This window comes from uncultured Roseobacter sp. (assembly GCF_947501835.1).
In the GTDB taxonomy this organism is placed as follows: Bacteria; Pseudomonadota; Alphaproteobacteria; order Rhodobacterales; family Rhodobacteraceae; genus Roseobacter.
The window spans coordinates 734,781-790,993 of the sequence record NZ_CANMXR010000001.1; the positions used below are offsets into that span (position 1 = coordinate 734,781).

Consider the following 56,213-nt stretch of genomic DNA (forward strand, 5'->3'; position numbering starts at 1 on the left):
GCGCCTTCGGTGATCAGACATCCCGCGCCGTAGATGCCGGTGGGATGGAACTGCACGAATTCCATATCCTGCAGCGGCAGACCCGCACGGGCCGTCATGCCGCCGCCGTCACCGGTGCAGGTATGCGCCGAAGTCGCCGAGAAATAGGCGCGACCATAGCCGCCTGTGGCCAGCACCACCATCTTGGAGCTAAAGAGGTGCAGCGTGCCGTCATCCAGCTTCCAGCAGAGCACGCCTTGGCAGACACCGTCCTCGGACATGATCAGGTCGATGGCGAAATACTCGATGTAGAATTCAGCATTGTTCTTGAGGCTCTGACCATAAAGCGTGTGCAGGATCGCGTGACCGGTGCGGTCGGCGGCGGCACAGGTCCGCTGCACCGCAGGGCCTTCGCCAAACTCGGTTGTATGGCCGCCAAAGGGACGCTGGTAGATCTTGCCCTCTTCGGTGCGCGAAAACGGCACGCCGTAGTGCTCCAGTTCGTAAACCGCCTTTGGGGCTTCGCGGGCGAGGTATTCCATCGCATCCGTGTCCCCCAGCCAGTCCGATCCCTTGACCGTGTCATACATGTGCCACTGCCAGTTGTCGGGGCCCATGTTCGACAGCGACGCGGCGATGCCCCCCTGAGCCGCCACAGTATGGGAACGGGTCGGGAAAACCTTGGTCACACAGGCCGTGCGCAGCCCCTGCTCCGCCATGCCAAGGGTCGCGCGCAGGCCAGCACCACCAGCCCCCACAACCACCACGTCATATTCATGTGTTTCATATTCATAAGCAGCCATGGGTCATTCTCCTGGGTCTGCGCAGGCCCGGGCCCGCACGTCATTGGGTTTAGAGCGCAAGGCGCACGATTGCATAGAGGCCCACGGCCATGGCCGCGTAAGATACACAGGTCATCGCCACGATGGCGACTTTCTGGGCCAACCCATGCACATAGTCTTCGATCAGCGCTTGAACACCGCCCGCGAAATGTTTGAACGTCACGATGATGGTCAGCCCTGCAATCACCGCCGGGAACGGGCGGTTGAAGGTGGCGGTGACCTCCTCATAGGACGCGCCCAGCATCGGGCCGAAGGTAAAGACGAAAAGCGGGATCAGGATCAGCAGCGCGCCGGAACTGACGGTCATGGACCAGTGATGCTCGGTACCGGTTTTGGCCGATCCCATGCCGATGGCGCGCTTACGGTCTGTCAGATAGCTCATGCCAGCCTCCTAAACGATTGCGATGGTCAGCAGGGTCAGAACGACGGAGCCGCCGATGACCGCGTAGCCCAGCTTGTAGGCGGTATCCAGATCAAGCCCGATGCCCTGATCCCAGATCAGATGCCGCAGCCCTGCCAGAGTATGATACCACAGCCCCCAGAGCGACAAGGTCATGACCAGATCGCCGAACCAGCTGGTCAGAACGCCGTCGGCATAGGCGAAATATTCAGGCGATGTTGCCGCGGCCAAAAACCACCACACCACCAGCAAGGACGAAATCAGCAGCGCATTGCCGGTGATCCGCGTCAGGATCGATGTCATCGACGTCAATTGAGGGCGATAAATCGACAAGTGTGGCGACAAAGGGCGGTTGCCCCGATTTACATCAGCCATAAAAGATTCCTTTTGTTCCCTGCTGTTCTTTTTACTGCTTATTACGGCCTTGTCACGCACATCGGCCCGCATTCGGCGCGGTAAATTGGCGCGATTTGAGCAAAATAGCCAATTTCAACGATTTTGTGATCACAGCAATCCGGGGTGTGATCACGTTATGGCAGATGGCTCAATTGCCGGGTCGTCTCGCGCTGCAGTTTGCGCCGGATCTGGGCGGGGTAGTCCTCAAACCCGTTTGCAGTGATGACAAACGCCCCCTCTCCCCGGATCAAGTTCTCGTAAAACCAGCCCGTCAGATCGTCATCATCCGTTTCGATGGCCAGCGCATTGACGGTCACATCCATCGCCGCCAGCGACGCATGACGCTCGCGTGGCAGCACACCTTCGTTGGAAATGCCATCTCCCGAGACGTCAATAACCTTGCGCTTACAATGAGCTACCGCGGCAAGTGCATGTTCTGCTGCAAGCAACGCCTCGCCAATCGCCGTGGAATAGTTGCGCCAGACACGGCGGTTCGCAGCGATCTCATCGGCCAGACCCGTCACATCCGCCGCCGAGCCGATGGCGCGCCAGGGAATGGTCTGGCGTTGTCGTGAAGACCCGGTCCATTGGATCAACGTGACCTGTGCCTCCTGTTCGATCAGCGCATCAATCACCGTGCCATCGCGCAATGCGGTGGCGAGCCCCTGCATCTGGATCTGGTATTCGCGTTCGTCAACGGACCCCGAGACATCCACGGCCAGAACAAGCGCCAATTGGCAGGCATAGCCCGCCCGCGCGCCCAACATCACGGTCAGACATATCGCAAGCATCCGCATCATGGCCCAAGACTACGCAACCTTCGGCACATTCCCATCAGAAACTGCGATCGTGGCTTCAAAAATCTGCGACGTCGCGCAAATAGCCGTCCAGTTCGGTACAAATGATGATCTCGCGCGTATCGAGATCGTAGAAGGCGTTCACCTCCTCGCAATCTTCGCTGCGGACGGTCAGCGTCTCAGGCAAGACGAAATCCTCATTGAGCGCTGCGACCTCCTCGGCCATTACCGCATCGATGAACGGGTTGGTGCCGGCTTTGAACACGATGCTCTTGCCCGGTGCGTCCTGCGATATGTCATCCAGCACCGGCCCCCAGCTGTCATCCGCCAGCAGGAATTCCTCTTCACAGCTCTCGGCGCGTTCCTCTGGCAGCTCCAGCTCCTGCGCCAGATCCGCGCGCGCGTCCGGATTGGCGCCGTAGAAAAGGCAGATCATCGTATAGTAGCGCTGCAAATCCGGGCCGTGCACGTCCCACAATACCTGATCGTGGGTCTCTGCATCGTTCAGGAACCCGAAGGCGGCGTCATAGATGATGCTCGCTGCAGCTTCTTCTTCATAGAAAGCATCGATCAACAGCACGCTCAGCACATCCGCCGCATCCTCTTCCTGCCCGAAAACAGGCAGTTGCAGGATGTCGATCAACGCATGACCAAACTCGTGATAGGTGATCGCCAGCAGATTGGCCGCGACGAAGTCATCCGTGCGCGTCTGTGCAGCCCCGGGACCAATGGCCAAAAGTGCAGCGGCACAAAGACCTGCCATCCATGCTCTTATCATGTGCTCTCCTCCAAGCGCAGGGATTACGACGGGACCAGTGCCCAGTAATCCAGATCAAGCAACACATGCGGCAAATACTTGCCATCTGCCCCCTTCAAGGTAAAGGGTTCGCCCCCCTTGGTGGCCACCAGTCGCAACCGCAACGCCCCCACGCCGGGGGCTGATGTCTCTGACTTATCCAGCACTTCGGACCACGCGCGGATCGTGTCGCCCGCGAGGCAGGGATTGGCATGGGCACCGCCGTTCAGACCCACCACCATCTGGGCATTGGCCAACCCGTTGAAGCTCAGGCTGCGCGCCATTGAAATCACATGACCCCCATAGATCAGGCGCGACCCGTCCGGGCGGGCCGTGGTGTCAAAATGTACCTTGGCGGTGTTCTGCCACAGCCGCGTGGCCATCATATGCTCGGCTTCTTCGACCGTCACGCCATCGACGTGATCGATCTGCTCCCCGATCTGATAGTCTCCCCACCGGTGCGGTTCCCCGGCCAGGGTGAAATCGTAGTTGCTGAAATCCAACCCCTTCGGGATCACCAGATCCTCTGCGGCGACCGCGTCGGGCAGATCCGGCACCACAGCTTCGGGTGCTGGCGTCTGCGGATCGCGTTTGCGCACCATCACCCAGCGCACATATTCCAGCACCGTTTCATCATGTTGGTTCAGCCCCGTGGTGCGGACCCAGACAACACCTGTCTTACCATTTGAGTTCTGCTTTACCCCGATCACTTCGGAGACCGAGCGCAGCGTATCCCCGGGCCAGACCGGCGTGATCCAGCGGCCCTGTGCATAGCCCAGATTGGCCACTGCATTCAGCGACACATCCGGCACGGTTTTGCCAAAGACCACGTGGAAGGCCACCATATCATCAAGCGGGCTGAACGGCAGACCACAGCCTTGCGCAAATTGGTCCGAGGAATAGAGCGCATGACGCGCGGGGTAGAGCATGTGGTAAAGCGCGCGCTCGCCCATCTTCACCGTGCGCGGCACCGCGTGGTGGATCATCTGCCCCAGGGCATAGTCTTCGAAAAAGCGGCCCGCGTTGGTTTTCGTGCCCATCACTGCGCCCCCAGTTTGGTGTCGGGCGCGTAGGTGCCGTCTACCTCTTTCACCACGGCCTGCCCGCAGCGCATCACGCCACTGGCCTGATCAAAGGTCTGTGTCGGCGAGCCGTAAAGCTCCCACCCCTTGTTCAGGGCCTCGGTCACCTTGTGGCAAAAGGCCGAGGTGTCCTCTTCGGACAGAAAACGATAGAGTTTCATGGCAAGCTCCGGTGGATTCAGACGGGGAAGGGCCAGACGCCCAGCCAGATGTGAATGCCCGCAACGATGCTGAACAGCAAAAGGCTGATCACCGCGAGGCGCACATAGGTGGCGGTGCCCGCAGGCTCCGGCGGCGTCCAGTCCGGCTCGGCGCGGTTAATCAGGATCACCTCGCCCACGGCCCAGGCCAGCAGACCGCCAAAGAGTAGGATCGAGGCCAGATCGCCGTTGACCAGCAGGTGTGCGAAGGCCCAGACCTTGAAACCGGTCAGCTGCGGGTGCCGGATCTTGCTGGCTGGCCACGCCTTGGCCCCCTTCGCGGCGCTGGAGCCATAGACCCAGAACGCCAGCAGCATCAGCGAGTTGTTCACATGCACCATGAAGCTTTGTGGCTGCCAGACCGGGACGAAATCTGCAGCGCGGTAGCCCATGATCATCAGCGCCAGCCCCGCCAGAATACCCACTGCGACGAGGCCCTTGCCGGGCATGCCAAGTGCGGCGCGCTGATCCGGTGCAAGCCGTTTAAAGTAGTGGGCGAGGATCCAGAGGATCACTCCGAGAATAAGAAGGGTCATTGGCCTACTCCGCGCTAAGAGTTGTTATCGCGTCCATCTTTGCCAGTGTTTCCCGGGCGGTTGCAACATGCAGATTTTCCACGATCCGCCCATCCACAACGGCAACGGCCTCTCCTTTCGCAATCGCATCATCGTAGGCCGCGATTTGACGGCGCGCGAGATCGATTTCGTCCGCGGTCGGCGAAAAGGCGGCATTGGCGATTTCAAGTTGTGCCGGATGGATCAACGTCTTGCCGTCAAATCCCATGTCACGGCCTTGCGCACACTCCATAGCCAGCCCGTCTTCATCCCGAAAAGCATTATAAACACCGTCGATCGCCGCAACCCCATGCGCTTTGGCCGCCAACAGGCACAAACCAAGGCCGGTGATCAAAGGCATTCGGTCACTGCGAAATCGCGTACCCATGTCCTTGGCCAGATCGTTGGTGCCCATAACCATGCCCTGGCACAGCGGATGCGCTGCGATCGCAGCTGCGTTCAGCATGCCCACCGGCGTTTCCATCATCGCCCAAAGCGGGAGATCCCCAGTGATCTCTGCCAGCGCCTCCAGGTCTTCGGGGCTGCTCACCTTCGGCAGCAAAACCGCATCTGCCGCCATCGCGCAGACTGCTTTTGCATCCTCAGCGCCCCATTGAGTCGACAGGTCATTGATGCGCACAATCTTCAGACGCTCGCCATATCCGCCCGCAGACAGCGCTTGCGACAACAGATCGCGCGCGCCGGGTTTCTCATCCGGTGCCACCGCATCTTCGAGATCGAAAATAATCGCGTCTGTCGGAAGCCCGCGGGCTTTGTCCAAAGCGCGGGGTTTGGACCCGGGAATGTACAGAACAGATCGGAGCGGGCGGGACAGGTTTTTCATCTTCAGGTTCCAAAAGCTTAAACGCGTTACAAAGTTGCGCGGAATGGGGCATTTTTTGAAAGAAAGTTCAAGCGCAATTATGCCGCAATGCAGCAAATATCAAATGCAATCTATATCGCGCGGCTGATTAACCAATATTTCAATCCTAAGCGGGATGCTGATCCCGTCGAATATTTGGGCAAAGGTTGCTTCAGCTAGGCCGCTGCGAGTGGAATAATCCTTAATATTGCAGGCATATTTATTGAACCGGGGCCGCCCGGTCATCGCCGGGAAACCGGTCGGGCCAGATGACAGCGGGTGCCGCCTTTGACATGAAGGCAGACACACTATGACACGCACATCCAAAATGCTGCATTTGGGCGCGCTCAGCGCTGCAGCCGCACTCTATATCGCTACCACCACTGACGCTGCTGCACAAAATGCACGTAATTGTGCACCCCGTGATGCCGTTGTTGACCGGCTTGCCGACGGCTATGGCGAAACCCGCCAATCCATGGGCCTTGGCGCCAACAATGCCGTCATCGAAGTATTTGCATCGGATGAAACCGGCACGTGGACAATTACCGTCACAACGCCCAACGGGCTGACATGCCTGGTGGCTTCCGGCCAGTCTTTTGAGACGTTGGCAGAGGCCCTGCCTGCCAAGGGCAACGACGCATAAATGACGGGTGGGCCGCGTGCCCACCATAAGGGATCCGATCTTTGATCCGCTTGCCTGATCGCCCACCACTCAGGGCTGCAGGCCATCGCTCCTCAGGTCAGGCCATCCCAGATCAGCTTGGCTCCGGTGATGCTCAAAAGAACATAAGTCAGTGCAAAAAAAAGGCGCTCAGGCACGATATGATGCGCGCGCACACCGAGCCACGCCCCGGCCAGAGCAAAGGGGGCCAAGGCCAGATTTGCCATACCGGTCTGCAGGGTGAACATGCCCAAAAAAGCGTAGGGGATGAATTTGGCGATGTTAATCACCCAAAAGACCAGGACAGTCGTCGCCTGATAATCGGTCTTCGTACGCGCTTTTGACAACAGATAGACAGCTGCCGGTGGTCCGCCTGCATGGCTGACAAAGCTTGTGAATCCCGCGACAGCACCAGCCAACACGCCCGCCCAAACGGGAAGTACGTGCTGGACGCGGCGTACCAGGCCGTTGGCATTTGCCAGTTGCCACACCACAAACCCGACCGAAATTGCCCCGATCAACACACGAAAGACATCCGGCTCCGCAACTTTGTACAAGAGCGCACCCAGCGCTACCCCGGGCAGTCCGCCGAGGATCAGTAGCACCGCATCTTTATTGTCCCATTTGCGCCAATAGGGTCGCAAGGTTGCCGCATCGATCAGCATCAGCAGCGGCAACATCACCCCCAGCGCCAGCCCGGGTTCCAACACCAGTGCCAAAACACTTGCCGATGCAAAGGCAGCGCCGGAGCCGAATCCGCCTTTCGACACCCCCGCAAACACCACCGCGGGCCCTGCGATGGCAAAAAACATCCAGTCCAGTGTCAGCACTCACAACCCCTTCACCCGTAAATTCCGCCCGCGTTGCCCGCGGAGCGGCGCGCAGGTGGTAAATCTGCACACGATTCGGTCCGCCCACATCACGATACCGTCTCGCCAAAGACAACCGCGCAAGCAAACTTGCGCAACCACGCGCTATTGGATAGCACAGACGCAATCTCAACCGAACGCGGAGCAAAATCCATGGCCAGACCCAAAATCGCGCTGATCGGCGCAGGTCAGATCGGCGGCACCCTTGCCCATCTGGCAGCGCTGAAAGAACTGGGCGATGTCGTCCTTTTCGACATTGCGGAAGGCATTCCAGAAGGCAAGGCGCTCGACATCGCGGAAAGCGGCCCGTCGGCCAAATTCGACGCGGCACTGTCCGGCACACAATCCTACGAGGACATCGCAGGGGCGGATGTTTGCATCGTCACGGCTGGCGTTGCGCGCAAGCCCGGCATGAGCCGCGATGATTTGCTGGGCATCAACCTGAAGGTCATGAAATCCGTCGGCGAGGGCATCGCCGCGCATGCGCCAAACGCCTTCGTCATCTGCATCACCAACCCGCTTGATGCCATGGTCTGGGCGCTGCGCGAATTCTCCGGCCTGCCCCATGAAAAGGTCTGCGGCATGGCGGGTGTTTTGGATTCCGCGCGCTTCCGCCATTTCCTGGCCAGCGAATTTGACGTTTCCATGAAAGACGTCACCGCCTTTGTACTCGGCGGTCATGGCGACACAATGGTGCCCCTCGTCCGCTATTCCACTGTCGCTGGCATCCCCCTGCCCGATCTGGTGAAAATGGGCTGGACCACGCAGGAAAAACTCGATGCGATCGTGCAGCGCACCCGTGACGGCGGTGCCGAAATCGTCGGTCTGCTCAAGACCGGCTCCGCATTTTATGCACCAGCAACCTCCGCCATTGAGATGGCCGAAAGCTATCTGAAAGATCAAAAACGCGTTCTGCCCTGTGCCGCCTATGTCGATGGCGCCTATGGGTTGAAAGGATTTTACGTCGGCGTGCCAACGGTGATCGGTGCGGGTGGCATTGAGCGCGTTGTCGAGATTTCGATGAACAAAGATGAGCAATCCATGTTCGACAACTCCGTCAACGCTGTCAAAGGCCTGGTCGAAGCGTGCAAAGGCATCGACAACAGTCTTTCCTGACTTGCACAACAAACACAGCAAAAGCGCCCCCACCGGGGCGCTTTTTTCATGCGACGTGATCAAATGGCGTTGACTGTGCCTTAGGTGCATGGTTCTTTACGCCATGTCAAGAAACGCCCTTCCCACATACGACCGCATTGTCGCCGCGGCCTTGCACCTGCTGAGTTCGGGCGCAGGCGGGGCGGTACGCCTCTCCGACGTGGCCAAGAAAGCCGGTGTCAGCCGTCAAGCGATTTACCTGCATTTCAATTCGCGTGCCGATCTGTTGATTGCCGCCACGAAAGCGCTGGATCAAAAGCTCGACTTGGACGGTATGCTAAGGGCCAGCCGTACGGCCCGAACCGGTCGCGCGCGTCTTGATGCCTTTGTTTTGGCATGGTGTACGTATCTGCCACAAATCTATTGCGTCGCACGGCCGCTGCTGGATATGGCCCCGAAAGATGCGGAAGCATCCGCTGCCTGGGCAAAACGCATGTCGGATATGCGCGAAGGCTGCGAAGCCGCCATCCTGGCCCTGGCAGAAGATGGCGATCTTACACCACGTCTTGACACGGAAACGGCCACAGATTTGCTCTGGTCGATTTTATCGGTGAGCAATTGGGAAAACCTGGTTTTGATCCGGGAATGGCCGCAGGAACAGTATCAGGATCAAATGGTGGAAACTGCCCGGCGTCTGTTTACCTTTGATTCATAAAATACCCCTGCGAATCCCCTGCATTATATGAAAATTGATCTTGCCTGATTATTTGTGATCACAGCCCGAAATGCTGTGATCACAAAATGCAATTTTCGCGCTGTGAACCCGGTCTCTGGGGATAAACCGGTTTCATCGCAGAAAATTCACGTTTTATATCGGGAGCTGAACCGATCCACAAAAGCACGGGACCAAATCCATGAACATCCACGAATATCAGGCAAAAGCATTGCTGCGCAGCTACGGCGCGCCGGTCTCCGACGGGCGTGTGGTGTTGCGGGCTGAAGAAGCCAAGACAGCAGCTGGCGCGCTCGATGGCCCGATGTGGGTGGTCAAGGCACAGATCCACGCAGGGGGGCGCGGCAAGGGCAAGTTCAAGGAAGCGGATGCAGGTGACAAGGGGGGCGTCCGGCTGACCAAATCCGTCGAAGAAGCCTCGGAAGAAGCCAAGAAGATGCTCGGGCGTACGCTGGTCACCCACCAGACCGGTCCGGTGGGCAAACAGGTCAACCGCATCTACATCGAGGATGGTTCAGGCATTGAGACCGAAATGTATCTTGCCTTGCTGGTGGATCGTCAGACCAGCCGCGTCAGCTTTGTCTGCTCCACCGAGGGCGGCATGGACATCGAAGAGGTGGCCGCGGCAACGCCTGAAAAAATCCTTAGCTTCTCCGTCGACCCGGCCTCTGGTTATCAGGCGTTTCATGGGCGCCGCATCGCCTTTGCGCTGGGGCTGGAAGGCAAACAGGTCAAGCAATGCGTGGGCCTGATGGGGCTGCTCTACAAAGCCTTCATGGAAAAAGACATGGAGATGCTGGAGATCAACCCGCTGATCGTGACCGACAGTGGTGATCTGAAAGTGCTGGACGCGAAGGTCAGCTTCGACGGCAACGCGATCTATCGCCACCCCGACATCGCCGAGCTGCGTGACACCACCGAGGAGGACAGCAAGGAACTTGAGGCCTCGAAATACGACCTCAACTACATCGCGCTCGATGGCGAGATCGGCTGCATGGTCAATGGCGCGGGTCTGGCTATGGCGACCATGGATATCATCAAACTCTATGGCGCGGAGCCTGCCAACTTCCTCGACGTGGGCGGTGGCGCCACCAAGGAAAAGGTGACCGAGGCCTTCAAGATCATCACCTCCGACGACAACGTCAAAGGCATCCTGGTGAATATTTTCGGCGGCATCATGCGCTGCGATGTGATCGCCGAAGGCGTGGTGGCTGCGGTCAAGGAAGTGGGTTTGAAGGTGCCGCTGGTGGTACGCCTGGAAGGCACCAACGTTCAGGAAGGCAAAGACATCATCAACAATTCCGACGTGGATGTGATCGCCGCCGATGATCTGAAAGACGGCGCGCAGAAAATCGTGAAGGCCGTAAAAGGCTAAGCACGTGCGGGGCGTTTTTCCACTTGCATTGCTTTGCGGTGCGCTGGCTCTCAGCGCCTGCTCCGCCCAGGGCGTCTCCTCCGACACGGCGGAGCTGCGCAACATGTGGCGATTCAATCTGGTTCCGAAAAGCAGCCCCGCGCTGATGGTCAGCGCGTTTGACCGCTTCTGTGTGGAAGGACCGCGTGATGATGCAGCACTCCGCGCGGCCGGATATGTGCCGCTTCCGGAAAAAACGCCGGGCGCCCGCGCCTATGTGATCGATGATCGCCGCCCGGCGGTGGCCGTCTCGGACAAGATGTGTATGGTACAGGCGGAATCGCGCACCGGCCAGACCACGCGGTTCCAGAATTACGTGGCCGCCACCTACCCAGGTGCCCGCGCGGTCGATCCAGCCCCCTTGGGGCAAAACATAGAACAGGCGTGGTCTTTGCCGACCAATCCGACGGCGCTGATTGCCACTGAACGCACGGTGAGCGTCGGCTGGTACCGCTATGCGCTGATTTACTTCCGACCGGGTGCGACATGATCCGGCTTGCCCTCATATCCTTTTGGCTCGGCGCGGCAGCCCCTGCGACCGCTTTGGCTGATCCGGCGATTGCAAGCTTCAATGCGGTTTGTTTCAAGGCCGGTCAGACCGCCAGCGAGGCCCGCGCCCGGATGGCAGCGCGCGATGGCACTCCGCTGCCTTACATGCTGACATTTTGGGACAAGACCTTGGAGCCGGCGCCCGATACCATCGCTGTAATCGAACGGCGGTGCGAAGTTGCTTTTGACGGGGAGCACACGACCAAAGCGATCGCGGCCCTGCGCGCCCAGATGGCGACCCCGCCGGTCTTTGGCTTCAAAATTGACCTGCCGCGTACACATGCGCCCGAGCCGGGAACCGCGCTCCTCGAAGGCAGAGAGCTTCTGCGCGGGCGCGTCGCCGTGGTGCATGTGGGGACGCGAGACAACCGCACCTATATGGTGGTTGACCGTTTGCCCGTTGGATGGGAGGCGTTCTGAGATGCTCGACACAGCGCCACGACCCTGCCCCTGTTGCGACGCAACCGACATCGTACCCTGGCCGCAGTATTCGCCCCAAGACTGGCAGATCGTGCGCTGCACCGCCTGCGACATGACCTATCTGCGCAATCCGGTCGCTTATGAAGCGCTGGAAGAGGACTTTGCCTGGGAAAAGACCTATGAGGTCAAGAAAGAGGCCTCCAAAGGCTCCACCTCGCTCAGCCCCGGCATCCGTGCGCTGCGCAAGAAACTCGGGCTGACGCACCGCAACAAACACGACAAATACCGGGTATGGTTCAACGATGGCCATGTGCTGGACATCGGCTGCGGGCACGGCGGGCGCATTGCCCCCCCGATGACACCCTATGGCATTGAATTGTCCAAGGGGCTGCATGCGCAGGCTGACGCTTATATGCGGGAACAGGGCGGTTATTGCGCGCATGGCGCTGGCGCCGAGGCCATCTGGACCTTCGATCAAGGCCAGTTCGACGGGATCATCATGCACTCCTATCTGGAGCACGAAACCGATGTGATGCAGGTGCTCAAGGGATCGCATCGTGCCCTGAAAGAGAGCGGTGCCATCTACATTCGCGTGCCTAATTTCGGTTCTATCAACCGTCGCCTGGTGGGCGCGAAATGGTGTGGCTTCCGCTATCCCGATCACGTGAACTATTTTACCCTCAAGACGCTGACCGAAACCGCCCGCAAGGCGGGTTTTGACACAGAGCTGGTGAACAAACTGGCCCTGCCTGTTGACGACAACATCACCGTGCTGCTGCACAAGGCAGGTCGCGCATGACCCGCCGCAATCCTCTTCTCATCCGGACCTTGTAATACCAAAAAGGGAACCAAAATGGCCGTACTTATTGACGAAAATACCAAGGTGATCTGCCAGGGCCTCACCGGCTCTCAGGGCACATTCCATACTGAACAGGCCATTGCTTACGGCACCAAAATGGTGGGGGGCGTGACCCCCGGCAAGGGCGGGCAAACCCATCTGGACCTGCCGGTTTTCAATTCCGTGCATGAGGCCAAACATGTGACGCAGGCCAATGCCAGCGTGATCTATGTGCCGCCGCCCTTCGCCGCCGATTCCATTCTGGAGGCCATCGATGCCGAGATGGAACTGATCGTTTGCATCACCGAAGGCATCCCCGTTTTGGACATGATGAAGGTGCAGCGCGCGCTGGAAGGATCCGGGTCACGTCTGGTGGGGCCGAACTGTCCTGGCGTGATCACGCCGGATGCTTGCAAGATCGGCATCATGCCCGGACACATCCACAAACGCGGTTCCTGCGGCGTGGTCTCACGCTCCGGCACGCTGACCTATGAGGCCGTCAAGCAGACCACCGATCTGGGCTATGGCCAATCGACAGCCGTGGGCATCGGCGGCGACCCGATCAAGGGGACCGAGCACATTGACGTTTTGGAAATGTTTCTGGCCGATGACGAAACGCAAAGCATTATCATGATTGGTGAAATCGGCGGCAGCGCCGAGGAAGACGCGGCACAGTTCTTGGCAGATGAGAAGAAAAAGGGCCGCTGGAAACCCACAGCAGGCTTCATCGCAGGCCGCACGGCGCCTCCGGGCCGCCGCATGGGCCACGCGGGCGCGATTGTCGCCGGTGGCAAAGGTGGCGCCGAAGACAAGATCGAAGCCATGCGCGCCGCTGGCATCGTGGTGGCAGACAGCCCCGCGACACTGGGCGAAGCGGTGAAAGAGGCGATTGAGAAGGGGTGAGGACCGGTTCGAGCATACGCGAGGCAAACGCTCCAGTGGCGCGTTTGAGGTCCGAACGGGCGGAGCCCCGGACGGTCACCATATGGCAATCCCATATACTGAGGGGAGCGCCTGACCTTGGGGAGGTGCAAAGCGCCTTCCCGGGGGGAAGGTCAGGTGCTGCCCGACGGTGCCGTCGGGCGGGAGGTTGTCAGCGATGACCCTTACAGAGTCCGTCAAAACTTGTTTCAGAAAATACTTCACCTTCTCCGGGCGCGCCTCGCGATCAGAGTTTTGGTGGTTTGCTCTCTTCCTGTCGATCATCAGTACCGGAATTCAGAGCTACGTTTCCAGTGATAGTCAAAACCTGTCATTCAAGTTCGGGCTACACTTCAACATCGGAACACATGCTCACCTCCTTGAAAACCTTTTCACAGCAGCAACTTTCGTGCCTTTCATAGCGGCATTGACAAGGCGCCTGCATGACACAGGAACGTCAGGTTGGCGGGCACTCATATATTTGGCGATTTTAGCTACAGCAGTTGGATCGCTATGGGTTTTGCCATGGCAAATCAGCTTCATTTTCATCGTGTTTCTGATGGCTTTTGGTGTCTACTCTCTCTGCAAAAAATCCCGATCCGGCTCCAACCAATACGGTCCCAACCCACATGAGGTAACCCCATGACCGAACATACACCCAACGATCAGTTCCATGCTTCCTCCTTCATGCAGGGGCACAACGCGGAATATCTCGAACAGATGTACGCGCGATACGCCAATGATCCGAACGCGGTCGATGACGCCTGGCGGGCCTTCTTCAAGGCGATGGGGGATGATGAGGTCTCGGTCAAGCGCGAGGCCGATGGCCCGAGCTGGGCGCGCAGTGACTGGCCGCCGCAGCCCGGCGATGAGATGACACAGGCGCTCACCGGCGAATGGGCGCCTGAAGCCGAACTCAAAGGGGCTGGCGACAAGATCAAGGCGAAGGCTGCGGCCACCGGCGTGGAAGTCACCGACGATCAGATCAAACGCGCCGTGCTCGACAGCATCCGCGCGCTGATGATCATCCGCGCTTACCGCATCCGGGGCCATTTGGTGGCCGATCTCGACCCGCTGGGCATGCGCGAGATGACACCGCACCCGGAGCTTGACCCGAAATCCTATGGCTTCACCGAGGCCGACATGGACCGGCCCATTTTCATCGACAAGGTGCTGGGGCTGGAAACTGCCTCGATGCGCGAAATCCTCAGCATCGTGAAACGCACCTACTGCGGTACCTTCGCGCTGCAGTACATGCATATCTCCAACCCGGAAGAAGCGGGGTGGCTGAAAGAGCGCATCGAGGGCTTTGGCAAGGAGGTCTCCTTCACCCGCGAGGGGCGCAAGGCGATCCTGGCCAAGCTGGTCGAGGCCGAGGGCTTCGAGAAGTTCCTGCATGTGAAATACATGGGCACCAAGCGTTTTGGCCTCGATGGTGGCGAAAGCCTGGTGCCGGCAATGGAGCAGATCATCAAGCGCGGCGGCGCTTTGGGTGTGCGTGACATCGTGATCGGCATGCCCCACCGAGGACGGCTGAGCGTATTGGCCAACGTGATGGCCAAACCCTACAAGGCGATCTTCAACGAGTTTCAGGGCGGCAGCTTCAAACCCGAGGACGTGGATGGCTCGGGCGATGTGAAATACCACCTCGGCGCTTCCTCGGACCGCGAATTTGACGGCAATACCGTTCACCTCAGCCTGACGGCCAACCCCTCTCACCTGGAGGCGGTGAACCCCGTTGTGCTCGGCAAGGCGCGCGCCAAACAGGATCAAAACAACGACACCGACCGCACCACCTGCATGCCCATCCTGCTGCACGGCGATGCGGCCTTTGCGGGCCAGGGCGTTGTGGCGGAGTGTTTTGCCCTGTCGGGCCTGCGCGGGCATAAAGCGGGCGGCACCATGCATATCGTGGTCAACAACCAGATCGGTTTCACCACGGCGCCGCATTTCTCGCGCTCCTCCCCCTACCCCACCGACAATGCCCTGGTGGTAGAGGCGCCGATCTTCCACGTGAACGGCGATGACCCGGAAGCGGTGGTGCATGCCGCCAAGGTGGCCACGGAATTCCGCCAGAAATTCCGCAAGGACGTGGTGATTGACATCTTCTGCTACCGGCGGTTTGGCCATAACGAAGGCGATGAGCCGATGTTCACCAACCCGGTGATGTACAAGAAAATCAAAGGTCAGAAGACCACGTTGAGCCTTTATACCGAACGGCTGGTGCGCGACGGGTTGATCCCCGAAGGCGAAATCGAAGACATGAAGGCCGCGTTTCAGGCCTATCTGAGCGAGGAATTCGAAGCCGGTAAAGAGTACCGTCCCAACAAGGCAGATTGGCTCGATGGCAAGTGGTCACACCTGGACAAGCAGAAAACCCAATATCAGCGCGGCAAAACTGCCATCGCCAAGGCCACCTTCAAGGAGGTTGGCGCGGCGTTGACCAAAGCGCCCGATGGCTTTCCGCTGCACAAGACGGTCGGACGCTTGCTTGAAACCAAGAAGGCGATGTTTGACGCTGGCGACGGGATCGACTGGGCGACGGCCGAGGCGCTGGCCTTTGGCTCGCTGCTGACCGAAGGCTTCCCAGTACGGCTGGCCGGACAGGACAGCACGCGGGGCACTTTTTCCCAGCGCCATTCCGGGCTTGTCAGCCAGGAAACGGAAGAACGCTATTACCCGTTGAACAACATCAAGGCGGGGCAGGCGCATTACGAGGTCATCGACTCGATGCTGTCGGAATACGCCGTGTTGGGTTTTGAATACGGCTATTCACTGGCCGAGCCCAACGCATTGACGCTCTGGGAAGCGCAGTTCGGCGATTTCGCCAATGGCGCACAGATCATGTTTGACCAGTTCATTTCCTCCGGTGAGAGCAAATGGCTGCGCATGTCGGGCCTTGTTTGTCTGCTGCCCCATGGGTTCGAAGGGCAAGGGCCGGAGCACTCCTCCGCCCGGCTGGAAAGGTTCTTGCAGATGTGCGGACAGGACAATTGGATCGTGGCCAACTGCACGACACCAGCGAACTACTTCCACATCCTGCGGCGGCAGATTCACCGGTCCTTCCGCAAGCCACTGATCCTGATGACGCCGAAATCCCTGCTGCGCCACAAGCTGGCCGTCAGCAAGGCCGAAGAATTCACCACCGGTTCCAGTTTCCACCGGCTGATGTGGGACGATGCGCAACAGGGCAATTCGGAGACCAAGCTGGTCGCGGACAACAAGATCAAGCGCGTGGTCATGTGCGCGGGCAAGGTCTATTACGATCTGCTTGAGGAACGCGACGCACGCGGGATCAACGACGTCTACCTGCTGCGGGTCGAACAATTCTATCCCTTCCCCGCGCAATCAGCGGTAAAGGAGCTGGAACGCTTCAAGCAGGCCGAAGTGGTCTGGTGTCAGGAAGAGCCCAAGAACCAGGGCGCCTGGACGTTCATCGAGCCCAACATCGAATGGGTTCTGGGCCGCATCAAGGCCAAGCATCCGCGGCCGATCTATGCCGGTCGCGCCACATCGGCCAGCCCTGCCACGGGTCTGGCCAGCCAGCACAAAGCACAACAAGCAGCGCTCGTCGATGACGCGCTGACGATCAAGAAATAATTGGCAAGAAATAAGCGCCGAAGGGAAACCATCATGACCATCGAAGTTCGCGTCCCCACGTTGGGCGAATCCGTCACCGAGGCCACCGTGGCCACATGGTTCAAGAAACCGGGCGACACCGTCGCCGTCGATGAAATGCTCTGCGAGCTTGAAACCGACAAGGTGACTGTCGAGGTACCCTCGCCCGCTGCTGGTACATTGGCGGAGATTGTCGCTGCTGAAGGGGAAACCGTAGGTGTCGACGCGCTGCTGGCCTCCATCGCCGAGGGAGAAGGCGCAGGTGCCGGGAGCACAGCTCCCGCCGCTGCGCCGGTTGCGGTCGCTGACGCGCCCGCAACCCCGGGCGGCACCGTGGACGTGATGGTCCCCACCCTGGGTGAGAGCGTCACGGAGGCGACCGTCAGCACCTGGTTCAAACAGGTCGGGGATACCGTGGCCGCCGATGAGATGCTCTGTGAACTGGAGACCGATAAGGTCAGCGTCGAGGTTCCAGCACCTGCCGCGGGCACGCTTACGGAAATCCTCGCTCCTGAAGGCACCACCGTGGATGCCGCTGCGAAGCTGGCGGTGATGACGCAAGGCGAAGGTGCCGCAGCCCCTGCTGCACCGACGGCAGCCGCTGCACCTGCTGTCGCGCCAGCAGGTGGTGGCAAAGATGTCGAGGACGCGCCCGCCGCCAAGAAAGCCATGGCCGAGGCCGGGATCAGCCGCGATCAGGTCACGGGGTCTGGCCGCGACGGGCGGGTGATGAAAGAGGACGTGAGTGCCGCGATTGCCGCTGCCAGCGCCACCCCGGCACCGGCCCCAGCCGCCGCCGCAGCGCGTGCGCCCGTTGCTGCCGATGATGCGGCGCGCGAAGAGCGGGTGAAGATGACACGCCTGCGCCAGACCATCGCCAAGCGTCTGAAAGACAGCCAGAACACCGCCGCCATGCTCACCACCTACAACGAGGTGGACATGACCGAAGTCATGGCGCTGCGCAATGAATACAAGGATCTGTTTCTGAAGAAACACGGGGTCAAGCTGGGCTTCATGTCCTTCTTCACCAAGGCCTGCGTGCATGCGCTGCGCGAGGTGCCGGAGGTCAATGCCGAGATCGACGGGACGGATATCGTCTACAAGAACTTCGTGCATATGGGCATCGCGGCGGGCACGCCCACGGGCCTCGTGGTGCCGGTGATCCGCGATGCTGATGCGATGAGCTTTGCCGCCATCGAGAAGGCGATTGCCGAGAAAGGTGCGCGGGCTCGGGACGGGAAACTCTCCATGGCCGAGATGCAGGGCGGCACCTTCACGATCTCCAACGGCGGCGTCTATGGCTCGCTGATGTCCTCGCCGATCCTGAACCCACCGCAATCGGGCATTCTGGGGATGCACAAGATCCAGGACCGGCCGATGGCCATCAAGGGTCAGGTGGTGATCCGCCCGATGATGTATCTGGCGCTCTCGTATGATCACCGGATCGTCGACGGCAAGGGCGCTGTGACCTTCCTCGTGCGCGTGAAAGAAGCGCTGGAGGATCCCCGCAGGTTGCTTATGGACCTCTGATGTCGCAATTGCTCGATTCAATCCCGAAGGAGTGGCCACGGGTCTTTTCCGTGGTCTCCATCGGGTTTATCGGGATCTACGCCGCCATCGAGGTGTCCGGCGATCTGAGCAACCGCGAGAGCTTTTCCGTCACCGATTGGGCGCAGGATATTGTTGATCCGCTTCCGAATGTTGCGGCGGGTATCGTCTTATTTCTCTCGGTTTTCGCGGCCTACGCGGTCGGAGAGCTCATCACGACCACTGCACCCGTCTACGTGACCCAGAAACAGAAGGCGCGGCGCCTGAAAATGCTGATCGCAGCGCGCGATGACACCACCGGGTTTGTCCGCGAAGTGCTGCGGAAAACGGACAATAAAGTGGAGTTCTTTTGCGGGCTTTTCATGATCACCATGCTGTCGTGGATCGCCAAGATGATTGTGCTGACCTGGTTGGGTGAATACGGCGCCGCGCTCTATCAACTGCCCGGTATTGCACTGAGCCTGGTTTTTTTCCACTATTCCAGGGAAATGGCCGTGCGCGACATCCGCCTGCTGATCGGCCTGAAAAAACAGCTGGAACATCCCGAAACGACAAATCCATGACGCCTCTCAAAGGAGCCGCCAGTGACCGAAATCCAAATCCTCGCCCTCTACGGCCTTCTGGTCATCCTCACCCTGATCCTGCAGGCCACCGGGGGGCTCACACAGCTCGGCATGGGCTACCTCTTGGGCAGCCGCGATGAGGGGCGCACCGTCTCCGGCATCGCCGGACGGCTGGAGCGCGCGCTTAGCAATTCCGTCACCGCCATGGTGCTCTTTGCGCCGGCCATTTTGCTGCTTGTCGTCACCGACAGCACATCAAACCAGAGCCTGCTCGCAGCGCAGGCCTTTCTGATCGCCCGCATCATCTACCTGCCCTCCTACGCCTTTGGCATCACCGGCATCCGCAGCCTCGCCTGGACGGTCGGTATCGTGGCCACGATCACGCTCTACCTGCTGGCCCTATGACGCCTGAGCTCACAGTTCTGGCGCTCGCGGCGCTGTTGCAAGCGGTGCAGTTCGTGCTGATGGCTGTGCCCGCAAACATCGAACTGGCACCGGGCGAGACCCTGAGCCCCCGTGACCGGGACAAACTGGGCGGTGATCTGGTCGACAAGCTATCGCCCCGCACCGCCCGGCTTTTCCGCGCACTGAACAATCATTTCGAAGCACTGATCCTCTTCACCATCGCTGTGCTGGTCGTGACCCTGGGCGCGCAATCGTCACCCGTCACCCAAACCTGCGCCTGGATCTATCTTGCCGCCCGGATCGCCTATATTCCCGCCTATGCCTTCGGCTGGGTGCCGTGGCGCTCACTCATCTGGTTCATCGGCTTTGGCGCGACGGTTGTAATGCTGCTTGCAGCCTTGCTCTAGGCGGGCAACTATGGCGCGAACGATTTATCGCAACCGATACTGAAACAACAAGAAACAGACGTTCCAAATTGAAGGATCTCACCCATGGCAAACTACGACGTAATCATCATCGGCTCTGGCCCCGGCGGCTATGTCTGCGCCATCCGCTGCGCGCAGCTGGGCCTGAAAGTGGCTTGCGTCGAGGGACGTGAGACATTGGGCGGCACCTGCTTGAACGTGGGCTGCATCCCCTCCAAGGCGCTGCTGCACGCGAGCCATATGCTGCATGAGGCCGAACATAACTTCGCTGCCATGGGGCTGAAGGGCAAAAGCCCGTCGGTCGATTGGAAACAGATGCTGTCCTATAAGGAGAAGACCATCGGTCAGAACACCAGTGGCATCGAATTTCTGTTCAAAAAGAACAAGGTGGATTGGCTGAAAGGCTGGGGATCGATCCCCGAGGCGGGCAAGGTTCAGGTCGGTGACGAGGTGCATGAGGCCAAGAACATCATCATCGCGTCCGGGTCCGAGCCGTCGTCGCTGCCTGGCGTGGAGATTGACGAAAAGGTTGTGGTGACCTCCACCGGTGCGCTGGAACTGGGCAAGGTGCCCAAGAAAATGATCGTCATTGGTGCCGGTGTGATCGGATTGGAACTGGGCTCCGTTTACGCGCGCTTGGGCTCGGAGGTCACCGTCGTGGAATTCCTCGATGCGGTTACGCCAGGCATGGATGCCGAAATCCAGAAGGTGTTTCAACGCACGTTGAAAAAGCAGGGCCTCAGCTTCGTCATGGGCGCCGCCGTACAAAAGACGGAAGCCACCAAGACCAAGGCAAAAGTCACCTATAAGCTGCGCAAGGATGACAGCGAGCATGTCATTGACGCGGATGTGGTGCTGGTTGCGACAGGTCGGAAACCCTACACCGACGGGCTGGGCCTCGAAGGTCTGGGCGTGACAATGACCAAACGCGGGCAGATCGCGGTGAATGCGAAATGGGAGACCAACGTGCCCGGCATCTACGCCATTGGCGATGTCATCGAAGGGCCAATGCTTGCGCATAAGGCCGAAGACGAGGGCATGGCCGCCGCCGAACAGGTCGCGGGCAAGCACGGTCACGTCAACTATGGGGTCATTCCGGGCGTGATTTACACGCATCCGGAAGTGGCAAATGTCGGCGCCACCGAGGAAATGCTGAAAGAGGAAGGGCGGGCCTATAAGGTCGGCAAGTTCAGCTTCATGGGCAACGGGCGCGCCAAGGCGAATTTCGCGGGCGATGGCTTTGTGAAAATCCTGGCGGATAAAACGAGCGACCGCATTCTGGGCGCCCATATTATCGGCCCGGCGGCGGGTGATCTGATCCACGAGATCTGCGTGGCGATGGAGTTTGGAGCCTCAGCCGAAGATCTGGCGATGACCTGCCATGCACATCCAACCTATTCCGAAGCCGTGCGGGAGGCCGCGCTCGCCTGTGGCGACGGCCCCATTCACATGTAGCGCTGGCGGCCAAAGGCCCCGAGACATCTGAGGGTGGATCTGTGGCGGCCTGCCGAGGACCACAGATCCGCTACCACATGGTTTTTTCCGCCCGTGCGCCCCAGGCCGCGTCATAGGGTGCGCCGCCCTCTTCGCCGTCGCTCACTTCCGCCAAAATCTCGCCGACGGTGGGCAATCCCTCCGGCGCATCCGGGGTGACCCAGGTACCGGCCCGCATCAACGCCCGCGCACATTGCGTGTAAATCTCGCTAATCTCGATCACGATAACCGTCGCTGGCAGTCTTTGTCCTTTGGCAAAACGCTGCCGTAGATCCCCATCAGCGGTGAGCCACGCCGTCCCGTTCACACGCACCACGTTGTTCGAGCCCGGCACCATGAACATCAATGAAATCCGACCATCCTCCACGATGTTCCGCAGAGAATCCAATCGGTTGTTGCCACGCCAATCCGGCATCAGCAGCGTGCCCGGGTCAAGCTCCTGAACCACAGGACCATCGTCCCCACGCGGGCTGCCGTCGGTCCCGTCGGCCCCAACGGTGCTGAGAACGCAAAGCTGCGATGCCATGATCCATTTGCGATAAAGCGGGGTCAGGCGTCGCGCCACTTTGCGCAGCGCCGGGGCGCCGGGGGTGCCATATAGCGCCAGCAACTCCTCCTGTGTCTCGATAGGGTCAGCCATCTGTGACCTGTTTGAACCCGGCCTCAGCCATCAAGGCATCCGATGTCCCTTCGACCGAACTCTCCAGAATGTCCATAAACTCGGCGCGCTCCATCCCCGGCTCGATCGCGGGCAGGAATTCCACCACCGCGACACCGGGTTTGCGCAGCATGCCGCGCTTGGGCCAAAGCACACCGACATTGGTCGCCACGGGCACGCAAGGCTGACCCAGCTGCTCATAGAGCACTCCGGTCCCGACCTTATATGGCATTTTCGCCCCTGGGGCCACGCGCGTCCCTTGCGAATAGATGATCAGCTGCCCGGGTTCCGTGCGCCCTGCATTGACGTCGGCAACCATCTTTTCGATCGCCGCCCCCCGCTTGCCACGGTCCACCGCAACACAGTTCAGGCGTTTGGCGTATTGACCGATGATGGGCGTCATCAGAATTTCCTTTTTCATGATGAATTTTGCCGCAGGCAGGGCGGTGAAGATCATCATGATATCCAGAAACGACTGGTGCTTTGCCGCGATCAGCGCTTCGCCTTCGGGGGGTGTTCCGCGGACTTCACAGCGGATGCCCACCATCCAGCGCGCGGTCCAGAAAACATAGCGCGAGTAAGTCTTGCAGGCGGCATAGGCCCCCTTGCGACTGAACATCGCCCAGGGCGCAAACCCCAGACCGATGATCGGCATCGCAACATACATCTGAATGATGAAGATGACGGAACGGGTGTATTGCAGCATCAGGCCAACCTTTTCAATGCGCGGTTTGCAGCGGCACCGGTCGCGATAAATGCCACGGCGGCTGCAAGCACCGGAATGAGCAGCGGCAAGCCCCAGTGCCATCCCTGGAACCCCAAACCGGTGAGAAATCCACCGGTGTCAGAGGCGGCGGGCAGGAGCAAAACGGCCCCCAGCCCCAGCAGGCTCCCGATTACTGCGCCGCCGAAGGCGCGTAATGTGAACCGACGAATGAAGGCTTGAGCGATGTAGCGGTCCGTTGCGCCCACAAGGCGGAGCACCGCAATCACCTGAGCGTTTGCGGCCAGGGCTGCGTTGGCCGCCAAGGTCACCATGACGGCTGTCGTCACGCCCAGCAGGATTGCGGACACCCATCCCAGAAGACGCAACCGCGAGGCCGCCTGTACCAGCGGCTCGCGCCAGCGGGTGTGGTCATCCAGCACCGCGCCCGGCACTTCGGCGGCCAGGCGCAACCGCAGCCCTGCGGCATCAAATCCGGTTTCCTCTTCGATGACTTCGATCAGCTGCGGCACGGGCAGCGTGGCCAAATCAAGCTCCGGCCCGAACCAGGGGGCCAGCAAGTCCTGTTGTTCTTCGGTGTCCAGCGCGCGGGCAAAGGCCACGCCAGCCGTGGTTTCCAAAATCCGCAATGCGGCATCGGTTTGGGCGGCGCGTTGATCCATCGGGGCGACGATCCGAATGGTTGAGGAGCGGGCGAGTTCGTCCCCCCAGCGCGCTGCCAGCCGGCCGGATGCCAGGGACAGTGCCATGGCGAAAACGGCCAGAAAGGCCATCGTGCCGGCGGCAAAGAAGGTCAGCTGCGCGGTAAAGCCGGAGGGTGGCACCACACGGTTGGACTGCGGATCACCCAGGGCGAACCTGCGGATATTGCCCACCACCGAGCTCATAGATCGGCCCCCGCCAATTGCACGCGGCGGTTCGCGATCCGCAAGACACGTGCCTGGATCTGGCTCTTTGCCGCGCGAATGAGGCTGAGGTCATGGGTCGCGATCAACACGGTTTTGCCCATCTTGTTGAGCTCTACCAGCAACCGCAGCAGGCGCTGGGACATCTCCCAATCCACATTGCCTGTTGGCTCGTCTGCAAGCACCACATCGGGCGACATGATCACTGCCCGCGCAAGGGCGGCGCGCTGGCGTTCTCCGCCCGAAAGCTCTGGCGGCAAGGCATCAGCGCGATGCGTCAGCCCGACCCAGGCCATCAATTCCGTCAGATCATCGCCTGCAGCTTCGGCATGGCGCCCGGAGACGCTGAGCGGCAAGGCGATGTTCTCAGACACAGGGAGGTGATCGAGAAACCGACAGTCCTGGTGCACAACCCCCATCCGGCGCCGCAGCATCGCAATGTCATCACGCTCCAGACCCCGCACATCGTCGCCAAAGAGAGTGACCTCTCCCGAGGTCGGCAACAACGCGCCGTAGCAAAGCTTCAGCAATGTCGTCTTGCCCGCACCGGAAGGTCCGGTCAGGAAATGGAAAGATCCCGGCGCTAATTTCAACGAAATATCGGATAACAGCGCGCCGCCCCCGTAGCTGTAGGCGACATTTTCCAGCTCGATCACAAAGGCCCCCGGTTTTTTGTTGCGCTGTTGTGCCCCAGCGTCTGTCTGGTTTCAATGCATCACTTGCAAGCTTTGTGCACAGTTAACACTTTTCGCACGACCTTGAAGCCAATATGGTGCACAAAAATAAAAACGGAAATGGGCTAACCATGGAGCAGGATGTACAATGCGTTTGATTTGTCCGAATTGCGACGCGCAATACGACGTGCCGGATGACGTGATGCCGCCCGAGGGGCGCGACGTGCAGTGCTCGAACTGTGGACAGACCTGGTTTCAGCGCCATCCCGATGCGGTGACCGACGACGCGGGGTCTGCGGAGGCGGATCTGGTTGAGGATGAGGAAGTCATTCGAGCGACCGAGGAAGAGGATCTGGATCCCCCTGCGCCGGATCCGGTATCGGACCCAACACCTGAGCCTGAGCCTGAGCCTGAGCCTGAGCCTGAGCCTGAGCCTGAGCCTGAGCCTGAGCCTGAGCCTGAGCCTGAGGAAGATACTCAAGCAGACCCAAACCTTGAAGAGTTTGTTCCGCCAACACCGCGCCGCCGGTCTCTGGATCCAGAAGTGGCGGCGGTGCTGCAGGAAGAGGCCGAGATTGAAACCCAGGCACGGCAGAGCGAGGCGGTTGGATCTGTCGAAACGCAACCCGATCTGGGTCTGACCGATACCGAAGGCAGCGAAGAAGCGCGTAAACGGGCCCGCGAGGCGCGCGACCGCATGGCACGCATGCGGGGCGAGGATCCTGCTAGCTTTGCAGATGAGGCGACGGTCACAGCGGCAGCGGCAGGCTCACGCCGCACCCTGCTGCCTGATATCGAAGAGATCAATTCGACGCTGCGTTCCAACAGTGATCGTTCACCCAATGATGATCCGGGGCAAACCGCGCAGGTCGAAGCGCGCGAGCGGAAACGCTTTGGGCGCGGTTTCATCCTGATGGTGGTGCTCGCCGCGATCATGGCACTGCTATATGTATATGCCCCGCAGCTCGCAGAGGCCGTGCCACAGGCAGATCCCTGGATCAGCGCCTATGTCGGCATGGTGGACCAGTGGCGCATGTGGCTGGATACCCAAGTTGAGGGACTGCTCAGCTGGCTGGACGCCGCCGCTGTTTCCAGCGGCCAGTGATCTGATCAGAAGCGGTCGAGAAGTCGTTTGAGGTAGTCACGCTCTTCCTCGGGGCGTGCAACTTCGCCGGAGCGACGCCGGATCTCATCCAGCAATTCACGCGCACGGCCATAGGCATCGTCGTTGAGCGCCAGCGGTCCGGTGTCGCCATCCGCACCTGAATTCCCCTGCTCGCGGCCCAATGGATCACGATTTTCGGCACGGCGGTCAGAGGGCTGATTACCCTGTCCCGGTTGCTGATTGCGCTGTTGCTCCGCCATCATTTCACCCAGTGCGCGCATCCCTTCACGCAAGGCTTCCATGGCCTGACCCTGGTTGTCGATTGCCTCTGCGAGATCGTCTTCACGCAGCGCTTGCTCGGCGCCGTCCATGGCGCGACCGGCACGATCCAATGCATCGCGCGCAGCATCACCCTCTGGCGTCCCGGCACCGGGCAGGCTGCCCTGTTGCCGCCGTAGCTCATCGCGCAGCGCCTGTTGACGTTGGGCGAGATCGCCCCTGTCAGCGCCCTGGCCCTGCTCACCGCCCTCGCCGGACTGGGGGTCATTCTGGGCAGTATCATCATCAGACTCCTGTCCCTGACCGCTCTGCCCCTCGTGGCTCTGACCGCGTCCCTGGCCACCACTGCGACCTTCATTGCCCTGGTTTTCGCCAGCCTGCGCATTGGGATTGAATTGTTCCTGCAAATCACGGAACGCCTGGTCAGAAAGGCCCTGTTGCTCGCGCAATGTCTCTGACAGACCTTCCATCGCCTGTTCGCCCGGGCTTTGCCCGCCCTGACCCTGCTGGCCCTGGGTGACGCGCATATTCTCCATCATTTCCTGAAGCTCTTGCAGCGCCTGCTGCGCCTCGGCCATGCGGCCCTGCTCCATCAATTCCTGAATGCGGTCCATCATCCGTTGCAGATCATCCTGCGTCATCTGCATGGCGTTTTCGTTGTTGCCGGATTGGTTTTCTTCGTTTTCCTGCTGTTGGCGTTGCGCCTGACGCGAGAGTTGCTGCAGGTAGTCTTCGGTCGCGCGACGCAATTCGCGCATCAATTCGGCAATCTCCTCGTCCGAAGCCCCGTTCTTGATGGCTTCGTTCAGACGCTCCTGAGCACGGCGCATCCGCTCGGCGGCATCGGCAAGGTCGCCCTCTTCCAGGATGATCGCCAGATCCCACATCTCCTGGCTCAGATCTTCCTGCATTTCATCGCTGAGGCCGTATTTTGCAAAGGTCTCCAGTTGGCGGATCACCTTGCGCAGGCGCATTGCATCCGTCTGGCTGCGGAAGAGGTCTTCCGGCAGGTAGGATGTCGCCCGCAAAATCTGGCTGATCCGATGGTTGTTGGCCCGCGACCACAGCAGATCGCGGCGCTGCTCGATCACCGCCGCCGCGACGGGATCGAAAAACCGCCGTCCGGGCAGTGTGATCGCCCGCGGCTTGGTTTCAAACTGCTGTTCTGCACCATCCAGCGCGGAAAGACGCACCAGCACTGGCAAATTCGCCCAGGCGTGCTCGGAAAAGTCCTCGATCAGATTTTCTTCAAATGCCTGACGGTTGCCCGCAATCGGGGTTGGCAAGGGCACCACCAGCTCGGGGCGGTTTTCGGGATCGATGGTCAACCCGTGGCGCCGATCAACCGAGGCCAGATCCAGCGTGAAACGGGCCTCCCCCGCCTCCACGCCGTAGTCGTCGCTTGCCTCGAACGGCAATGTCATTTCGCCCATGGCTGAGGCGGTTGGATCCTCAAGAACCGCGACCTGTGGCGGCAGGTCCGGAATGACCTCAACCTGCCAGCTGCGTCCGCCAGGGCCGTTGATTTCCACGGTGCCATCCTGCACCACGGTGAAATCCTGCGCCGGGTCAGAGGCAGGCGGCACCTCGGTGCGACCGGAAACCGTTTCGGACAGGGTCAAAGCCCCCACTTCGCCGTACAGGCGCAATGTGATCAGACTGCCAACGGGCACGCGCAGCGCGCCTTCGGGAATATCGTTCAGATAGATCGTGGGCCGCCCGGTGTAACGCGGACTCTCGGCCCAACCTTCCCACACGGGACCGGAAGCAAGACCGGTGCCACCGGGGGACATATCCGTCACCGATCCCACACGCCAGATGGAGCCAAAGAGCAGTGCGATGCCAAAGACCAGCACCGCCAGATACCGCAGCGCATAAGGGTCCCGCGAGGACACCCGCAAATCCGCGCTGACCGGTTCCGCATCTGCGGCGCGGCGCGCCATCCGCGCCTGGTGCGCGCGCCAGACAGCCGTCGAGGCGGCATCTGCAGCGCCAATGGTCTGTGTATCGATAAGCGCCTGCAGCGGTCGGCCCGGCAGGCTTGCATCCAGTCGCGTCAGAGCCTGCGCGCGGGTCGGCAGGCGGAATTTCATGAAGGCATAGCCCAATGCGCCGATCATGCTGAGCCCGGCAACCACCGCGATGGCCCAGACGACCTCAACCGCGATCATGTCCTGCACGCCCAGCATCAACGCGGCCAGAACGAAGAGGCACACTGTCAGCAGCGGCCAGAGGCTTTGCACCAGGGCTTCGGCCAGCATTCCGACATAGGTCAGCCGCAAGGGCCAGCGCACCGCTTGCAGGGTGCGTTTCACATCATGCCGGGAAAATGACGCCATCGTTTTTTCTCCGCTTGCCTTTTCCCGCGGGGATACGCGGTCAAAGCCATTCTGGAATGGTATCGCGATTTATCATTTCGTCAAAGGTCGGACGTCGGCGAATAACCGCAAATTGATCCTTATTCACCAAAACTTCCGGAATCAGGGGCCGCGAGTTATATTCACTGCTCATTACCGCGCCATATGCACCCGCTGAACGGAACGCAACAAGCTCACCCGCGGCAACCGGCGGCATTACCCGCTGTTTGGCGAAGGTATCGCCAGATTCGCAAACCGGCCCGACGATGTCAAATGTCACCTGCTCCACGCCTGCCCGCGGTTCCTGTACCGGTATGATGTCGTGATAGGCCTCATACATCGCCGGGCGGATCAGATCATTCATCGCCCCGTCGATGATCAGAAAATCGCGGTCCTCGCCGGATTTCACATAGATCACTTCGGACACCATGATGCCGGCGTTGCCCGCGATCAGCCTGCCCGGCTCGATCTCGATCTCGCAGCCCAGATGGCCCAAGGTGCGCTTGACCAGCGCGCCATAGTCCAACGGCAGCGGCGGCGCCTGATTGTCGCGCGCATAAGGAATGCCTAGACCGCCCCCCAGATCCAGCCGGCGGATGGTATGTCCGTCCGCGCGCAGCGTCTCTGTCAGCTCCGCCACCTTCTTGTAGGCCAGTTCATAAGGCGCAAGGTCGGTCAGCTGGCTGCCGATATGTACATCGATGCCGATCACCTCCAGGCCCGGCAGCGACGCCGCAAGGGCGTAGACGTCGCGGGCCCGCGAAATTGGAATGCCGAACTTGTTTTCCGACTTGCCGGTGGCAATTTTTGCATGGGTTTTGGCGTCCACATCCGGGTTCACCCGGATGGTGATGGGCGCCACCTTTCCCATGGCCAGCGCCGTCGCGTTCAGCACCTCCATCTCGGGCTCGGACTCAACGTTGAACTGACGAATGCCACCTTCCAGCGCCATCCGGATCTCAGCCGCCGTTTTACCAACCCCGGAAAAGACGATTTTGTCACCGGACACACCGGCGGCCTTGGCCCGCTGGTATTCGCCGCCCGACACCACATCCATCCCGGCCCCGGCCTGCGCCAGCGTTTTCAGGATGGCCTGGTTGCTGGCGGCTTTCATCGCGTAGCATACCAAGTGGTCCATCCCCTCCAGAGCCTCATCGAAGAGACGGAAATGGCGCAACAGCGTGGCCGTAGAATAGATATAACAGGGCGTACCAACGGCTTCGGCAATCGCCGCTACGGGCACATCTTCGGCATAAAGGGCGCCGTCGCGGTAAAGGAAGTGGTCCATATCTGTGCCCCTGTTCGAACGCTCACGCCTCATATCAGACGCTGAGCTTTACGCAATCTCCCATAAGCGCATGATCTTCGGACATGAAAAAGGGCGACACAAAGCCGCCCTTCCCCGTCAAATCTGTTTCTGAGTTCAGCTGGCGCGCGTCTTGCGACGGCGGGCCACCAGACCCAAACCGCCCAGACCGGCAAGCATCAGTGGCAGCGCTGCGGGGACAGGCACCGCTGCAAGCTGCAGCGAGTCGATACCGCCCGAGCCACCGTAGCCCAGCACAATGGAGTCGCCGATGCCGATGATACGAGACGGCTGAGCGAAGGTGATTTGCCCAGTGCCACCAGCAAGATTGCCTTCAGGACCGATGGAGATTGAGCCCAGCAGGCTTGCAGAAAGTTCGCCTGCAAGCTGGTCGAAGAAGGTGAACGTCGTGTCATCGATCACCGAGGCACCGATGAAGCGGAACGCCGGGCCCGATGTCAGGGTCAGCGTGATCGTGCCAGCACTTACGTCGTCATCAGCTACTTTCCGGTTGGCTTCCTGCAGGATCAGCAGGTTGCCTTCGACACCGTTGTCACCCTGCGCCAAAGGCTTAAGGTCAAGATCGCCGCCACAAGCTGCACTGCCGATGCAGGTCGAATCGAAGATTGCCGCGCCCACAGCGCCACCTGCGGTGGTGAAGCTCACGTCGAACTCGAAGCCATCTTCGGAATAGGTTGTGATCGGTGTCGCCGACGACGTCAAACTGTCAAAATCCAGGACAGCAGCAACGGCACTGAACGGCGCAAGTGAAAGTGCGGCTGCGGCAACCGCTTTAGTCAAAAAATTCATATTCGTATCTCCCAAACGTGGGTATTACCCAATCGTGATCCAGCCTCATGGCTGGTTTACCCCGCGCCTGTCTAATCGCCCGCTGGCACCAAGATCAAGACATTACGTGAACACCACGGGGAAAAAGCCGCATTTAATCGAAAATTTGTTGCTAATTTTTGGATTTCAAACCGATTGTTTCGTCGGTTTCGACCTGAGGTAGAGATAGAGCGGCAACCCGCAGCTCACCCCGATTCCAAAGGTCGCCAATATGGCGATCAGGTTCAGCCACCGTTTGGTTGAAACTGTCTCAACCAGAATCCAGATCGTCAGGGCCACTGCGGCAATCGTCAGATCCCATACCAGACCGCTGGTCGCCGCATTGGCATGCCAGGCGTCCACCATGGCCATCAGGTCATAGCTGTTCTCATTGAACCACTGCAAAAAGTAGCTCATCGGGTGGATGGCCCCCCAAATCGCCAGCGCAAGCCAGATCAGACGCAGCGGAGCCATATCAGCCGCCTTTCGAATAGCCGAACCTCGCATAGCCCGACAGCGTGACGCCACTTGCGGGTTCAGGATCCAGCGATGTGCGCCCGGGTGTCGGCTGGTTCTGCGCGGTGGGCCCAGTGCAGGCGGCGATGATCAGAACGCACCCCAGAAGGATGGTTGTACGCATCACAGGCCCAACCAGATCGACAACGGCCCCTTGCCCACCCCAACCGAGGCGCGCGGGTAGATGCCATTTTGGTTGATCGTCACGCCACCATTGACGCTGGGCGTCACCGGTTCACCATCCGCGCCGCAAGCGGCCAGCAGGCCGCAAATCATCAAAGGTGCCAGCAATCTCATGCCACAAGTTCCTTCCAGCGCGCGATCTGGGAGCGGACCTGAGCAGGTGCCGTTCCCCCATAAGACGTACGGCTGTTTACCGAATTTTCCACCCCGAGCACATCAAATACTTCGGCTGTGATGCCCGAATGCGCGGATTTCATCTCGTCCAGCGTCAGGTCTGGGAGATCACATTTCCTGCTTTCCGCAAGTGCAACGAGAGTCCCGGTAATGTGGTGCGCGTCGCGGAACGGCAACCCGAGAACGCGTACCAGCCAATCCGCCAGATCGGTGGCCGTGGAGAAACCGGAACCCGCCGCCGCCGCCAGACTGTCGCGGTTGGCACTCATATCTGCCACCATGCCTGTCATCGCCGCCAGCGCCAGCATCAGGTTATCGGCGGCGTCAAAGACCTGTTCCTTGTCCTCCTGCATGTCCTTGGAATAGGTCAGCGGCAGCCCTTTCATAACCATCATCAGCGCCGTATTCGCCCCAAAAATGCGCCCCACTTTCGCGCGGATCAGTTCGGCCGCGTCCGGGTTTTTCTTTTGCGGCATGATCGACGAGCCGGTGGAAAATCGATCACTCAGCGTCACAAACCGGAACTGCGCGGAGGACCAGATCACCAGTTCTTCGGCAAACCGGCTCAGATGCATCGCGCAAATGCTGGCCGCGCTCAGAAACTCCAGCGCAAAATCGCGATCACTAACCGCGTCGAGGGAGTTCGCAGCGGGCGCATCAAATCCCAGCGCTTCTGCGGTCATGTCCCGATCAATGGGGAACGACGTGCCGGCCAGCGCCGCGGCACCCAACGGAGAGGTATTCATCCGCGCCCGCGCATCGCGCACCCGGCTGAGATCACGGCCAAACATCTCCACATAGGCCATCATGTGATGGCCCCAGGTCACCGGCTGTGCGGTTTGCAGATGCGTGAAACCGGGCATCACCCAACCTGCCCCCGCCTCTGCCTGATCCAATAGCGCCCGGATCAATGCAACAAGGCCGCTCTCGGCGGCATCCAGTTGGTCACGGACCCAGAGTTTGAAATCGGTTGCCACCTGATCGTTGCGGCTGCGACCGGTGTGCAACCGGCCCGCGGGTTCACCGATGAGGTCCTTCAGCCGCGCCTCCACATTCATGTGGATATCTTCAAGCGCGGTGGAAAACTGGAAGCTGCCGTCCTCAATTTCTGACAAGACTGTGAGGAGACCTTCCCGAATGGCATCGACATCGCTAGGTTCCAAAATGCCCGTTGCCCCTAGCATCGCGGCATGCGCGCGTGATCCTGCAATGTCCTGTGCCGCCATCCGTTTGTCGAAGCCAATCGAGGCATTGATGGCCTCCATGATCGCATCCGGACCGGCAGCAAAGCGACCGCCCCACATCTGGTTGGAGGCATTGGAGGATTTGGAGCCGGGCGTATCAGTCATCGTCGCGAACCCTTCGGAGGGGATATGAAAAGAATATTTGCTGCGCTCGTTTATACGGCCCTTGGCGCAGGCGCAATCTCGGCTCCGTCAGGCGCGCAGGCGGATCTGACGCAGGCGGCGCTTTTGCGCACCGGCGACATGAAAAAGCTGGTGTTTCACGAGGTGCCGGAAGCCACATCAACCGCTGCCTACCAGCTTGCGGATGATGCGGGGGAGCAGACGCTGGAAGCCTATCAGGGCAAATACGTGCTGTTGAACTTCTGGGCCACGTGGTGTGCGCCCTGCCGCAAGGAAATGCCGCAGCTGTCAGAGTTGCAGGCGGAACTGGGGGGCGACGATTTCGAGGTCGTAACCATCGCGACCGGCCGTAACTCGCCCCAGGGGATCAAGAAGTTCTTCAAGGAAATCGGCGTGGACAACCTGCCGCGCCACCAGGATCCAAAACAGGCGCTGGCAAGTCAGATGGGGATTTTCGGCTTGCCGATCACGGTCCTGATCGACCCCGAGGGCCGCGAAATCGCGCGGTTGCGCGGCGACGCGGATTGGGCAAGCGACAACGCCAAGGCGATCATCAAGACGGTGATCGGCGACTGACCGGCTCAGGCCGCGTGCTTGAGAATGGCCGCTTCGGAAGCTGACAGATTGCGCCTGGCGTAGCCGCCATAGGTATGAGGGTCGAAAGCCAGATCGGGATACTGCGCCAATAGCCGCGCCCTGTCCGATGCCTCGAGCGTCGACAAATCCGCGCTTGCGGGATGAAAGCTCTCCGTCTCGACGCCATTGGCCCAGAGCACGTTATGCCCCGGCAGCAGCAGGTGAACATAGGTCACTTCCCGCATCTGCGCGTCAACGGTGATTGTCTGACCGTTGATCAGGTCTTTGGCCGCGACCAGCACCTCAGACGTGTTGAACAAATCCTGCGCCACCGGCCCTTTGACCAGCATCCGATGCTCCGGCGATACCAGCAGTTCCTGATCCGGACGTTCCAAACCCAGGGCGCCGGCGCGAATGCGCACCGGGCGCAATCGTGGCATGGCAAAAAGGCGCGCGCCCGTCATCCGGCGGCTGCCCACCCATTCAATCGGCTGTAGCCCATTGTCCTTGGTTTGAACCAGATCACCCACGGCAAGGTCCTGAACAGGTATCGGCCCGTTAGCCGTGTCGATCCGCGTTCCGGGTGTGAAGCAAATGACGCCACCGCTTTCAGCATGCCCCGTGCCAGCGGGTTTTGACCCCAGGGTGTGATGCACGATCCAAAGATCGGTCCCACGCGGCGGCAATTCATCAAGGAACATCAAGAGCGGCTGCGCCCCGCGCCCAATGTTGATGAGCGTGACAGTGTAGCTCTGCGCGCCATCCGTCACCACAAAACTGCTGTCCGCAAGGCCCGCGTTGATCGCCTCGCCGCGCGCCGTGCCCAACTGCCCAGGGTCCAATGCGGCCCCGACCAACCGATGCACCATCTTGGCCGCGCGTTTGCGCAGCGTCTCCGATCCTTCCGCCCGATCCAGTCGCAACACACCGGCGGATCCATCCACCTGCACGGCATCCCCCCGCCACGACCATGCCGCACCCACGCTGAGTGCCTGTACCGGCGCGGCCTCAAGGCCATCTACTTCTGTTTGCGACCAGGAAATTACGAACGTGCCTCGAAAGCCCGTTTTCATTACCCTCGTACCTGCCTTCATCTTTTTTTATTAGGGATTTGTTAACAATTTGGGCAGAGTCTGTGAACCCCATATTTTTTCGGGATTCCAGAGTGTTGCCAAACAACCCTCATGTGAGAGGCAGTTCCCTTAGGTAAAGGTCACGATGCGCTACGAGATCAACTCTCCCGAAAAGCCTTGCTCAGGTAGTCGGTTACCGGCTTGACTAGGTAGCTGAGCGGCGTGCGTTCTTCTGCCTTGATAAACAGCTGAACCGGCATGCCCGGCAATAGCTCCTGCCCCTGCAACTTCGACAGTTCCTGCGTGTCCGGCACCACGCCCGCCTGATAATAACTGCTACCCGTCACCTCATCTGTGTACACGTCCGCCGACAGCTTGCTCACATTCCCATTGATGGCTGGCGTGGTGCGCTGGCTGAAGGAGGTGAACCTCAAAGACGCCTGCTGCCCGATATGCACCTGATCAATATGTGTTGACGGGATGCGCGCGGAAACAACCAGAGGCTGGTCCTGCGGCACCACATACATGATCGGCGCTGCAGGCTGAATAACCGACTGCAAGGCAAAAACCGTGGAGCCATAGACAATGCCGCTCACGGGCGCGCGCAAATCGAGCCGCGCGAGGGTCTCGCGCAGGGTCTGGGCGCGCTCGATCAGTTCCACCTCCTGCGGCTGCAGATCCCGCAACGTCTCAATCGCTTCTTCACGCCGCGTGGTTTGCAGCCTCAGCTTTTGTATGTTCAGCGCCGCGATCTGTCCGTTCAGCTCCGCCTCGCGGGCAATCAGACGACCGATCTCACCGGTGATATTGGCCGTGTCGCGCTGCAAGGTGGTCACCCGGGACGCCTGTATCAGCCCTTTGGCAAAAAGATCTTCAGCGTCCTGCTGTTCGTTCCCAACCAGCTCCTGCTGCTCGTAGAGCGCTTCAAGCTGCGCCTCGGTTCCGGTTATTTCATTGCCGATTTGCGCGATCTGTTCGTCGAGTTGATCGCGTTCTTTGGCCAAGGACAAAATACGGGCTTCAAAGAGGTTTTTCTGCCCCTTGACCAAGGCGGCCACCGCGGGCCTGCCCTTTGCAAGGGCGGTGACCGTCGCGGGGAGCACCATCGCCGCCGCACCATCGCGCTCGGACTGAAGACGTGCTTTGCGGACAAAGATCTCGTGCAACTGCGCCTCGACCACAACGAGTTCCGATCGCAGCAACCGACCATCCAGCCGGATGAGCACATCACCAGCTGCAACGTGATCCCCGTCCTGCACCAGAATTTCGCCGACCACGCCGCCTTCGGGATGCTGGATCACCTGCCTGTTCGATTCCACCTGTATCATGCCGTCGGCCACCACCGCCGCGGCGATTTTCGTGTTGACGCTCCAGCCACCGACGACACCCACCAGCACCGCCAGTGTGGTGAAACCGACAATGAGCGGCATGCTGGCCTGCCATTTCCTGACCACATCGCCCTCGTTCATTGCGAGGCCGCCATGGTGACAACCTGTGGTGTGTCTTTCGTCCGGTTGAGCATGCCTTTGATGACCTTGTCCCGTGGCCCCGTCGCCGCAACGCGTCCCTGATCGAGTATGATCAACCTGTCACATTCCGTCAGCGCCGCGGCCCGGTGGGTCATGATGATCACTGCCTTGTCACTTTCCCGAAACCCTCGGATGGCCTGGTTCAAGGCCAAAGCCCCCTCCGCATCAAGGGCGGAGTTCGGCTCATCCAACACCAAAAGCAGCGGATCACCATAAAGCGCGCGCGCCAGTGCCACCCGCTGTTTTTGCCCGCCCGAGAGCTGAGTGCCCTGCTCCGCGACCGCCGTGTCGTATCCGTTGGGCAGAGACAGGATGAAATCATGCGCATTGGCGCGTTTGGCGGCCTCCACGATCATCTCATCGCTGGGGTCCTGCGCCATTCTTGCGATGTTCTGGGCGATGGTTCCGTCAAAAAGGGTCACATCCTGTGGCAGATATCCAACATAGCTGCCAAACTGATCGGCACCGTATTGGTCAATCTTTGCACCGCCGACGCGCACCTCGCCCGCGCTTGGGTGACGCAGCCCCAGAAGGGTGTGCGCCAAGGTAGACTTGCCCGCACCACTGCGCCCAACCACCCCCAGAACCTGCCCCGGGCCAACGGTGAAACTGACGCCTTGCAGGATTGGCTGCTGAACCCCGGGCGCAAAGACCGTGACATTGGACAGCGAAACCTCGGCACAGGGTCTGGGCAACCGTGTCTTTTGCGGCTCCGGAGGGGTTTTTGACAACAACAGCGCCAGCGATGTCCAGGCCGCCCGCGCGCGCTGCAGAAACGGCCACTGCCCCAGCAGTTTTTCGATTGGCATCAAGGCCCGGCCCAGCAAGATCGAGCTGGCGATCATCGCGCCCCCCGTCAGATCTCCGCGCAGCACCAAATAGGCCCCGGCCGCGAGAATGGCCGATTGCAGAAAGAGACGAAATGCCTTGGTGAACGCGGTGACGAGCCCGACCCGATCCGTGGACCTGATGCTTTGCTCCAGCGCGGTATCCCGCATCTTGTGCCACTGCGCCGCAGAGGCATCATGCATCCCCAGGGCCTGGATCAACCCGCTTTGCTCGCAGGATTTGTCAGCATAGCGTTGTGCCTTGTGCAGCGATTTTTGCGCCTGGGACGCGCGCGTCCCGGTCCAGAAACTGTTGATCACGGTCAGTGCCACAAGAACGGCAACACCCGCCAGGGCAATCCATCCCAAAAGCGGATGAAAAACGAAAATCACGGCAACGAAGAGGGGCGACCAGGGCGCATCCAGAACGGCCAGGACGACGGGGGAGCCGAGCGCGTTTTGCACCATTGCCAGATCGCGCAGACCGGCATTGGCGGGCAGTCCGTTTGGCGAAGATTGCGACTGCTTCAGCGCCGCATCAAAGACGCGCCGGTCCAACAGCGCCTGAAAACGGGCGCTGAAACGTGTCAAAAGCCGGGCGCGTGCAAAATCCAGAAAGCCCAGGAACAGATAGAGGGCTGCAACCAGAGAAAAGAGCGCGACAAGCGTCTCTTCTGACCCCGACGCAAGAACGCGGTCATAGACCTGCAGCATGAAAAGCGGGCCAGTCAGCATCAGTAGGTTCACAAAGATGCTGAACAGGAACGCCGATATCAACAACCATCTGCTGGCATGACGCGCACGCTTCAATTCGGGAAGGCCATATGCGGGAGGGGTCACAAGCAATCTCTTAAATTAGGAGCATTAAAAGAGTGGGGGTGCCCCGAGGCCGCGTGATGCGACACCGGGGCGATTTGTCAGGCCATTTCCGAGCAGCCGCAGGCCTCCGCATCCAGATCGATCTGCGTCAGCATGTCACTGATCCCAGTGAGGAAGGCGTCGACGTCGAATTCGCCAGTTGCGGCCTCGCCGTCCATATCGCTGACCTCCGAACCTGACGGCGCCATGACCACCTCAACCGGATCATCCGCCTCGGTATCCGGCGCGTTGAAATTCAGCGGAAGCTCTCCGAAATCGATGAAGAGAAAGCCACCGTTGCCAAGGTCGCAGGCCACAATCTCTTCAACCGGCTCCGCCGTTGCATCATCTGCCTCCGGCACCTCGGTTTCTGCTGTGTCCACTGGATCATCGGCGGGATCTTCCGCCGGTGTCTCAACCCTATCCGTATCCATGTCGGTGGTATCAACCGGCTCCTCTTCGGCCTCGCCCGTCGGCGCGTCGGTTTCGGCCACATCAACCGGCCTTTCGTTTTCGTCGTCGGGATCAGCTGCATCAGCCGGACCGTCTGATGTAGGATCCTGAGGTGTATCTTCGGCGACAGGCTCCGCGCTATCGTCATCGACCGGCGTATCGTCCGTATCTGTGTCAGTTTGGGCAACAGGGCCTACGGTATCTTCGTCATCCACGGCATCGGTGGTTGCGAAATTCTGCGTCACCATGACGGAATCGAATGTGGACCCGGAGTTGAAATCGCCCCGCTCAATGCCGATCCCGATTTCCTCAAAATCAGGATTGAGAATGTTCGCGCGGTGACCAGGACTGTTCATCAAGCTTTCGTGGATTTGTTCGACGTCATCCTCGAGGCCCGGCGCACCTCGCTCGCTTTGCCAGCCGATGTTTTCACCGGAGCGCCACGCGCCTTCGAATTCAAAGCCCGCATCCTGCATGCGTGCGGTCGGGCTCGATCCTCCGGCGCCCTGGTGGGAGAACTGATCCTCTTCCAACATCCACGTGCTGTGATCCTCGGCCGAGGTATTCAGGTCGCTGTCAAAGGTCAGTGGATCGACCCCGGCAGCGGCCCGTTCCGCATTGATCAGGTCCAGCATGAGTTGCTCGAGTGCGTTCGCTTGGGACATGTTTCTCTTCCTTTTTGCATTGGTAATCTGACGCCCACCGTAGCGTGGGAGCCTGCGTGTCCTGACGTGCCCGGTTGATCGACACTCCATTAACGTGCCGCAAATCAACCGGGCCTGACCACGTGATGAAGTCAGGGTAATTGCACCGCTCTCAGGGAGGAGACCGCGGTATTGTGCTGATATTTCAGTTCACTACAACGTCACACCCACAGCGTCGACGTCAGGTGCGTGGGTGGGCGAACGCTAGTCGGGGCTGTCTTGACGGGTCAACCCGACGCCCCGTGAGGCCCGGATTCCAGCTTCAATTTGCCAGAAACATCACCTGTCGGCATCTTCCTGCGGTCGATGTCAGGTTACAGCGGGATTATGCCATGTGGCGACGTTATTTCTGGTCAGTTTCCGCTGGCGAAAAGTACATTTGGATGCAGCCGCGTCCGAATTGTTCATCGCGCGTCGCGGGTATTTTGATCGAAGCGCGCTATACTCGAGGGAACGTGTTTTTGCATGCCTGTGTACAAACGTCGAAAATGGGGGCTGCGTGTCCGAAACGATGCCCACACCCGCTGCGCGCTGAAATGGAAGGAATAAAGCCCATGCTGAGCAAGATATTGGTGCCCGTCCGAGGGGATGGTATGGTGGAAACGGTCCTTGGGCATGCCGCGGCACTGGGCAAACGGCACAACGCCCATATTGTCGTGGCGCACTGTCGCGCGCAGGCCGAAGACCTGATGCCCTATGGCACGCCCCTGCCCAGCTTCGCGCGCAAAACCATGTTGAAACAGGCGCATGAGCTGGCCAACCAGCAAGAGCAGGATCTGCGCGAGGAGTTGCACGGTCTTGCCAGCAAGCTTGATTTGAAGGAATCCGATGATCCGCACGGCAATTCAACAACCGTGACCTTTGTCGAGGAAACCGGGCGTATGGCGGACGTGATCAAACATCACGGTCGTCTTGCGGATCTGATCGTTGTGGCCAAGCCGAACCGGGACAGCAACGTCGGCACGAATTCACTGAAATCTGGCCTCTTTCGCACGGGGCGCCCGGTTCTGATGTGCCCTGCCCATGGCGCGACACCGGATGCCTTTTGTGCCAGGATTGCAGTTGCGTGGAATGGATCGCTGGAGGCGTCGCGGGCTGTTGCGCTCACCCTCGACCTTGCTGCCACCGCAGAGTCGGTGATCATCCTGTCGGGCGGGAAAGACGCGCCACATGGTGCGACCGCGGAAGAGCTTGTGGAGTACTACCGTCTGCGCGGCATCACCTCTGAAATCCACCGTTTCGAGGCCCGCAACCCCGGCGTCGCACTGCTGGAAAAAACCGCAGAAATAGGCGCCGGATTGCTGGTGATGGGGGCCTATAGCATCAGCCATGAGCGCGAGACGCTTTTTGGTGGAAACACTCAGGCGGTTGTCGACAATGCGGAGATTCCGGTGGTGTTGGCCCATTGACCAAAAAAACGCGCCCGCAATAAAGTAATTCTTGAAAAAGACTTTACGCAATTTAGTTACTCAATCACAAGTTGGATGACGGAAGTTTTTCGGCTTCAAAAAACGCGGCTAATGCACTGATGGAGGAGGACTATGATGCGGATTACGAAACGTGGAGTGTTGGGGATGGCGGTTGCCAGTCTTGTGGCGGCAACACCGATGGCGGCTCTGGCAGATGGATGGAAACCACGCAAGCCGATTGATTTCACGATCATGGCCGGACCGGGCGGCGGCGCCGACCAAATCGCGCGCTTCATTCAATCCGTGGCGGAGAAAAAAGACCTGACCAATCGACCCCTTGTCCCAAATAACAAAGGCGGTGGCTCAGGTGCCGAAGCGCTGATCCACGTTAGCGGGACAAGCGATCCGGATCATACAATTCTTGTGACGCTGAATTCCTTCTTCACCACGCCGCTGCGGCAGGCAAACCTTGGGATTGACATCCAGACCTTCACCCCCATTGCGATGATGGGCGTCGACCCCTTTGTGCTCTGGGTGCACAAGGACTCCGGTATCACGACGTTTGAAGATTACGTGGAAAACGTAAAATCCATGAACGGTGACTTCGTCATGGGTGGCACCGGTCAGGGTCAGGAAGATTCCATCGTGATTGCCTATATGTCGGACGCCTTCGATCTCGACATCAAGTACATCCCCTATAGCGGTGGTGGCGCGGTCGCAAAGGACCTCGCGGGCAAGCAGATCATGGCGACGGTGAATAACCCTGCCGAAGCAAAGGGATTCTATGAGGCCGGTGATTTTGTACCCCTTCTGGCCTTTTCAGACGAGCGTATGCCGGCCTATCCCGACGTCCCCACGATCAAGGAAAAAGGGCATGATTTCTCCTACTATAATCAACGTGCCGTGGTTGGCGCGCCGGGCATGTCGGATGAGGCTGCAGCCTACTACCAGGACGTCTTCACCCAGATTTTCGAGAGCGAGGAGTGGCAGGGATATCTGACATCCGAGAGCCTGTCGCCGCTCTGGATGAATGCCTCCGAACAGCAGGATTACTGGGGTCTGCAGGTCGAGAACCACAAGAAACTGCTTGCATCGCTCGGCGAATAAGTCCGGCGAGAGCTCTTCAGACACACCAGAGACGAGGGCCAGATGCGCACCGGTGAGATTGTAACAGCGGGCGTTCTGGCCCTTTTTTCCATGTATCTGATGTGGAAGAGCATGGAGCTGCCCATCGGCTACATCGCGGGTCAGGGACCGGGCGGCGGCGCCTGGCCCTTCTGGCTCTCCGCCATGATGTTGATCTGTTGCGCGATGACGGCCATCAAATGGTGGCGCGGGACCAGCCCGCAGTCGCAATCCGAGGCCCCGTTGCTCGACTCCTACGGCTGGCGCATGCTGGCCCTTGTTGGCGGCGGCATCATCGTTTTTGTGGCTTTGGTGAACGTGATTTCCATGTACGGCGCGATTGCGGTGTTCCTACTCTACTACACCAAATTCCTCGGTCGCCACGGGTGGGGGCTGAGCCTCGCGCTGGCGCTGATCACCCCGGTGGCGTTCTTCTTTTTCTTCGAAGGGGCGATGCGGATCACCATGCCCACCGGCATGCCGTTTACGGACCCGGTGTTCAATATCCTCTACGAGATCATCTACTGACCTCGCTGAGGCAGACCCACTAAGGAAACCGGCTGACGATGGAAGTCCTCGCTCTTCTCACCGATGGTATGCTGCTCGCCCTGCAACCGCTGAACCTGACGATGATCGTCATCGGGGTCAGCGTTGGGCTGTTGATCGGGGCCATGCCCGGTCTGGGCTCCGTCAATGGCGTCGCGATCCTGCTGCCGGTCACTTTCCTTGTGCCGCCTGGCTCGGCGATCATCTTTCTGGCCGCGATCTACTATGGGGCGATGTATGGCGGGGCCATTTCATCCGTCACGCTGGGCATACCCGGCGCGTCCACGGCAGTTGCGACAACATTTGATGGACGGCCGTTGGCGCGCCAGGGCAAGGCAAGCCTGGCGCTGGTCACCGCCGCCCTCGCCTCCTTCGTCGGCGGCACGGTTGCCAATGTGCTCTTTACGCTATTTGCACCCGCCCTTGCATCCGTCGCTCTGTCTTTTGGTCCGCCCGAGGTTTTTGCCCTGATGCTGCTGGCCTTTGCCACCTTCGTCGGGCTGGGCGGCGACGACATTCCAAAGACGGTCTTTTCCATCTGCTTTGGGCTTGTGTTGGGCTCCGTCGGGTTCGACCAGATTTCCGGCGCGCCACGGTTGATCCTCTTCGAGATGAACGGCTTTTTGCAGGGCATCGGGTTTCTGATCCTCGCCATTGGCGTCTACGGCATCGGAGAAATGCTCTGGACGATCGAGCAGACCCGCGGCGAAGTGACAACTACAACCCCCAAGATGACCATGAAGGGGATGGCCGCCGACACCAAAGAAGCCACCAAACGCGGCTGGAAGGGCACGATGATCGGATCCTTCCTGGGGTTCTTTGTCGGGGTGCTGCCCGCCGCAGGGGCCACGCCGGGATCGTTGATGTCCTACGGCGTGGCCAAGATGGTGTCGCGCAAGCCCGAGACCTTCGGCAAAGGCAATCCCGACGGTGTTGCGGCGCCCGAAGCGGCCAACAATTCCGCCTCCACCGGATCGATGCTGCCAATGCTGACCCTTGGCATTCCCGGCTCGCCCACCACGGCCATCCTGCTGGGCGGCATGGTGATCTGGGGGCTTGTGCCCGGCCCCCGGCTTTTCGTGGATGAGACAGAGTTCGTCTGGGGCCTGATCGGCTCCTTCTATGTCTCCAACATGGCCGCTGTGCTGATCAACCTCGCCTTCATCCCGCTTTTCATCTGGATGCTGCGGATGCCTTTCACGATCCTTGCGCCGATGATTTTTGTCCTCTCCATCGTTGGCGGCTATGCCGCCACGCGCGACATGTTCGACATCTGGCTGATGGTGATTTTCGGGATCGGCGCGTTTTTCCTGCGCAAGTTCGACTATCCGCTGGCGCCTGCCGTGCTGGCCATCGTGCTGGGCCCCATTGCCGAGCCGACGCTGCGCCAGTCGCTGCTCTTGTCCTCCGGCGACCCGTCGATCTTCTTCACCCGCCCCATTGCCGGGCCGATCACGATCATCGCGCTGATCCTGATCTTCCTGCCTGCCCTGAAGCTGCTGCGCAGAAAGCGCGCGACGGCCTGAGGCATCGGACAGCCGATCTAGCTGTATAGCCCCGCAGTGCGACCGCGCAGCTGTGTCAGCGCCAGCACCGTGTCGATGGTCGGTGTCGGCGTTTCCGTCACCCGCCCCAGCTCCTGAACAGATCCCACCAGCGCATCGATTTCCATCGGACGCCCGGCGTCAAGATCCTGCAGCATCGAGGTCCGGTGCGCGCCAACTTCCGCGCCGCCCTTGATCCGGCGATCCACGTCGATCGGGAATTTGACGCCCAGCTTTTCGGCGACGGCCTGCGCTTCAAGCATCATGTTGCGGGCCACCTCGCGTGTGCCGGGGTCGGTGCAGAGCACATCCAGCGTCGCATGGGTCAGCGCCGAGATCGGGTTGAACGACAGGTTGCCCCAGAGCTTGACCCATATCTCATCGCGCAGTTTCGGACGCACCGGCGCTTTCAGGCCCGCCGCACTCAGGGCTTTCGACAGCGCCAGCGCCCGGTCTGATTTTGACCCATCCGGCTCGCCCAGCGAAAACCGGTTGCCTTCGATATGGCGCACCACACCCGGCTCGCTGACCTCCGCGGCGGGGTAGACCACACAGCCCAGCACCCGGTCGGGCCCAAAACCATCCCATTGGGCGTTGCCGGGGTCGACCGTGGCCAGACGGGTGCCCTCAAGAGGCCCACCGATCTTGTGAAAATACCACCACGGCACCCCGTTCACGCCGGAAACGATGGTGGTGTCCGGCCCAATCAAAGGCTGCATCTTGTCCACGACGGGTGGCACCGAATGCGCCTTGAGCGTCACAATCACATAGTCCTGCGGGCCAAGGGCGGCAGGATCTTCGGACACGGTGACCGGCACAGTGCTCTGCCCGCTTTCCTCGATCAGGGTCAGCCCGTTTGCCTGCATGGCGGCAAGGTGCGGGCCGCGCGCCACCAGGCTGACCTCGGCCCCGGCTTGGGCCAGTTTCGCGCCCATATAACCGCCGATGGCACCGGCGCCGAAGATACAGATCTTCATGAGGCGGCCTCTTTCACCAGCCCCAGTTTTTCAGCCAATCCAATGCGTTGCAGCTTGCCGGTGGCCCCTTTGGGGATTTCATCCAGAATCACCACCTTGCGTGGCACCTTGAAGTCGGCCAACCGCTCGGCCACGAAATTGCGGATATCGCGCTCGCTGATCTCCTTGCCGTCGCGCAGCACAATTGCCGCCGCGACCTCCTCGCCAAGCTTGTCATGCGGCACGGCAAAGGTCAGCGCCTGCGCAACGTCAGGATGGGCCGAGAGCACATCATCCACCTCCAGCGGGCTGACCTTTTCGCCACCCCGGTTGATGATCTCCTTGAGCCGCCCGGTCAGTGCCAGATACCCGTCCGTGTCAAAGGCCCCCTGATCCCCGGTACGGAACCAGCGCTTGCCCTCCGCCTCGAAAAAGGCACCGGCGTTGGCGGTGGGGTTGTTTTCATAGCCCGGTGTCACGTTCGGGCCGGAAATCACCACCTCGCCAACGCCACCATCCAGCAGCTTTGGCACGGTCTCATCCGCAACGCGGACCTCTGGGCCTGCAGGAACGCCAACGGCCCCGGGCTTCTGCGCCCGGGGCGGCAAGGGGTTGGAGCACATCTGGTGGGCGGCCTCGGTCATGCCGTAGCCTTCGATCACCGGCGCGCCGAAGGTATTGGCCAATTCTGTCATCACCGGCCCCGGCAGTGACGCCGAGGATGAGCGCAAGAAGCGCAGGCGCGCCTTCTCGATGATCTCACCATTGCGCCCCGCACGCGACAGGATCGTCTGATGCATGGTCGGCACAGCAGTATACCACGTCGGGTCCGCATCGCGCAGCCAGCCAAAGAACTTCAGCGCATCAAAGCCCGGCGCGCACCAGACCTGCCCGCCTGCCGCGAAGGTTGCGGAAACTGCCGCGACAAGCCCGTGAATGTGAAAGAGCGGCATGACGTTCAGGCAGCGATCCTCAGGCGTCAATGCCAGCGAGGCGGAAATGTTCTGCGCGGAGGCCGCGACATTCGAATGCAGCAGCGGCACGATCTTGGGGCGTGATGTTGTGCCGGAGGTATGCAGGATCAAGGCGACATCATCCGCACCGGGGTGCGCCGTATCAGCCGTTCCCGCGGAGGTTTCGGCTTGCAGCGCAAAGCTGCCTGCCGGTGCGGTATCGTCGCGCGTCAGGCGCAGGATGGCGATCCCGAGCTTTTGCGCGGCAGCACAGGCAGGGCCCTCCTCCCCCGCCATCAACACCACCGCTTTGGCCTTCAAATCTTCGAGATAAAAGGCGAACTCTTCCTCCCGGTAGGCCGGGTTCAAAGGCGCCGTGACCGCCGATTGTGCGATTGTAAAAAACGCCGCCGCCATTTCCGGCCCGTTCGGCAGCACAATGGCCACGCGGTCCCCCTTGCCCACACCCGCGGCATGCAAAGCGGTGCTGACGCGGTCCGACAGGGCGCGCAAACCGCCGTATGTCAACCAATCTCGTCCCGGTGCGCCAAGCGCGGGCGCGTCTTCAGGATGGTCTGCAATAAGACCCTGGACAGTTTCCACCACGTCAATTCTCCCTTAATGTCAGCGGTCTGTAATCTAGCCCGAACTGCACCAAGCGCAATGGCCCGGCCAAGGAAACTCATATGACCTCCTATGGCTGATTTTCTGATCCGGAAATGGGCCTTGGAAATTCCCCGCTCAATGCACAAACATCTTTTGGCAGGGCCTTTTCCCCGGTCACAAAATCGGCGATTTTTGCGCGGCCGCTTGCGATCCAGATCATCGTCCAAGGCGTTTATAAGGCCGACCGTCGGCAGGGACTTAACCCGTTCAAAACCCGCAGAAACAATGATGTTCATGTCCCGTCAATCGCGCCGCCAAAAGACATCTTCCGACAAGTAGCGGTGGCCAAATTCCGCCTACGGCAGCCTCCCGTTTCACGACCGCGAGTTGAAAAAATCGCGCAATTATGCTAATTCTTCGGGACATTTCGATTATTTTTACAAATTATTGCATCACATCAGGGCTCGTATTTCGGTCCACTCTTTTGCGGAATTTTTCACCGCCGACCACACCCAGAGATACATTTTCACCAATGTGCATGCGCTTTTAAAAGCCGTCTCGAAAGGGGTGCTATTATGGTTGGAACACCTTCTCTATTTCTCGTCAGAGACCTTGTTACAGAACGACTGAGCCAGCAGCCACAGGACAAGCTGCAAACAGCCCTGCAACACATCAACGCCGAACCCGCCTACAGCTATCTCGGGGCCCTGGGTGTCAATCTTTTCGACTTTGTGCCCGCAACGCCGCCCGGTCTGATCGATCCCACCGACAGTGGCCGACGCTACGATGCCCATGCTGCCATCTGGCGCGAGCTTTTCACGATCCTGAGCGATCCCAATGCGCAGGACGACCCGGAACGCAACATCCTGTCGGTGCTGCGCCGGGTGCGCGCGCTGATCCGTCAGATTTCCGACATCGCCGATGAAGAGGATCTGTTGAAGTTTGTACCGCTGCAGGATGACATGGAGCGGTTCGAGGACGATCAGGAGATTATCGAGGATTTCATCCCGCGGCTGACCAACGATGCCGTCTTTGCGCCAATTTTCGATTTGATCACCATCGCTTCGCGCCCGTTTGCCGCCGTGGAAGAGGGAGAAAACCTCGTGGCCCCCGACCTCTGGGCCGTGCGCGATCATCTCAGCGCCTTTCGCACCGGAGCCTTCGCCGAACGCCTTGTCACCCGCGCCCAGGAAGTCTTTGACGCCACCGGAGACCGGAGGTTCCTGGCCTATGCCTATGGCTTCAAGATGTCCTATTGCGGCAAAGCCACCGGCAGCCCGTTCATCAGCTCAATCGTCGGCAGCGTGCCGCGCCTGCATTGGTGGCGCACCCGGTGGATCGAACGTTTTGTCGATGCCTGGGCCTGGGGTTTCTACGATCCCGGCAAACCGGATGCGCTGGAAGACGGCAGCGAGGATTTTCAAAACTGGCGCAGCCTTTGCAATGCGGAGCTGCACAAACGGATCGAACTGGGGGATCTCGCAGGTGCGAACCCCATCGAGGTCATGCAGTCGACGGTACTCAACCGGCCCCTGCCCGATGCCCTGCCCGAAGACTTTCGCAGCTTCATCGTCGAGGCCGTGCGCGACATCTATGGCGATGACGGGGCGCTGGCACTGGTCACGGAACGCCGTGTAAACGATGCGGTGGTCTGGTCCTGGCTGACGCTTTGGTTCACCACAAGTGCGGACTCCCTGGGCTGCAACCCGCCCCCGCCGCTCAGCATCGAAGACGGCACCGCCTTTTTCGATCCATCGACCGCTGATCCCTTCGAGATGGATGATGACGCGGGCGATGACGCGGATGAAGACGCGCCCAACCCGCTGGACGTTGAACCCGAACCCGCGCCGAACATGAAGAAAAGCGTCTGCGGCGCGATCCTGGCTGTTTTAGGCGTGGTTGCACTGGGCCTTTTGGGGCTTCTGCCTGCTCTGGCCGCCATTGCGGGTGGCATCGTTTTGATTGTCACAGGGGTCAAGGACATCAACTGGCCGGTGCTGCGGCGCGACCTTTATGTGGTGAAATGGTATCTCTACAATGCGCTGGATGGCATGAACCGGATGCTGGTTTTCGGCGGGCTTGCGCATCCTTTCAGCATGGAGCTCGACGATGCGGAACTGCGGCTGGAAGCGCCCAACCTCGACAGCCCGCCCTGTGGTTTTCCCGCAGGCCCAAGCCTCTTTACCGCGACCAGCACGGATTTGTTCCCCAACGAAATCTGGGATGCGGACAATCTGCTGCAAAGCTGGATTTGCCCTGCGGCCATTCACGCCACCGGCATGGAAACACCCCCTGCGGTGGGCTTTTCGGGGGTCGGCACGCCCGATCTCTTTATCGACAGACCGTCCGACCCGGATATCGCGGGCCTCATTCTGGATCACAGGAGTTTTCCGGCCCCGGCGTCCTGGCCTGACCCCGGCGCGCCCAATATCTATGCCAGCGCCGTTGATAACGCGATCGATGTGATCCTGCGTGAGGGTGAAGTTCCCTTGCCGGACCTCAACCTGCAAGGCGACCGCGGCATCGGTTTCCACGCCTGGGAATTTGCCGATGCAACCTATCAGCTCCCACTCCAGATCGACCTCGCGTCTTAAGGAGAGTAACGATGACAGCTTCAAAAACGCACCAGAACCCTGGCAAAAAACGCCCCGACCGGAAAAAACCGCCAACCGATCATTGCGACCCTGATGGCGGGCCGAACGACGACCCCAAACCCAAAGAACCGAAACGGCGACGTCCGCGGTTCGATCCCTGCAGCACACCCCCCGCGACACCCTATCTGGTGATCAGGTCCTGGGGGCAAGACCTCGGCGTGCGGCCGATACCGCCCGAAGACGCCGCTAGCCTTGCCTATAGTCCTGACATCCCCTTTGTGCCCGAGCAAACGTCAGACGGGTCGATCATCTTGCAATGCTGGATCACCAATATCGGCTTGGGCCCCGCCGCACCGGTTCAGATTGAGTTTTTCCTGATGCCGCCCAGCATCACCCAGCCTGGGCCGTCGCCTGTGTTGGTCGCGACCGAACATGCGATCATCTCACCCCATACCTCCAAGCTTGTGCGGACGCGGCCACTGTCGTTTCCCAACCCCTTCGGCGGCGGTTTGGCCCAAGGTATCGTGGTCAGATGCAGCACGCCGTTTGACCGCCATGCAGATACGCTCGATCCGGTACAGGATCGGCATGTCGCGGTGATGAATGCCTGGCCGATTATCGATCAGGCACCGGATGTCTCGCTTGGGCTATCCAACCTGACAGCCCGCCCCGCCACGGCACGCGTTGAGGTGTTGACCCACCGGATCAGACTGCGCGGCGATGCCCCCACAACCCCGGCCATCCGAGCCCGTTTCGCCGGGCAGGATTTGTTGGAAATCGGCGAAGGGCGCGCAGATGTCGCCCGACATCTGGACGCAGCACCAGACCTGAAGCTGCGCCACAGAAAGGTGTTTCGGCGCACCTTGAACGGACTTCGTCCGGAACGCGCCCCAAAGGCATCCTTGCAATCGACACCCCAGGCGGACCAGGTGACCCTTGAGGCCAGCGTTGGCGAAACCGCGCGGAAACTATTTCCAACGGCTGATTTTACGCGCCGTCGCGCTGCAACACCGCCGGGCGCCTGTGACCTGCCCCCCGGTCGGCACACGGTCGTTGAAGGTATCGCGCTTGGCGCTTTCGAAGAACGCACCCTCAACGTGAAAATTGCACCGACCCAAAGGCTCAAGGAAGACGAATATCTCGCCGTGCATCTGTTCCACGTGGATGAGGCCGAAAACGTTTTCCAAGGGCGGCTGTGTCTGATGCTTGGCCGGTCCCGGATCAAGGCAGCCAAGGAAAAAACTGCAACCTCATAACAAGTTCAAGGACAATACAATGCACAACGCTCTCAAGATTTCACTCGCCTGCCTTTCCACACTCGCGGTTCTGGGCTGCACGGAAGTTCTGGACAGTCAGGCAAATGGCGCAGCCCCCAGCGGCCCCGGCCCCCTAGCTGGCCCGCCCGCAGGTGACAGCGCATCGTCCTCCGGAAATGTGATATATAATTCGGGGAACACACAACTGCTGGCCGATGGGTCGTCTTCAGGTGTGCTGAACCTCGTGACCGGTGGCAAACCCCACAATACAGACAGCTACTCAATCTCCTTCAGCGGCGTGAAACTAACGATCACCGAAGAACCCATGCTGGCCATTGACGCGCTTGATACAAGTGGCCAATTGGCCTGCGGTCTGGAAATCGCCGGTGGTGAATTCCGTCTGGTTTCCGGCGCGGGCACCAGCATGATCGGAACCTATTCCGGCAATGCCGACCAGCATAATGTGGTGATGCGTTTGGACCTGGACGGCAACCGGTGCTTTGTCGTGATCACTCAAGTGGCGCAGGGCACAAGCGGTCCACAAATACAGGCTCCGATCGAGGCGAACGGTCCGATATTTGCTTCCAGCTTCGGCGACCTCGACCGCCTGCGGGTCGCTTGGGAGGACACCGCCGGTGCCGGCGCAACGAGCTACTTCCTGGGGCGCACGGTCATCTCCAAGCAGAATTGATCTGCGGAACACTGTGCAGGCACATGCGCCACACGCGGATCAACACCGCAAGACAACTCTGTCTGCGAAAGTATCAGCAGGACGTAAGCTCGCTTAAGAACCGGTTCCGTTTCGTCGCTCCGGCAATCCGAATGGCCGACCCGGTGATAGGCCACTTGCCGTCAGGGCGATCGCCTCTGCATCGATCCCGAAATGTCGATACAGATCCTGCACGGTTCCGGTTTGACCAAAGTGTTCAACGCCCAGACCCGCCGTTCGGTGACCCACCACGCCGCCCAGCCAGCTTAAGGTCGCAGGATGACCATCAATGACGGTTACCACAATGGCGTGACGTGGCACGTCCTGCAGCAGTCGTTCGATATGCGCCCGCGCCCCGGCGTCTCTGCGGGACCGGACCCGTTGTGCCGCCTGCCATCCCGCATTCAAGCGATCCGCTGAGGTGACGGCCAACACCCCGATGTCACGACGCGTGCCGGCCAACAGGCCCGCGGCGGCAATCGCTTCGGTCGCGATGGTTCCCTGATAGGCGATCACCAGATCGCAGTTCGGTCCGGGCGGACGCAGCCAATAGGCGCCGTCGACAATACCCTGGCGTAGGGTCGCATCCAACGCGCGAGTGGGCTGTTCAAGCGGACGGGTGGACAGGCGCAGGTAGACCGCGCCACCGGTTTCATCGCGCAGCCAGGTGCGTTCGTCCTGCACCGCGTCACCATCGCGTTGCATGTAGTCAAAGGCCCATGCCATCATCACCGCCAATTCGTCGGCAAAGGCAGGCTCAAAACTCGCCAGCCCGTCCTGGCTCATCCCAATCAGCGGCGTGGCGATGGATTGGTGCGCACCGCCCTCCGAGGCGAGGCTGACCCCGGAGGGTGTGCCCACCAGCAAAAACCGCGCATCCTGATAGCAAGCGTAATTGAGCGCATCGAGCGCGCGGCTGATGAACGGATCGTAGAGCGTGCCAATCGGCAAAAGCCGTTCGCCAAACAGGGAATGGCTAAGCCCGGCAGCGCCCAGAAGCAGACACAGGTTCATCTCGGCGATGCCAAGCTCGATATGCTGGCCGTCGGGTGAGAAGCGCCACTTCTGCGTGCTGGGGATCTGTTCCGCGCGAAAGGTATCGGCCACTTCTGCGCGGCCAAACAACCCCCGCCGATTTACCCAAGGGCCAAGATTGGTCGATACCGTGACATCTGGTGACATTGTCACGATGCGCGCGGCGAGCCCGGTTTCCCCCTTCGCTTGCGCATCAAGTATCTTGCCGAATGCGGCCTGGGTCGAGATTGTCTTGTCCCCTGGCGGTGCGATCTCTGGCACCTCGATGTTGGCTGGAAAGGCACGGCGCGGTCCTTTTGCAAAAAACGGCACGCGGCCCAGGGCCTCTTTCAAGGCTCCGCCCGCATCGTTCAATCCTTCGAAGCGGTCCCACTCGTGCCCTTGCCGCACGCTCATGTCCTTTTGGAACGCGACCAGTTGGTCCTTGGTCATCAGGCCTGCGTGGTTGTCCTTGTGCCCGGCCAGCGGTGTGCCCCAACCCTTCACCGTATAGGCGATAAACGCCGTGGGTGTGTCGTCCTCAATGCCGTTGAAGGCCGCCGTCAGAGTTTCAAGGCAATGTCCGCCAAGATTTGTCATCAACCGGGCAAGCGCCGCGTTTGTACGACGTTCCAACAGGGCTGTGACGTCGCACTGATCGCCGATCTCATCCATCAGCCGTGCGCGCCATGCGGCCCCGCCCTGATAAGTCAGCGCCGAATAAATCGAATTCGGGCAACTGTCGATCCATGTGCGCAGGGCGCCGCCGCCGGGCTCCGCAAAGGCCGCGCGTTGCAACGCGCCATATTTCAACATCTCGACCCGCCAGCCGAAAGCCTCGAATATCCCAGCGATCCGGTCCTTGAGCCCCTCATGGACAATCCCATCGAGGCTTTGACGGTTATAGTCGATGATCCACCAGGTGTTGCGCAACCCTTGCTTCCAGCCTTCTTGCAGGCATTCGTAGATATTGCCCTCATCCAGTTCGGCGTCACCCATCAGGGAAATCATCCGACCCGGTGCAGTGACCCCAGACCAGTCTTTGGCAATCAGGAAATCCTGCACCATGGAAGCGAATGCGGTGATGGCCACGCCGAGGCCTACCGAGCCTGTCGAGAAATCCACATCATCCACGTCCTTGGTGCGGCTGGGGTAGCTTTGCACGCCACCAAAGCCACGGAAATTCTCCAGGTTCTCGCGGGATTGATTGCCCATCAGATACTGAATCGCGTGAAACACCGGCCCCGCATGCGGCTTCACGGCGATGCGGTCTTCGGGCCGCAGAACCGCGAAATAGAGCGCGGTCATGATCGACACCATGGAGGCCGAAGAGGCCTGATGCCCGCCGACCTTGATCTCGTCGCTATCGCGCAGGTGATTGGCGTTGTGGATCGTCCAGCAGGCGAGCCAAAGCACCTTCTTTTCGATTTCCTTCAGCTGTTCCAGATCGGTCATGCCCGTGCAGCCGCTTTGGCCAGCAGCGCCTCTTGATCAACAATCGCGCGTGCCATCCGGCCTTTCCCGATACGCCCCGCGGCATCCTCCGCCCAGACATCAAACCAATAAAGCGGGCCTTCGCTTTGCGTGAACTGCGCCGTTGTTTTCACATCGCCGCCAACGGCTGTGGGCGCAATGTGCGACACTTCGATCCGTGCGCCGACTGAGACTTTGCCGTCTTCAAGAAGCGGGGCAAGCAGTGCCGCGCAGGCCCGCTCCATATCCGCGATCATGAAGGGCGTGCCAAACACGGCGGGCAGCACCTCACCCCCCTCGGCCAAAGCCAAAGCCGTGCGCGTTTCATCCACCTTGTCATGCAATTGATGTGTCGCGCCGGTCTGAAGCGTGGTTTCCATTTGGCCATCCTTTGCCTTAAGCGATTGTCAAAGTGAGAAATCCTGCGGTGTGAAAGCGCACAAGCGTTTCGAAACTGTCCTCAGGTGGGCGTTGTGCCCTACGCCCGGACAACCGCTCGGGACGTCCGGTGGCGGCACAAATACCCAGCATCGCGGCAACCATCGCAGAAAAGCCGTCAACAACATCTTCGGGGTCCGCTCCAGCCAGTGCGCGTTGCAATTCGGCGATGTATTCACGCGCTGTTTCATCGTAGTGGCGCGCGATAATTTCCGTTCCCAGCGGCGAGTTGGCCAGCCGACCCATCAATGCCGCGTAGTTGCGCCACCCCACGTCGCCATGGCTGGCCGACTGTATGAATGGGCTGACATAGTCGCGCACCAATTGCACAATCGGGATCGCATCCCCGCCCGCGCGCTGCCGTGCCTCTGCCAGTGCCTCGCGGCGCAGACCCGTCATAATGTCAGCGCGGCGCGCGACCACGGCATCAAACAGCTGTTCTTTCGGACCGAAATGATAGCCGATGGAATGGATCTGCAAGCCCGCCGCCGATGCCACGTCCCGGATTGACGCGCCATCGTACCCACGGTCGGCAAAAAGCTGTTCGGCGGCGTCCAAAATCCGTTCACGAGTTTCACCCGACCGGCCCCCCTTGGGACGTCCGGGTTTGCGCACCGTCGCGGGTGCCTGGTCCAGTTTCAGACTGCGAAGCTCTTGACGCATCGTCATGCCGCCTGGCGCCTTGGTGCCAGCATCAAAATCTGGCGCGCCTCGTCCGCCGTGGCCACGCGGCCCCCCAGCGTCTCGATCAGGGTCTTCGCCGCGCGCACCTGATCCGCATTGGAGGTCGACAACTCGCCCGGTCCCGCCCAGAGCGAATCCTCCAGCCCGACACGGACGTGGCCACCGCCCGACACAACGGTGGCGGCGACCCGCATCTGATGCGCACCCGCCCCAAGCGCCGACCAGACCATATCATCACCAAACAGCCGCAGCGCGGTGCGGCGCATATGCGCGATGTCATCGGGGTGCGCGCCAATCCCACCCAGCAAACCGAACACCGTTTGCACGAAAAACGGCGCCTTCACCGCACCTTTGTCTGCGAAATGCGCAAGGTTATAGAGATGCGCGGTGTCATAGCATTCAAATTCGAACCGTGTGCCATTGTCGCGGCAGGCATCAAGAATATAGTCGATATCCTTATAGCTGTTGCGGAAAACCAGATCCTTTGACCCTTCAAGATGCGCCTTTTCCCAACCCTCAAGGTCGGGGTAGCGGCGCTGCATCGGGAACAGCCCCATATTCATTGATCCCATGTTGAGCGACGCCAGTTGCGGCGCAAACTGCGCGGCCGGGCGCACCCGTTCCTCAACGGTCATATAGGGGCTGCCGCCCGTGGTCAGATTGAGCACGGCATCGGTTTGTGCGCCGATCTGCGGCACAATGCGGCCAAACCCTTCGACACTTTGATCCGGTTGTCCGGTCTCGTCATTGCGCGCGTGCAGGTGCAGGATCGCCGCCCCCGCTTCCGCCGCCGCAACGGCGGAAGCCACGATTGCATCCGAAGACGCGGGCAAATGCGGCGACATGGCGGGCGTATGAATCGCACCGGTGATGGCACAGGTGATAATGACGGGGCGACGTTTCGACATCTGGGCTCCTATCCGGTCGCTGCCTGCTCCGCGTCGCGGATCAACCCACGCAGGATTGGTGGCGTAACCGGCAGCGATGCTATCTTAACGCCGCGATCCGACAATGCATCCTCGATTGCGCTGGTCAGTGCCGATGGCGCCCCAAGCCGCCCGCCTTCACCGCCGCCCTTGATGCCGTATTCAGTATAGGGCGACGGTGTTTCGACATGACCCAGTTTGAAATTGCGCGGCATTTCATTGGCCGTCGGCATGGCGAATTCAGCGAAATTCGGGTTGGTGAACTGCCCGTCGTCGTCATACTCGAACACCTCGCTCAGCGTGGTGCCGATGCCATTGGCTGTTCCCCCCCAGACCTGGCCCGCCAGGGTGCGCGGGTTCACCATGGTCCCGTTATCATGCACGGCGGCATAGTCGAGGATCTCAACCTTGCCGGTGCCGGGATCTACCTCGACCGCAACGATGTGGCAGATATGGCCGACGATGGGATAGAAAATCCCAAGGTGGCTGCGGTCTTCCGCCGGGTCCGTCGACAGGGGGTGATCATACACCGCCGTCGTTTCGATCCCACTGTCGAATTCTTCGCCATCGGGAAAGCTGAGCCGGAAGAAGCTGGAGGTCAGCGCGATCTCCCCAAAAGCCTTCTCCTGATCTTTCAAGCCCTTCACTGCGACCGCCCCGTTGCGGAGTTCCACATCCTCGGGACGGCGTTGCAGCATATGCGCGCCGAACCGTTTCAGTTTCTCCTCCAGCTTGATCGAGGCGCTCACGCAAGCGCCGGCAATCATCGCCGTGAAGCGACTGCCTTGCGGACCGACGCCGTTAAAGCCCGACTGGCTGTCGGAGTAGTTGAACACGATATCTTCGGGCGCGATGGTCAGGCGTTCGGCGAGGATTTGCGCCACCACCGTTTCAGGGGAGTTTCCAACCATGGGTGAGTTCAACGTCACAAACATCTTGCCCGACGGATCAAGCCGCACGGTGATGCCCTCGGGCGTCGAGGTCAGCGTAAATCCAGGTGTCTCCTTGTTGTTGAGCGACCACCATTCTGTGGGGCCATACACGCTGCGTTCCATGCAGGTTGCAAGTCCTACGCCCACACAGCGCCCCTCGGCGCGCATCGCGCGTGCCTTGCTGCGCCAGCCATCGAAATCAAACATCGTCTTGGCCTCTTCCAGCACCTTCTGGAAATTGCCGCTGTCATAAATGTTGCCGGTCGGAATCATGTAGGGAAACTGGTCCGGCTGGATCATGTTCTGCTCGCGCAACGCCACCGGATCGCGACCCAACTCTTCGACGGCGGCATCGACCATCCGTTCCATCACCCAATTGGTCACCTCTGAGCCGAAACCGCGATAAGGACCCTGCTGCGTCTTGTTGGTCAGAACCGCCATGACCCGCATCCCGAAACTCTGGATTTGATAGGGGCCGGTGACCTGCGCCA

General features: G+C 60.2%; 56 protein-coding genes (2 of these 56 cut by a window edge). 24 read left to right on the plus strand and 32 right to left on the minus strand.

Translation table 11 applies throughout. The features are described from left to right. The 9 genes from sdhA to Q1A20_RS03615 form a co-directional block, all read right to left on the minus strand. Positions 1–782, minus strand: the 5' end (the start) of a protein-coding gene (sdhA, locus tag Q1A20_RS03575) for a succinate dehydrogenase flavoprotein subunit (protein WP_298970345.1). 1,024 nt of this gene lie to the left of the window's left edge; the window shows 782 of its 1,806 coding nt (coding positions 1–782); its start codon is at positions 780–782; its stop codon lies beyond the left edge, outside the window. Positions 783–831: 49 nt separating this feature from the next. Continuing rightward, the gene (sdhD, locus tag Q1A20_RS03580; RefSeq protein WP_299739792.1) at positions 832–1,203 is read right to left on the minus strand and encodes a succinate dehydrogenase, hydrophobic membrane anchor protein; all 372 of its coding nucleotides are present in this window, start codon (positions 1,201–1,203) and stop codon (positions 832–834) included. 9 nt (positions 1,204–1,212) lie between these two features. Then, complete coding sequence (gene sdhC, locus Q1A20_RS03585) at positions 1,213–1,596, minus strand: succinate dehydrogenase, cytochrome b556 subunit (protein ID WP_299499739.1); 384 nt, start codon at positions 1,594–1,596, stop codon at positions 1,213–1,215. Between the two features lie 155 nt (positions 1,597–1,751). Then, positions 1,752–2,414, minus strand: coding sequence for a DUF1194 domain-containing protein (locus Q1A20_RS03590; RefSeq protein ID WP_299405110.1), 663 nt, complete (start codon positions 2,412–2,414; stop codon positions 1,752–1,754). A gap of 58 nt (positions 2,415–2,472) precedes the next feature. Beyond that, entirely contained in the window at positions 2,473–3,192 is a 720-nt protein-coding gene (locus tag Q1A20_RS03595) for a DUF4344 domain-containing metallopeptidase (RefSeq protein ID WP_299915938.1), read from the minus strand. A 23-nt stretch (positions 3,193–3,215) separates the two neighbouring features. Continuing rightward, positions 3,216–4,250: a MaoC family dehydratase gene (locus tag Q1A20_RS03600; protein ID WP_299915940.1), complete on the minus strand. Its 1,035-nt coding sequence runs from the start codon at positions 4,248–4,250 to the stop codon at positions 3,216–3,218. Beyond that, complete coding sequence (locus tag Q1A20_RS03605) at positions 4,250–4,453, minus strand: DUF1737 domain-containing protein (RefSeq protein WP_299403454.1); 204 nt, start codon at positions 4,451–4,453, stop codon at positions 4,250–4,252. Before Q1A20_RS03605 ends, Q1A20_RS03600 begins: the two co-directional genes overlap by 1 nt. A gap of 17 nt (positions 4,454–4,470) precedes the next feature. Then, positions 4,471–5,028: an NnrU family protein gene (locus tag Q1A20_RS03610; protein WP_299403452.1), complete on the minus strand. Its 558-nt coding sequence runs from the start codon at positions 5,026–5,028 to the stop codon at positions 4,471–4,473. A 4-nt stretch (positions 5,029–5,032) separates the two neighbouring features. Further along, positions 5,033–5,890, minus strand: a complete 858-nt coding sequence (locus Q1A20_RS03615; protein ID WP_299403449.1) for a CoA ester lyase — start codon at positions 5,888–5,890, stop codon at positions 5,033–5,035. Between the two features lie 328 nt (positions 5,891–6,218). On the opposite strand from Q1A20_RS03615, the gene Q1A20_RS03620 reads away from it, so the two are divergent. Beyond that, the gene (locus Q1A20_RS03620) at positions 6,219–6,551 is read left to right on the plus strand and encodes a hypothetical protein (RefSeq protein ID WP_298970355.1); all 333 of its coding nucleotides are present in this window, start codon (positions 6,219–6,221) and stop codon (positions 6,549–6,551) included. A 92-nt stretch (positions 6,552–6,643) separates the two neighbouring features. On the opposite strand, the gene Q1A20_RS03625 is transcribed toward Q1A20_RS03620, so the two are convergent. Next, a complete protein-coding gene (locus Q1A20_RS03625; RefSeq protein ID WP_299403447.1) occupies positions 6,644–7,399 on the minus strand; it encodes a sulfite exporter TauE/SafE family protein in 756 nt (251 codons plus the stop codon). Positions 7,400–7,591: 192 nt separating this feature from the next. On the opposite strand from Q1A20_RS03625, the gene mdh reads away from it, so the two are divergent. From mdh to lpdA, 14 genes are all read left to right on the plus strand, one after another. Then, positions 7,592–8,554: a malate dehydrogenase gene (gene mdh / locus Q1A20_RS03630; protein ID WP_298970359.1), complete on the plus strand. Its 963-nt coding sequence runs from the start codon at positions 7,592–7,594 to the stop codon at positions 8,552–8,554. 103 nt (positions 8,555–8,657) lie between these two features. Beyond that, positions 8,658–9,248 (plus strand): TetR/AcrR family transcriptional regulator, encoded by a 591-nt coding sequence (locus tag Q1A20_RS03635; RefSeq protein ID WP_299403445.1) that lies wholly within the window; start codon positions 8,658–8,660, stop codon positions 9,246–9,248. Positions 9,249–9,447: 199 nt separating this feature from the next. Beyond that, on the plus strand, positions 9,448–10,641 hold the full coding sequence (gene sucC / locus Q1A20_RS03640) for an ADP-forming succinate--CoA ligase subunit beta (RefSeq protein WP_298970362.1): 1,194 nt from the start codon (positions 9,448–9,450) through the stop codon (positions 10,639–10,641). A gap of 4 nt (positions 10,642–10,645) precedes the next feature. Beyond that, complete coding sequence (locus Q1A20_RS03645; protein ID WP_299915943.1) at positions 10,646–11,170, plus strand: hypothetical protein; 525 nt, start codon at positions 10,646–10,648, stop codon at positions 11,168–11,170. Further along, positions 11,167–11,649: a hypothetical protein gene (locus Q1A20_RS03650; RefSeq protein WP_299403441.1), complete on the plus strand. Its 483-nt coding sequence runs from the start codon at positions 11,167–11,169 to the stop codon at positions 11,647–11,649. Before Q1A20_RS03645 ends, Q1A20_RS03650 begins: the two co-directional genes overlap by 4 nt. A gap of 1 nt (position 11,650) precedes the next feature. Further along, on the plus strand, positions 11,651–12,448 hold the full coding sequence (locus tag Q1A20_RS03655; protein ID WP_299403439.1) for a class I SAM-dependent methyltransferase: 798 nt from the start codon (positions 11,651–11,653) through the stop codon (positions 12,446–12,448). A 54-nt stretch (positions 12,449–12,502) separates the two neighbouring features. Then, complete coding sequence (sucD, locus tag Q1A20_RS03660; protein WP_299915944.1) at positions 12,503–13,390, plus strand: succinate--CoA ligase subunit alpha; 888 nt, start codon at positions 12,503–12,505, stop codon at positions 13,388–13,390. Positions 13,391–13,586: 196 nt separating this feature from the next. After that, positions 13,587–14,054 carry a DUF805 domain-containing protein gene (locus tag Q1A20_RS03665; RefSeq protein ID WP_298970372.1) on the plus strand — a complete coding sequence of 156 codons (468 nt, stop codon included), beginning with the start codon at positions 13,587–13,589 and terminating at the stop codon, positions 14,052–14,054. Then, the gene (locus Q1A20_RS03670) at positions 14,051–17,008 is read left to right on the plus strand and encodes a 2-oxoglutarate dehydrogenase E1 component (protein WP_299403433.1); all 2,958 of its coding nucleotides are present in this window, start codon (positions 14,051–14,053) and stop codon (positions 17,006–17,008) included. The genes Q1A20_RS03665 and Q1A20_RS03670 overlap by 4 nt, the downstream gene beginning before the upstream one ends. A gap of 33 nt (positions 17,009–17,041) precedes the next feature. Beyond that, positions 17,042–18,556, plus strand: coding sequence for a 2-oxoglutarate dehydrogenase complex dihydrolipoyllysine-residue succinyltransferase (gene odhB, locus Q1A20_RS03675; protein WP_299403431.1), 1,515 nt, complete (start codon positions 17,042–17,044; stop codon positions 18,554–18,556). Continuing rightward, positions 18,556–19,137 (plus strand): hypothetical protein, encoded by a 582-nt coding sequence (locus Q1A20_RS03680; protein ID WP_298970376.1) that lies wholly within the window; start codon positions 18,556–18,558, stop codon positions 19,135–19,137. Before odhB ends, Q1A20_RS03680 begins: the two co-directional genes overlap by 1 nt. Positions 19,138–19,158: 21 nt before the next feature. Further along, positions 19,159–19,542, plus strand: a complete 384-nt coding sequence (locus Q1A20_RS03685; protein ID WP_298970378.1) for an MAPEG family protein — start codon at positions 19,159–19,161, stop codon at positions 19,540–19,542. Beyond that, positions 19,539–19,949: an MAPEG family protein gene (locus Q1A20_RS03690; RefSeq protein WP_299403425.1), complete on the plus strand. Its 411-nt coding sequence runs from the start codon at positions 19,539–19,541 to the stop codon at positions 19,947–19,949. The genes Q1A20_RS03685 and Q1A20_RS03690 overlap by 4 nt, the downstream gene beginning before the upstream one ends. 84 nt (positions 19,950–20,033) lie before the next feature. Further along, a complete protein-coding gene (lpdA, locus tag Q1A20_RS03695; protein ID WP_299403423.1) occupies positions 20,034–21,422 on the plus strand; it encodes a dihydrolipoyl dehydrogenase in 1,389 nt (462 codons plus the stop codon). A gap of 70 nt (positions 21,423–21,492) precedes the next feature. Here the strand turns inward: lpdA and Q1A20_RS03700 are convergent, their stop codons facing one another. The 4 genes from Q1A20_RS03700 to Q1A20_RS03715 are packed head-to-tail and all read right to left on the minus strand — an operon-like array spanning position 21,493 to position 24,404. Then, entirely contained in the window at positions 21,493–22,101 is a 609-nt protein-coding gene (locus Q1A20_RS03700; protein WP_299915948.1) for a pyridoxamine 5'-phosphate oxidase family protein, read from the minus strand. After that, positions 22,094–22,825, minus strand: a complete 732-nt coding sequence (locus Q1A20_RS03705; RefSeq protein WP_299915949.1) for a 1-acyl-sn-glycerol-3-phosphate acyltransferase — start codon at positions 22,823–22,825, stop codon at positions 22,094–22,096. The genes Q1A20_RS03700 and Q1A20_RS03705 overlap by 8 nt, the downstream gene beginning before the upstream one ends. Continuing rightward, positions 22,825–23,730 carry an FtsX-like permease family protein gene (locus tag Q1A20_RS03710; protein ID WP_299403414.1) on the minus strand — a complete coding sequence of 302 codons (906 nt, stop codon included), beginning with the start codon at positions 23,728–23,730 and terminating at the stop codon, positions 22,825–22,827. Before Q1A20_RS03710 ends, Q1A20_RS03705 begins: the two co-directional genes overlap by 1 nt. Next, positions 23,727–24,404: a cell division ATP-binding protein FtsE gene (locus tag Q1A20_RS03715; protein WP_298970390.1), complete on the minus strand. Its 678-nt coding sequence runs from the start codon at positions 24,402–24,404 to the stop codon at positions 23,727–23,729. Before Q1A20_RS03715 ends, Q1A20_RS03710 begins: the two co-directional genes overlap by 4 nt. A gap of 166 nt (positions 24,405–24,570) precedes the next feature. On the opposite strand from Q1A20_RS03715, the gene Q1A20_RS03720 reads away from it, so the two are divergent. Continuing rightward, entirely contained in the window at positions 24,571–25,527 is a 957-nt protein-coding gene (locus Q1A20_RS03720) for a zinc-ribbon domain-containing protein (RefSeq protein ID WP_299915951.1), read from the plus strand. A gap of 5 nt (positions 25,528–25,532) precedes the next feature. On the opposite strand, the gene Q1A20_RS03725 is transcribed toward Q1A20_RS03720, so the two are convergent. The 7 genes from Q1A20_RS03725 to argH form a co-directional block, all read right to left on the minus strand. Then, positions 25,533–28,145: a TIGR02302 family protein gene (locus tag Q1A20_RS03725; protein WP_299403408.1), complete on the minus strand. Its 2,613-nt coding sequence runs from the start codon at positions 28,143–28,145 to the stop codon at positions 25,533–25,535. Positions 28,146–28,185: 40 nt separating this feature from the next. After that, positions 28,186–29,451, minus strand: coding sequence for a diaminopimelate decarboxylase (lysA, locus tag Q1A20_RS03730; RefSeq protein ID WP_299403405.1), 1,266 nt, complete (start codon positions 29,449–29,451; stop codon positions 28,186–28,188). 135 nt (positions 29,452–29,586) lie between these two features. Next, the gene (locus tag Q1A20_RS03735) at positions 29,587–30,279 is read right to left on the minus strand and encodes a VPLPA-CTERM sorting domain-containing protein (protein WP_298970396.1); all 693 of its coding nucleotides are present in this window, start codon (positions 30,277–30,279) and stop codon (positions 29,587–29,589) included. 165 nt (positions 30,280–30,444) lie between these two features. After that, positions 30,445–30,771, minus strand: coding sequence for a DUF2834 domain-containing protein (locus tag Q1A20_RS03740; RefSeq protein WP_299403400.1), 327 nt, complete (start codon positions 30,769–30,771; stop codon positions 30,445–30,447). A gap of 1 nt (position 30,772) precedes the next feature. Then, on the minus strand, positions 30,773–30,937 hold the full coding sequence (locus Q1A20_RS03745) for a hypothetical protein (RefSeq protein WP_299403397.1): 165 nt from the start codon (positions 30,935–30,937) through the stop codon (positions 30,773–30,775). After that, complete coding sequence (locus tag Q1A20_RS03750; protein ID WP_299403394.1) at positions 30,937–31,110, minus strand: hypothetical protein; 174 nt, start codon at positions 31,108–31,110, stop codon at positions 30,937–30,939. The genes Q1A20_RS03745 and Q1A20_RS03750 overlap by 1 nt, the downstream gene beginning before the upstream one ends. Further along, entirely contained in the window at positions 31,107–32,519 is a 1,413-nt protein-coding gene (argH, locus tag Q1A20_RS03755; protein ID WP_299403392.1) for an argininosuccinate lyase, read from the minus strand. Before argH ends, Q1A20_RS03750 begins: the two co-directional genes overlap by 4 nt. A gap of 24 nt (positions 32,520–32,543) precedes the next feature. Here argH and Q1A20_RS03760 point away from each other — a divergent pair, with 24 nt between their 5' ends. Continuing rightward, complete coding sequence (locus tag Q1A20_RS03760) at positions 32,544–33,113, plus strand: TlpA disulfide reductase family protein (protein WP_299403389.1); 570 nt, start codon at positions 32,544–32,546, stop codon at positions 33,111–33,113. Positions 33,114–33,118: 5 nt separating this feature from the next. Here the strand turns inward: Q1A20_RS03760 and Q1A20_RS03765 are convergent, their stop codons facing one another. The 4 genes from Q1A20_RS03765 to Q1A20_RS03780 form a co-directional block, all read right to left on the minus strand. Next, positions 33,119–34,186 (minus strand): Hint domain-containing protein, encoded by a 1,068-nt coding sequence (locus tag Q1A20_RS03765; RefSeq protein WP_299915955.1) that lies wholly within the window; start codon positions 34,184–34,186, stop codon positions 33,119–33,121. A 158-nt stretch (positions 34,187–34,344) separates the two neighbouring features. Next, positions 34,345–35,655: an HlyD family type I secretion periplasmic adaptor subunit gene (locus Q1A20_RS03770; protein WP_299915957.1), complete on the minus strand. Its 1,311-nt coding sequence runs from the start codon at positions 35,653–35,655 to the stop codon at positions 34,345–34,347. Then, positions 35,652–37,382 (minus strand): type I secretion system permease/ATPase, encoded by a 1,731-nt coding sequence (locus Q1A20_RS03775; protein WP_299915959.1) that lies wholly within the window; start codon positions 37,380–37,382, stop codon positions 35,652–35,654. Before Q1A20_RS03775 ends, Q1A20_RS03770 begins: the two co-directional genes overlap by 4 nt. Before the next feature lie 77 nt (positions 37,383–37,459). Then, positions 37,460–38,518 carry a CAP domain-containing protein gene (locus Q1A20_RS03780; RefSeq protein WP_299915961.1) on the minus strand — a complete coding sequence of 353 codons (1,059 nt, stop codon included), beginning with the start codon at positions 38,516–38,518 and terminating at the stop codon, positions 37,460–37,462. 593 nt (positions 38,519–39,111) lie between these two features. Here Q1A20_RS03780 and Q1A20_RS03785 point away from each other — a divergent pair. From Q1A20_RS03785 to Q1A20_RS03800, 4 genes are all read left to right on the plus strand, one after another. Then, positions 39,112–39,966 (plus strand): universal stress protein, encoded by an 855-nt coding sequence (locus Q1A20_RS03785; RefSeq protein WP_299403374.1) that lies wholly within the window; start codon positions 39,112–39,114, stop codon positions 39,964–39,966. Positions 39,967–40,098: 132 nt separating this feature from the next. Further along, a complete protein-coding gene (locus Q1A20_RS03790; RefSeq protein ID WP_299403371.1) occupies positions 40,099–41,073 on the plus strand; it encodes a tripartite tricarboxylate transporter substrate binding protein in 975 nt (324 codons plus the stop codon). Positions 41,074–41,115: 42 nt separating this feature from the next. After that, positions 41,116–41,619 (plus strand): tripartite tricarboxylate transporter TctB family protein, encoded by a 504-nt coding sequence (locus Q1A20_RS03795; protein WP_299403368.1) that lies wholly within the window; start codon positions 41,116–41,118, stop codon positions 41,617–41,619. A gap of 38 nt (positions 41,620–41,657) precedes the next feature. Then, on the plus strand, positions 41,658–43,163 hold the full coding sequence (locus tag Q1A20_RS03800) for a tripartite tricarboxylate transporter permease (protein ID WP_299403364.1): 1,506 nt from the start codon (positions 41,658–41,660) through the stop codon (positions 43,161–43,163). A gap of 17 nt (positions 43,164–43,180) precedes the next feature. Here Q1A20_RS03800 and Q1A20_RS03805 read toward each other — a convergent pair whose 3' ends face one another. Both Q1A20_RS03805 and Q1A20_RS03810 read right to left on the minus strand, forming a co-directional pair. Continuing rightward, complete coding sequence (locus Q1A20_RS03805) at positions 43,181–44,158, minus strand: 2-dehydropantoate 2-reductase (protein ID WP_299403361.1); 978 nt, start codon at positions 44,156–44,158, stop codon at positions 43,181–43,183. After that, the gene (locus tag Q1A20_RS03810) at positions 44,155–45,696 is read right to left on the minus strand and encodes an acyl--CoA ligase (protein WP_299403358.1); all 1,542 of its coding nucleotides are present in this window, start codon (positions 45,694–45,696) and stop codon (positions 44,155–44,157) included. Before Q1A20_RS03810 ends, Q1A20_RS03805 begins: the two co-directional genes overlap by 4 nt. Positions 45,697–46,271: 575 nt before the next feature. Here Q1A20_RS03810 and Q1A20_RS03815 point away from each other — a divergent pair. The 3 genes from Q1A20_RS03815 to Q1A20_RS03825 are packed head-to-tail and all read left to right on the plus strand — an operon-like array spanning position 46,272 to position 50,237. Then, entirely contained in the window at positions 46,272–48,290 is a 2,019-nt protein-coding gene (locus Q1A20_RS03815) for a hypothetical protein (protein WP_299915964.1), read from the plus strand. Between the two features lie 11 nt (positions 48,291–48,301). Next, positions 48,302–49,546, plus strand: a complete 1,245-nt coding sequence (locus Q1A20_RS03820; protein ID WP_299915966.1) for a hypothetical protein — start codon at positions 48,302–48,304, stop codon at positions 49,544–49,546. Between the two features lie 19 nt (positions 49,547–49,565). Then, entirely contained in the window at positions 49,566–50,237 is a 672-nt protein-coding gene (locus Q1A20_RS03825; protein WP_299403350.1) for a hypothetical protein, read from the plus strand. A 93-nt stretch (positions 50,238–50,330) separates the two neighbouring features. On the opposite strand, the gene Q1A20_RS03830 is transcribed toward Q1A20_RS03825, so the two are convergent. The 5 genes in view from Q1A20_RS03830 to Q1A20_RS03850 are tightly spaced (at most 16 nt apart) and all read right to left on the minus strand, a layout consistent with a single transcriptional unit that may run on beyond the window. Then, positions 50,331–52,724 carry a transketolase gene (locus Q1A20_RS03830; RefSeq protein ID WP_299915968.1) on the minus strand — a complete coding sequence of 798 codons (2,394 nt, stop codon included), beginning with the start codon at positions 52,722–52,724 and terminating at the stop codon, positions 50,331–50,333. Beyond that, positions 52,721–53,122 carry a hypothetical protein gene (locus Q1A20_RS03835; RefSeq protein ID WP_298970435.1) on the minus strand — a complete coding sequence of 134 codons (402 nt, stop codon included), beginning with the start codon at positions 53,120–53,122 and terminating at the stop codon, positions 52,721–52,723. Before Q1A20_RS03835 ends, Q1A20_RS03830 begins: the two co-directional genes overlap by 4 nt. 16 nt (positions 53,123–53,138) lie before the next feature. Further along, positions 53,139–53,849 (minus strand): TetR/AcrR family transcriptional regulator, encoded by a 711-nt coding sequence (locus Q1A20_RS03840; RefSeq protein WP_299915970.1) that lies wholly within the window; start codon positions 53,847–53,849, stop codon positions 53,139–53,141. Further along, the gene (locus Q1A20_RS03845; protein WP_299915972.1) at positions 53,846–54,772 is read right to left on the minus strand and encodes a 3-keto-5-aminohexanoate cleavage protein; all 927 of its coding nucleotides are present in this window, start codon (positions 54,770–54,772) and stop codon (positions 53,846–53,848) included. The genes Q1A20_RS03840 and Q1A20_RS03845 overlap by 4 nt, the downstream gene beginning before the upstream one ends. Positions 54,773–54,780: 8 nt before the next feature. Next, on the minus strand, positions 54,781–56,213 hold the 3' portion of the coding sequence (locus Q1A20_RS03850) for a xanthine dehydrogenase family protein molybdopterin-binding subunit (RefSeq protein ID WP_299403335.1). Its footprint extends 1,048 nt past the window's final position; the window shows 1,433 of its 2,481 coding nt (coding positions 1,049–2,481); its start codon lies off the right edge, out of view — the gene reads right to left on this strand; its stop codon occupies positions 54,781–54,783.

Excerpts from the sequence above, each read along its gene's own strand:
- sdhD (WP_299739792.1), bottom strand. The coding sequence starts at position 1,203 with ATGAGCTATCTGACAGACCGTAAGCGCGCCATCGGCATGGGATCGGCC.
- sdhC (WP_299499739.1), bottom strand. The coding sequence starts at position 1,596 with ATGGCTGATGTAAATCGGGGCAACCGCCCTTTGTCGCCACACTTGTCG.
- Q1A20_RS03590 (WP_299405110.1), bottom strand. The coding sequence starts at position 2,414 with ATGCGGATGCTTGCGATATGTCTGACCGTGATGTTGGGCGCGCGGGCG.
- Q1A20_RS03595 (WP_299915938.1), bottom strand. The coding sequence starts at position 3,192 with ATGATAAGAGCATGGATGGCAGGTCTTTGTGCCGCTGCACTTTTGGCC.
- Q1A20_RS03600 (WP_299915940.1), bottom strand. The coding sequence starts at position 4,250 with ATGGGCACGAAAACCAACGCGGGCCGCTTTTTCGAAGACTATGCCCTG.
- Q1A20_RS03605 (WP_299403454.1), bottom strand. The coding sequence starts at position 4,453 with ATGAAACTCTATCGTTTTCTGTCCGAAGAGGACACCTCGGCCTTTTGC.
- Q1A20_RS03610 (WP_299403452.1), bottom strand. The coding sequence starts at position 5,028 with ATGACCCTTCTTATTCTCGGAGTGATCCTCTGGATCCTCGCCCACTAC.
- Q1A20_RS03615 (WP_299403449.1), bottom strand. The coding sequence starts at position 5,890 with ATGAAAAACCTGTCCCGCCCGCTCCGATCTGTTCTGTACATTCCCGGG.
- Q1A20_RS03620 (WP_298970355.1), top strand. The coding sequence starts at position 6,219 with ATGACACGCACATCCAAAATGCTGCATTTGGGCGCGCTCAGCGCTGCA.
- mdh (WP_298970359.1), top strand. The coding sequence starts at position 7,592 with ATGGCCAGACCCAAAATCGCGCTGATCGGCGCAGGTCAGATCGGCGGC.
- Q1A20_RS03635 (WP_299403445.1), top strand. The coding sequence starts at position 8,658 with ATGTCAAGAAACGCCCTTCCCACATACGACCGCATTGTCGCCGCGGCC.
- sucC (WP_298970362.1), top strand. The coding sequence starts at position 9,448 with ATGAACATCCACGAATATCAGGCAAAAGCATTGCTGCGCAGCTACGGC.
- Q1A20_RS03650 (WP_299403441.1), top strand. The coding sequence starts at position 11,167 with ATGATCCGGCTTGCCCTCATATCCTTTTGGCTCGGCGCGGCAGCCCCT.
- Q1A20_RS03655 (WP_299403439.1), top strand. The coding sequence starts at position 11,651 with ATGCTCGACACAGCGCCACGACCCTGCCCCTGTTGCGACGCAACCGAC.
- sucD (WP_299915944.1), top strand. The coding sequence starts at position 12,503 with ATGGCCGTACTTATTGACGAAAATACCAAGGTGATCTGCCAGGGCCTC.
- Q1A20_RS03665 (WP_298970372.1), top strand. The coding sequence starts at position 13,587 with ATGACCCTTACAGAGTCCGTCAAAACTTGTTTCAGAAAATACTTCACC.
- Q1A20_RS03670 (WP_299403433.1), top strand. The coding sequence starts at position 14,051 with ATGACCGAACATACACCCAACGATCAGTTCCATGCTTCCTCCTTCATG.
- odhB (WP_299403431.1), top strand. The coding sequence starts at position 17,042 with ATGACCATCGAAGTTCGCGTCCCCACGTTGGGCGAATCCGTCACCGAG.
- Q1A20_RS03680 (WP_298970376.1), top strand. The coding sequence starts at position 18,556 with ATGTCGCAATTGCTCGATTCAATCCCGAAGGAGTGGCCACGGGTCTTT.
- Q1A20_RS03690 (WP_299403425.1), top strand. The coding sequence starts at position 19,539 with ATGACGCCTGAGCTCACAGTTCTGGCGCTCGCGGCGCTGTTGCAAGCG.
- lpdA (WP_299403423.1), top strand. The coding sequence starts at position 20,034 with ATGGCAAACTACGACGTAATCATCATCGGCTCTGGCCCCGGCGGCTAT.
- Q1A20_RS03700 (WP_299915948.1), bottom strand. The coding sequence starts at position 22,101 with ATGGCTGACCCTATCGAGACACAGGAGGAGTTGCTGGCGCTATATGGC.
- Q1A20_RS03705 (WP_299915949.1), bottom strand. The coding sequence starts at position 22,825 with ATGCTGCAATACACCCGTTCCGTCATCTTCATCATTCAGATGTATGTT.
- Q1A20_RS03710 (WP_299403414.1), bottom strand. The coding sequence starts at position 23,730 with ATGAGCTCGGTGGTGGGCAATATCCGCAGGTTCGCCCTGGGTGATCCG.
- Q1A20_RS03720 (WP_299915951.1), top strand. The coding sequence starts at position 24,571 with ATGCGTTTGATTTGTCCGAATTGCGACGCGCAATACGACGTGCCGGAT.
- Q1A20_RS03725 (WP_299403408.1), bottom strand. The coding sequence starts at position 28,145 with ATGGCGTCATTTTCCCGGCATGATGTGAAACGCACCCTGCAAGCGGTG.
- lysA (WP_299403405.1), bottom strand. The coding sequence starts at position 29,451 with ATGGACCACTTCCTTTACCGCGACGGCGCCCTTTATGCCGAAGATGTG.
- Q1A20_RS03735 (WP_298970396.1), bottom strand. The coding sequence starts at position 30,279 with ATGAATTTTTTGACTAAAGCGGTTGCCGCAGCCGCACTTTCACTTGCG.
- Q1A20_RS03740 (WP_299403400.1), bottom strand. The coding sequence starts at position 30,771 with ATGGCTCCGCTGCGTCTGATCTGGCTTGCGCTGGCGATTTGGGGGGCC.
- Q1A20_RS03745 (WP_299403397.1), bottom strand. The coding sequence starts at position 30,937 with ATGCGTACAACCATCCTTCTGGGGTGCGTTCTGATCATCGCCGCCTGC.
- Q1A20_RS03750 (WP_299403394.1), bottom strand. The coding sequence starts at position 31,110 with ATGAGATTGCTGGCACCTTTGATGATTTGCGGCCTGCTGGCCGCTTGC.
- argH (WP_299403392.1), bottom strand. The coding sequence starts at position 32,519 with ATGACTGATACGCCCGGCTCCAAATCCTCCAATGCCTCCAACCAGATG.
- Q1A20_RS03760 (WP_299403389.1), top strand. The coding sequence starts at position 32,544 with ATGAAAAGAATATTTGCTGCGCTCGTTTATACGGCCCTTGGCGCAGGC.
- Q1A20_RS03765 (WP_299915955.1), bottom strand. The coding sequence starts at position 34,186 with ATGAAAACGGGCTTTCGAGGCACGTTCGTAATTTCCTGGTCGCAAACA.
- Q1A20_RS03770 (WP_299915957.1), bottom strand. The coding sequence starts at position 35,655 with ATGAACGAGGGCGATGTGGTCAGGAAATGGCAGGCCAGCATGCCGCTC.
- Q1A20_RS03780 (WP_299915961.1), bottom strand. The coding sequence starts at position 38,518 with ATGTCCCAAGCGAACGCACTCGAGCAACTCATGCTGGACCTGATCAAT.
- Q1A20_RS03785 (WP_299403374.1), top strand. The coding sequence starts at position 39,112 with ATGCTGAGCAAGATATTGGTGCCCGTCCGAGGGGATGGTATGGTGGAA.
- Q1A20_RS03790 (WP_299403371.1), top strand. The coding sequence starts at position 40,099 with ATGATGCGGATTACGAAACGTGGAGTGTTGGGGATGGCGGTTGCCAGT.
- Q1A20_RS03795 (WP_299403368.1), top strand. The coding sequence starts at position 41,116 with ATGCGCACCGGTGAGATTGTAACAGCGGGCGTTCTGGCCCTTTTTTCC.
- Q1A20_RS03800 (WP_299403364.1), top strand. The coding sequence starts at position 41,658 with ATGGAAGTCCTCGCTCTTCTCACCGATGGTATGCTGCTCGCCCTGCAA.
- Q1A20_RS03805 (WP_299403361.1), bottom strand. The coding sequence starts at position 44,158 with ATGAAGATCTGTATCTTCGGCGCCGGTGCCATCGGCGGTTATATGGGC.
- Q1A20_RS03815 (WP_299915964.1), top strand. The coding sequence starts at position 46,272 with ATGGTTGGAACACCTTCTCTATTTCTCGTCAGAGACCTTGTTACAGAA.
- Q1A20_RS03820 (WP_299915966.1), top strand. The coding sequence starts at position 48,302 with ATGACAGCTTCAAAAACGCACCAGAACCCTGGCAAAAAACGCCCCGAC.
- Q1A20_RS03825 (WP_299403350.1), top strand. The coding sequence starts at position 49,566 with ATGCACAACGCTCTCAAGATTTCACTCGCCTGCCTTTCCACACTCGCG.
- Q1A20_RS03830 (WP_299915968.1), bottom strand. The coding sequence starts at position 52,724 with ATGACCGATCTGGAACAGCTGAAGGAAATCGAAAAGAAGGTGCTTTGG.
- Q1A20_RS03835 (WP_298970435.1), bottom strand. The coding sequence starts at position 53,122 with ATGGAAACCACGCTTCAGACCGGCGCGACACATCAATTGCATGACAAG.
- Q1A20_RS03840 (WP_299915970.1), bottom strand. The coding sequence starts at position 53,849 with ATGACGATGCGTCAAGAGCTTCGCAGTCTGAAACTGGACCAGGCACCC.
- Q1A20_RS03845 (WP_299915972.1), bottom strand. The coding sequence starts at position 54,772 with ATGTCGAAACGTCGCCCCGTCATTATCACCTGTGCCATCACCGGTGCG.